The organism is Planobispora rosea (assembly GCF_014648175.1).
GTDB lineage: Bacteria > Actinomycetota > Actinomycetes > Streptosporangiales > Streptosporangiaceae > Planobispora > Planobispora rosea.
Map to the genome: position 1 here is coordinate 57444 of NZ_BMQP01000004.1, position 56840 is coordinate 114283.

Genomic DNA, 56840 nt, shown 5'->3' on the forward strand with positions numbered 1-56840 from the left:
GCGGTTGCCCTTGACCGTGTTGATCTCGCCGTTGTGGGCGATGTAGCGGTACGGGTGCGCCAGCGGCCACGACGGGAAGGTGTTGGTGGAGAAGCGCGAGTGGACCAGCGCGATCGCGGTGTCGTAACGCTCGTCGCTCAGGTCGGGGAAGAACGGCTCGACCTGGCCGGGGGTGAGCATGCCCTTGTAGACGATCGTCCGGGACGACAGCGAGGGGAAGTAGACGTCCGCCTCGTGCTCGGCGCGCTTGCGCAGGCAGAAGGCCAGCCGGTCCAGGGCCAGGCCGGACTCGCCGCCCGGGGAGGAGACGAACAGCTGGCGGAAGAACGGCATCACGGCGCGGGCGCTCGGGCCGGGCAGGTCGGGGGTGACGGGGACGTCGCGCCAGCCCAGGACGGTCAGGCCCTCTTCGGCGGCGATGCCCTCGATCAGCCGCTCGGCGGCGGCGCGGGCCTGCGGGTCGGCCGGGAGGAAGGCGGCGCCGGCGGCGTAGTGACCGGCCGCGGGCAGCTCGAAGGGCACGACCGCGCGCAGGAAGGCGTCGGGGATCTGCGTCAGGATCCCGGCGCCGTCGCCGGTGTCCGGTTCGCTACCCTGGGCCCCCCGGTGATCGAGATTGCACAGTGCCGTCAGGGCCTTCACGACGATGTCATGACTGCGTCGTCCGGCCACGTCGGCGACCATGGAGACACCGCAGGCGTCATGCTCGTGCGAAGGGTGGTACAGGCCCTGGGGCTCGGGAAAGCCGAGGCGGGCAGCAGGCATTGAATCCCTCCCGTCGTCTTCTTCTGCTTCGTCTGGACAAGCAAAGGGACGACGTTGGCCCTGCTGCGTGGTGTGTAGAGATTACCGTACCCCGCCGGATACCTGCCTACCCGGTCCATCTATCGACCTTTTCACCCTGATCCAGCCGTTTGGCCAACACCGCATCCGGTCCGGCCATTCCCCTCAGAGGGCTCAGGGTGTATCGTGCGGCCTCCATCGCGACGAAGATCTTCTGGGGATCTCCTGTGGATCTTCCGGGGATCTTCCCGGCGGAATGCCCGGGTGGTCGCGGCGGGGACGGGCGTGGGACACACCCTAGGGTTGTGCTCATGAACGGGATCGAGGAGCTGCTGGAGCAGGCCGGGGTGGACGGCAGGCGGCTGCGGCTGGCGCTGGCCCTGCTGGGTGACGGGCGCTGGTGGACACTGGCCGACCTGGTCCGGGAGACCGCGACGTCGCGGCGGGCCGTCGAGGCCCTGCTCCGGGTGGCCGAGCCGGAGCGCTCCGGCGACCGGTTCCGGCTCCGCGCCTCGCCGGACGGCCCGGCGGACACGGCCGACCTGGGGAGTCTGACCGCCGCGGGGGCGCGGGGTCCGGCCGACCCGGTGGCGCATCTGCTCCCCCGGCACGCCGGGATCCTCGCCCGGATGGAGGAGCTGGTCGCCAAGGCTCCCCGGGGCCGCCAGGCGCTGGACCACGTGGCCGCGACCGCCGAGACCGTGGTCCGGCGGGCCCTGCTGATGGAGACCCGGTTCTGGCTGCCCGGGTCCCGGCTGCTGTGCGTGGGCGACCACGACCTGACCTCGCTGGCGACGGCGATGCTGCAGCCGCGCGCGGAGGTGGCCGTGGTGGACATCGACGAGCGCATCCTCGCCTACATCGCCGAGCAGGCCGACCGGTACGGGCTGGACATCCGTACCCGCTGGGCCGACCTGCGCCTGGGGCTGCCCGCCTCGGTCCAGGGCTGGGCCGATCTGGCGATCACCGACCCGCCGTACACGCCGGAGGGCGTCGGCCTGTTCACCGCCCGCGCGGTGGAGGGGCTCGGGGACCGCGAGCGGGGCCGGATCCTGCTGGCGTACGGCGCCGGCGAGCACACCCCGGCGCTGGCGTTGAAGGTCCAGCAGGCGTTGTCGGCGCTCAACCTCGTCAACGAGGCGATCTACCCGGACTTCAACCGCTACCACGGCGCCGAGGCCATCGGCTCGGCCGCCGACCTGTACGTCCTGCGCCCCACCACCAAGACCTGGCCCGCCGTCGCCGCCCGCGTCGACGCCCTCAGCACCGCCATCTACACCCACGGCCCCCAGTCCGTCGAGTCCCGCCCCGCGCCGGACGGCGCCCTCGCCGCGCCCGGTGCGGTGCCGGAGACCGGAGCCGGGGCGATGGGCGGGTTCAGCCCGGCGGTGCTGGTGGGCGAGTGGCCGCGGGACGTGCTGCCGAAGGTTCCCCGGGCGCGCCTGGCGACCTGGCTCGCCAAGCCGTACGCCACCGACCCGGCCCAGGTCGCGATCACCGTGCCGGCCGGCCTGGAGGCCGCGCTCCCCCGCCTGCTGCTGGCCACCCGCGCCCGCCGCGTCCGGGTGCTCCTGGCCGCGCCGCCCAGGGACCTGCCCACCGCGCTGCTCGCCCCCGTCTACGAGCTGTCCGCCGACGGTCCCGCGGTGCACGCCGTACGGCGCCCGCTCCCGGAGACGGACGGGGAGCGGATCCTGCGCCGCATCCTCGACAACGCCCACGGCAAGCTCGCCAACACCTGGCGTGAGGCCCTGATCAGGGTCAGGGGCGACCTGACGAAGCGGCAGGCCAGGTCGATCATCGCGGAGACCGCCCCCTGGTCCGGGGACGTCACCGTTCTGGAGCTGCCCGCCCACCGGCTGGCCGACCTCGCCACCGCGGTGGCGAGATCCCTCGAAGCCCCCGCCCCCGAACAGGCGTGACGCGCGACCGGCCGGCACCTCACGCCCCCGCCCCATAAGGGACTGATGGCGAAATACTGGGGCAAATACCCCTTGGGGTGGCGCAGAAAGGACGGGGGCATGCCGAACATCCTGGTCGTCGAGGACGACACCGACATCCGCGACCTGATCGTCCTGCAGCTGCGGCAGGACGGCCATCAGGTGCGTACGGCCTCCAGCGGCCCGGAGGCGCTGGCCGCCATCGAGCGGCAGCCCCCGGATGTGGTGATACTGGACTGGGGGCTGCCCTACCTGTCCGGACCGCAGGTGTGCCGCCGGGTGCGGGCCATGCCGGAGGCCGGACGGGTCAAGGTGCTGATGCTGACCGTCCAGGTCACGGACACCGACATGGTCGAGGGCATGGCCTCCGGAGCGGACGTCTTCATGACCAAGCCCTTCGACATCCACGAGTTGCGGGAACGCGTCGGGAGCCTGGCCCTGCAGTCCGGCGGCGCGGGCCGGGGCCCGGTGGCCGGAGACTCCGGGATGCCCTGAGCGGCGGGGAGACCCGAGGCCCCGGCGGGCTCAGGGACTCCGGGGCGGCCGGGGAATCCGGGGGTCGGGGACGTCCGCGGCGGGCAGCGTGAAATGGAACCGCGAGCCTCCTCCCGGGTTGTCCTCCACCCCGATCCCGCCGCCGTGCCGCTCGACGATGTGCTTGCAGATGGCCAGGCCGAGCCCGCTGCCGCCGTGAGGACCTCCCGGATGGGCCCGGTGGAACCTCTCGAAGATCATTTCGTGCTGCCCCGGGGGGATGCCGATGCCCCGGTCGGCGACCTCGACCCGGACCCACCCCGGCCGATCCGCCGCGGAGGTGACGGTGATCTCCGGCCGCTCCCCCTCGGCGGTGTACTTCACCGCGTTCCCGATCAGGTTGTCCAGGAGCTGGCGCAGGAGCGCCCGGTCGGCCCGGACCGCGTCCAGCTCGCCGATGTGGAACACCGGGGCCCGTCCGTCGTCCTGGCCCGCCGAATGGTCACCGCGGGCCGCGGCGACCTCCCGCGTGATCGGCCCGAGGTCGATCGGGACGGGTTCGATGGGCGCGTCCCGCGCGGTGGTGTGCGCCAGCAGGTCCTGGATCAGCTCCCGCATCCGGGACGAGGCCTGCCGGATGCGGGTGACGCACTCGCCCACTCCGGCCGTGCCGTCGTCCCCGGCCGCCTGGCTCCCGGCACCGGCCAGGACCTGTGTCCAGCCGTCGATCGTGGTCAGCGGGTTGAGCAGGTCATGGGCCACGACACCGGCGAAGGCCGCCAGTTCGTCGCGGTGCCGCCGTTCCTCGGTGACGTCGTGGAAGACCACGACCGCCGCCCGCTCGTCCGGCAGCCGGGTGGCGCTGACGCTGAGCATGCGGTTCCCGGCCCGGCCGGGCCCGTGCACCAGCACGTCCATGCCGCGGACCTCGTGACCGGCCAGGGCCAGCATGTACGGCAGCTGCTCCCTGCCGATGGGCGTGCCGTCGGGGTGGGACAGGTCGTAGGCGTCGACGGTGTCCGGCGGGCCGGTGGGATCGAGCATCCGGTGGGCGGCCGGGTTCCGCATGACGAAACGCCCCTCGGCGTCGATGACGGCCAGCCCGTCGTGCATCGACTCGACGATCGCCGACAACGTCTCCGCCTGCGCGGACGCCTCCCGCTCCGCCGCCGCCAGCCGCCGCGCCAGCGCCTCGCGCTCGTCCCGGTTGAGCGCCAGCGCCAGGCCGATCACGGCGACCATCCCGACGAAGACCTGCGCCACGAGCACCCGGGCGGTGGGATCGGCGATCAGGGCGAACGGGCCCGTGCCGTACAGGGTGAAGACGATGGCGGCGGTTCCCAGGACGAAGTCGTGCACGGTCACGAAGGTGGTGCTGAACCGGACGGCGGCCCAGACCGTCACCGTCACCAGCAGGAACGCCAGGGGCAGGTCGTGCATGAGCCGGAACGTCACGGCGTACGCCACCACCGACACCGTCAGCAGGAGGAAGAGCTCCGCGATCCTCCGGCCCGGCACGCGCCCCAGCGCGTCCCGGACCGCCCGCCGGCCGGGCCGCGGCCGGTCGCGGGGCCGCGGCGCGCGCAGCCGCCCCAGGCGCAGGCAGAGCGCGGTGATCATCACGATGCTCACGAGGTTGCGCGCCATCCACACCGTGCCGCCCAGCGACGACCACTGGCCGGTGACCGTCCCCAGCGCGGCGGAGCCGACCAGCGCGCCGAGCAGCGCGCCGGCGAGCGAGGCCGCCAGCAGCCCCCACAGATGCCGCACCCGGTCGAAGCTCCCCAGTCCCGGGGCGTTCCACAGGTCGGGGCACAACCGGGCGAAGACCCGCAGGAACACCAGCGACTGTCCCAGGTTCGCCGCGGTGAAAGCGGCGCTGAGCCACGGAGAGGCCCCGGTCATCAGGTTGACCGTGAAAGCGGCCGCCGCCAGCATCAGCGCGTCCAGCCACCTGGACCGTTCGTGCCGCTGCACCAGCAACCACACCGTCCCCACGCCGGCCGCCGGCCACATCAGCCCCAGGACCGTCCCGCCGACCATGTCCAGACGCCCGACCACCAGCGCCGCGCCGTACAGCAGGGTGAACGCCACCGTACGGCGCAGCACCGCGCCGCCCGGCGTCACCGCTCACCCGCCGCGCCGGGGCCGGCGAGTTCCACGGGCTCCACGGGCTCCACGGGCTCCACGGGCCGGCAGGCGGGCCGGGCACCGCGATGGGGACGGCGGGCGGCTCTCCACGGCGTCACAGGCGTCCCTTCTGCGGATGGACCGTACGGCAACGGCGCCCGGACGCCCGTGCGAGGGCGCGCCGCTGCTCCCGGCACCGCTCAGAGGCCAAAAAATAGCCCAGCGCCGCCGGTCACCCCGGGGACGACACGGGGTGACGGCGGTTACCAGACGATCCGCAGAGGGCTTTGAGGCGCTCCACGGCTTCCCGGCGGAGCACCCCGTTCATCGGAGGGCCGGGCCCCGGGCCGGTCCGCTTCCGGACGGCTTCCCCGTTTCCCGGGGGCCGGGGGCGCGGGTCAGTCCACCAGGCGTTTCTGGACCGCGAAGCCGAGGCTGTCGACCGCCACCTGCGGGTGGGTCAGGTCCACCCGCCCTCCGGCCCCCACCGGGGCGACCCAGCTCACGGTGACGTAGTGTCCCAGCGCCCGGGCCTGGGCCCGGCTCCGGGAGGCGTCGAACCCCTCGGGGGTGCCGGGCGCGGACCGGACGAACCCGCCGGACCTCAAAGCGGCCACGAGTCTGTCGGCGGCGGCGGAGTCGGCCAGGTTGAAGATGAGGAACTGCCCGGAGATCCGCCCGTCCCGGGTCGCGTAGTGGGCGCGCAGGACCTGGGTGCATCCGGCGACGGCGGCCTCCGCGCTCCCCCACACGGCCTCGGCGCAGTCGGTCAGCGTCTCGGTGCCCCGGCGCTGCAGGGTGACGCCGCCGGAGGCCACCGACTCCGCGGGGAAGACCTCGGCGACGGTGAGCGGCTCGGGGTCGAGGTCCCGGGTGGCGATGGGGACGTAGTGGCCCGTGGTCGGCTCGCCGCGGAAGGTCGCCGCCCGCGGGGCCTCCTCGCCGCCCGTCAGCCACCAGGACGCCGCAGCCCCGGCGGCCACCAGGACGACGGCGGCGACGGCGACGGCGATCCACTTGCGCATGGGAACCGAGCCTACCGAGCCGTCACGGGGTCGGAGCGGCCGTCGGCGAAGCCGCGACGACGCGGCGGAACACGGCCTTCTCCGCGTCCCTGACGGCCAGGGCCAGGGAGACGAAGTCGTCCTTGGCGTCGGGTTCGGCGCCGTCGGTCCTGCCGATCCAGACCAGGCCCGCGTAGTGTCCCATCGCGTGGCCGCTGGCCTCGGTGTGCCCGCCCGGGGGGAACGCCGCCGTGGCCGACTCCAGGGCCAGCGGCCAGCCGCCCCGGTGCAGGGTCGTCAGGGACGCCACCAGCGCGTCGGCGGAGGCGGCGTCACGCAGGTTGAACAGGGTGTACTGGGCGACGTAGCGGCCGTCGGCGCTGGTGTAGACGCCCCGGGCGACCTGGCTGCACCCGCCCTGGGCGAGCTGGTCGGCCAGCTCCCGGCCCCACACCGCCGCCGCGCAGTCGGCTCCGGCGTCGGTGCCCGCCAGCTTCAGCGTGATCCGCCCCTCCTTCAGCGTCTTCTCCGCGAAGACCTCTTTCACCGTCAGCGGTTCGGGATCGGCCGTCCGCTGCGCGATCGGCGCGAACTGCTTCGGGGAGGGCCAGCCCCGGTAGGCGTCGGGCCGGGGCCGGGTGCCGATCGCCGAGGCCGCCTCCCGGTCGGGTGTGTAGTCGCCGCCGATGGAGGTGACGAACATCATGAACGCTGCCGCGGCGGCCACCACCCCGGCCACCGTGCCGCCGGCCACGACCAGCAGCCGCTGCCGGCGGCTCAGGCCCCGCTCCTCCAGCCAGGAGAGGTCGCGCCCCTCCTCGCGGGGGTCACGGGGGGCGCGGCGCTTGCGGGACCTCGCGGAACGGGACCCCCGGGCGGCGGGACGCTCCCGCGGCGCAGGAGGAGGGCCCGAGGGGAGGCGGGGGTCGCCCGGCGGAGGACCCGCGGGGAGGCGGGGATCGCCCGGCGGCGGGCCCGGAGGCGCTCCGGCCTCGGCGGGAACGGGACGGTTCTGGGTCTCGGCCCCGGCGGGACGTTCCTGGGCCCCGGCCGTGGAACGGCGGCGCCTGCGGGCGGGGGTGGCGGTCACAGCGCGGTCTCTCCCAGGAGGTTGCCCAGGCCGAAGGTCAGGGCCGCGGCGGCGGCGCCCACGACGAGCTGGCGCAGCCCGCTGTACCACCAGCTGCGCGCGGTGACCCTGGACACCAGCGCGCCCGCTCCGAACAAGGCCAGGCACGACACGATCGCCGAGGCTACCAGGTCGGTGACGCCCAGCAGGTACGGCAGGAGCGGCAGGAGCGCGCCCACGCCGAAGGCCAGGAACGAGGAGACCGCCGCGGTCTTCGGCGAGGGCAGGTCGGCGGGGGTGACGCCGAGTTCGGCCTGGGCGTGCACCTCCAGGGCCTTGTTGGGGTTGCGCGAGATCTGCCGGGCCACCTCGGCGGCGAGGGCGGGCTCGACGCCCTGCGCCACGTACACCCCGGCGAGCTCCTCCTCCTCGGCCTCGGGGTGGCGCTGCAGCTCGCGGCGCTCGACGTCGATCTCGGCGAGGGCCAGCTCCCGCTGGCTGGCCACGGAGACGTACTCGCCTCCGGCCATGGAGAACGCGCCCGCCGCCAGCCCGGCCACCCCGGCCAGGGCGATGACCTTCGTGTCGTCGGTGCCTCCGGCGACCCCGGCGATGAGGGCGAAGTTCGAGACGAGCCCGTCCATCGCGCCGAACACCGAGGGCCGCAGCCAGCCACCGCTGACGTCCCGGTGCTCGTGATGGATCTCGGCGCGTTCCCGGGACCCCCCGGTGCTCACGACGTGCCCTTCTCCCCCTCGGCGGTCGCGCTCACCCGCTGGGACTTGTCGTCCTCGCCGGCCACCGGGCCGCCCGTCTCGGGCTCGTCCGCCTGGTCCGCCGGATGCGCGGGGTCGGCGGGCTCGTCCGGGTCCTCGCTCACGGCTGCCGGGTCCGCGCCGTCCGCGTCCGCGCCGTCCGAACCCGTGGCCGTGGCGTCCGCGGTGTCCGAGCCCGTGGCCGCGGCGTTCTCGGCGTCGTCCCCGTCCTCGGAGCGCGAGGCGGTCATGACGGCCTTGTCGTCCCCGGGCACGGTGCCGAGCGACTCCTCGCCGGTCTTGTCGCGGGTCAGCACGTAGTAGGCGAGCGCGCCGATCAGCAGGACGATCGAGGTCCACTGGTTGAGCCGCAGGCCCAGGATCTCGTGGGCGGCGTCGACGCGCAGGCCCTCGATCCAGAACCGGCCGAGGGTGTAGCCCGCGACGTAGAGGGCGAACACGCGGCCGTGCCGCAGCGCGAACTTCCGGCCCGCCCAGATCAGCACGAACGCCAGGCCCAGGTCCCAGATCGACTCGTACAGGAACGTGGGGTGGTAGGTGTCCTCACCCGGGACCGTGCCCGGCCGGTCGGGGTCGATCTCCAGACCCCACGGCAGGTCGGTCGGGCTGCCGAACAGCTCCTGGTTGAAGTAGTTGCCCCAGCGGCCGATGGCCTGGGCCACCGCGATGCCGGGGGCGACGGTGTCGGCCACCGCGGACAGGGAGATCCCGCGGTTGCGGCAGCCGAACCACACGCCCAGTGCGCCGAGCGCGATGGCCCCCCAGATGCCCAGCCCGCCGTTCCAGATGAACAGCGCCTCGATGGGCCGGTTGGGCGCGTCCTCGCCGAAGTAGAGCTGCCAGTCGGTGATGACGTGGTACAGACGTCCGCCGACCAGGCCGAAGGGCACGGCCCAGACGGCGAGGTCCACGATGGTGCCCGGGGCGCCGCCCCGCGCCCGCCAGCGGCGTTCGCCGATGACGACGGCGGCGACGACGCCGAGCACGATGCACAGGGCGTAGGCCCGGATGGGGATGACGCCGAACAGCTGCCAGACCCCTTGGGACGGGCTGGGAATCGAGGCGAGGGGCATGTCAGGTGACGTTACCGTGTCTCGGGCTACTTCGCGGCATCAAGCACCGCTTGGCGGAGCGCGGACGGGTTGAACGCCGTCCCCTGCTCCACGGCGGCGCCGTTGAGCTTCAGCGTCGGGGTGCCGTCGATCTGCGCCGCCTGCAGCGTCTTGTCGCTGTCGGCGAGATGGGCGGCGGCGTGCTGCTGGTTCTTCACGCAGGTGGCGAAGTTCGGGTCGGTGACCCCGGCGTCCTCGCCCCAGGCGACCAGGTCGTCGATCGCGAAGCCCTCGGCGTCCTCCGGCGGCTGCTCCTTGAACAGCCTGTCGTGGAAGGTCATCCAGGCGGGGCCGGCGGGCACGCAGCGGGCCGCCGCCGCCGCCCGGACGGAGTTGGCGCGGGTGACGCCCTCGAACAGGTCCTGGGGGAAGATGGTGACGGTGTGGAAGACCACCTTGACCCTGCCCTCGGCCGCCAGGTTCTTCAGCGTGGCGGCGCTGGTCTCCTCCAGAGACTTGCACGCCGGGCACTGGAAGTCCTCGTAGACGTCGACGACCGGCTTGTCCACCCCCGGCCTGGCCATCACGACCGTGCCGTCCGCGGCGCGGGTGATCGGCGCGAGCGCCGTGGTCGGCTGCTCGGACTGGCTGCTCTGCGCCGCGAACCACCAGCCCGCGCCGACGGCGCCGACGGCGACGACGGCCACGGTCACGATGGTCGCGATCCGCTTCTTGCGCTCCCTCTCGCGCTCGGCCTCGCGCTGCGCCTTCAGCCGCTGCCGGGCCTCTCTCGCCTCCTTGCCCATCAGTCGTCCTCTCCTTCCCGGAGCTCTTCGTCGTCGCTCTCGGGATCGTCGTCGTGTCGGCCGGAGTCGCGGCCCGGGGTCAGCCCGAGGGCCGAGTCGAGCGCGAACCGTCCGGGCGGGAACCAGGCGATGATCACGCCGAGCGCGAAGAGGCCGAAGTCCCGCAGGATGTCGATGAGATAGCTGGGTTCCTCTCCCGCCGCGAGCTGGCCGCCGCCGCCGAAGCAGCCGCAGTCGATCCGCAGGCCCCGTGCCCAGACGGAGGCGATGCCGATGACGAACGCCAGCATGAGGAGCGCCGAGGCGATGCCCGCCACGCGGGTGAGCAACCCGACGATCAGCAGGATCCCCACAACGATCTCCAGGATGGGCAGGCCGTAGCCCACCGCCGTGGCGACCGGATCGGGAAGCAGCTGGTACGCCTTGACCGCCTCGACCGAGAGCACCGGAGTGCCGATCTTCCCCCAGCCTGCGATGACTAAGACTCCGGCCAGGATCAGCCGCGAGACGGTCGTCACCCAGGGTAGCGCCGAACGCATCCTTGAGGGCCCAGGCGTGTAAGAAGTCACGACGGTCATCGTCTCCCATTCCCGACCCCGGCCGTGGCGGTTGCGCGCAGATGCGCCCGCGGCGGCTGAGGGAAACCGGCTGAGGGAAACCTCATCATGGGCTGGATAAGTGCTGAATAAGTCACCGGCCGGGCCGGCGTCCCGGACCGGCGCCGCATACGGCGGGCGCGGCCGTCCCGATGGGCGGCCGCACTCCGTACGGTACGGGAGACCGGGCGGTCAGGCGCGGCGGACGCCCGCCGCCAGCTCGGCGCCCAGCTCACGGACCGCTGCCAGGCCGGAGGCCTCGTCGGGTGCGTCCAGGAGGCGGCGGATGAACGCCGAGCCCACGATGACGCCGTCGGCGTAGCCGGCCACCTCCGCGGCCTGGGCTCCGGTGCCGACGCCCAGGCCCACGCAGACCGGCAGGTCCGTGTGCGCGCGGGTCCGCTCGACCAGGTCCTGCGCGCCCGAGCTGACCGACTCGCGGGCGCCGGTGACGCCCATCAGCGAGGCCGCGTAGACGAATCCGGTGCAGCAGTCGGCGACGGCCTGGATGCGCTCCCCGGTGGAGCTGGGGGCGACCAGGAAGACCGTGTCGATCCCGGCGCCGGCGCTGGCCTGCCGCCAGGGACCGGCCTCCTCCGGGGTCAGGTCCGGGGTGATGGTGCCCACGCCGCCCGCGTTGGCCAGGTCACGGGCGAACCGCTCGGCCCCGTAGCGGTCGATCGGATTCCAGTAGGTCATGACCAGGGTGGCGGCGCCCGTCTTGGCCACGCCCTCGACCGTGCGCAGCACGTCGGCGATGCGGGTGCCGTTGGTGAGCGCCCGGTGCACGGCGTCCTGGATCGTCGGCCCGTCCATGAGCGGGTCGGAGTACGGCAGGCCGATCTCGATCACGTCGCAGCCCGCCTCGACCATGGCGGTGGCGGCCGCGATCGCGCCGTCCTTGGTGGGGAATCCGGCGGGCAGGTAGCCGACGAGGGCGGCGCGCTCGTCCGCCTTCGCCTTGGCGAACACCGTCTGGAGAGTCGTCATCGTGAGTTCCGTTGCGGTTCGGTGCCGCGGCCGTCCCCTCCGGCCGGCGGGCCGGAGGGGGCGCACGCTGCTGTCAGAGGTTGAAGTACTTCATCGCGGTGCCCATGTCCTTGTCGCCGCGGCCCGAGAGGTTGACCAGGATGGTCGCCTCCGGCCCCAGCTCGCGGCCGAGCTTGAGAGCTCCGGCGAGCGCGTGCGAGGACTCGATCGCCGGGATGATGCCCTCGGTCCGGGCCAGCAGGGCGAAGGCCTCCATCGCCTCGGCGTCGGTGATGCCGTGGTAGGTGGCGCGGCCGGTGTCCTTGAGCCAGGCGTGCTCGGGGCCGACCCCGGGGTAGTCGAGGCCGGCGGAGATCGAGTGGGACTCGATCGTCTGGCCCTCCTCGTCCTGCAGGACGTAGGTGCGCGAACCGTGCAGGACGCCGACGGAACCCGCGGTGAGCGTCAGGGCGTGCTCGCCGGTCTCCAGGCCCCGGCCCCCGGCCTCGTAGCCGTGCAGCGCCACGCCCTCGTCCTCGATGAAGGCGTGGAAGACGCCGATCGCGTTGGATCCGCCGCCGACGGCCGCGCAGACGGCGTCGGGCAGCCTGCCGGTCAGCTCCAGCATCTGACGGCGGGCCTCGACGCCGATGATCCGGGCGAAGTCGCGGACGATCTCCGGGAACGGGTGCGGGCCCGCGATCGTGCCGAACAGGTAGTGGGTGGTGTCGACGTTGGTGACCCAGTCGCGGAAGGCCTCGTTGATGGCGTCCTTGAGGGTCTTGCTCCCGTTGTGCACCGGGATCACGGTCGCGCCGAGCAGCTTCATCCGGGCCACGTTCAGCGCCTGGCGCTCGCAGTCGACGGCGCCCATGTAGATGACGCACTCCAGGCCCATCAGGGCGGCGGCGGTCGCGGTGGCGACGCCGTGCTGGCCGGCGCCGGTCTCGGCGATCACCCGGGTCTTGCCCAGCCTCTTGGTCAGCAGGGCCTGGCCGAGCACATTATTGATCTTGTGTGCGCCGGTGTGGGTCAAGTCCTCGCGCTTGAGGACGATCCTGGCCCCGCCCGCCTGCTCGGCGAAGCGCGGCACCTCGGTGAGGGTGGTCGGCCGCCCGGCGTAGGTGCGCAGCAGGTGGTCGAACTCACGCAGGAACGCGACGTCGTTCCTGGCCTTCTCGTACTCCGCGGCCACCTGGTCCAGTGCCGGGATGAGCGCCTCGGGCACGTAACGGCCGCCGAAGATGCCGAACTTGCCGTGCACGTCCGGGTCGTCGCCGTGGACTCCGTTGCCGGCCAGGTCCGCGGCGGTGAGGATGGTTCCCTCTGTCGCAGTCACTTGTCTCACTGTCCCTCGGGTCGGGAGGCGGGATGGGCACCGGCGGTGACCAGGTCCACCACGGCGGCCCGGGGGTCCTTGCCGGTGACCAGGCTCTCGCCGACCAGGACGGCGTCGGCGCCGGCCCTGGCGTAGGCGAGCAGGTCGTGGGGGCCGCGCACACCCGATTCGGCGATCTTGATGATGCCCTCCGGGATCTTCGGGGCCAGCGCGGCGAACACCTCGCGGTCCACCTCGAGCGTCTTCAGGTTCCGCGCGTTGATCCCGATGATCTTCGCTCCGGCGTCGACCGCCCGGTCGAGCTCCTCGGCGGTGTGCACCTCCACCAGCGGGGCCAGCCCGATCGACTCGGCCCGCTCGATGAGCGAGACCAGGGCGTTCTGCTCCAGCGCGGCCACGATCAGCAGCGCGAGGTCGGCGCCGTGGGCCCGGGCCTCCCACAGCTGGTAGGAGGTGACGATGAAGTCCTTGCGCAACACCGGGATGTCGACGACCGCGCGCACCGCGGCCAGGTCGTCCAGGCTGCCGCCGAAGCGGCGCCGCTCGGTCAGCACGCTGATGACGTGCGCGCCGCCCGCCTCGTAGTCGGCGGCCAGGGCGGCCGGGTCGGCGATGGCGGCCAGCGCGCCCTTGGACGGGCTGGAGCGCTTCACCTCGGCGATGACCGACACCTGGTCGCCGCCCAGCGCCTTGTAGACGTCACGGGGGGCGGGCGCGCGCTCGGCGCGCTCCTTCAGATCGGCGAGCGAGACGTTCCGCTGCCGGTCGGCCAGATCGGCGCGGACCCCCTCGATGATCTCGTCCAGAACGCTCACTTGGCCTCCTCGTGAAGCTCGTCGATCAAGTTCGCGGACACCGCTGCGCCCGCGGTCCGCTCGCTCCGCTCACTCACGAGTCAGGTCCCTCCCGATCGATTGCCCTTGTCCCGCCGATGCTATCGGCCTGGATGAGGTCGCTCGGCCAGGGGGTGAGACATAGTGCCGCATATAGGGGCTTATGGGGCTAGAAATTCCCCAGAAGGCAGATTCCTCGCTATCCAGAAAGCGATCATTAATCCCAGGAGAACCCACGGATATACCGGCCGGATCCCCGATCCCGGAACCGGTCCGCCCCGCCGGGACAGCCAGGACCGCACCGCCCAGCGTCCCCACAGCAGGAGGGCGAACGGGAGCGCGAGCACCAGGAACGGATTGAGGCCGAACGCCGCGACCGGGTCTCCGTGGGCCAGTGCGTACACGGCCCGCAGACCGCCGCACCCGGGACAGTAGAGCCCGGTGAGCACGAGGAACGGGCAGGACGGGTAATGACCGGGCTCGTTCGGGTCCACCGCGGCGACGAAGGCGACTCCGGCGCCCGCCGCCAGCGCGACGCCCAGCGGCGCCAGCGGGGCCCACCGGCGGGACCGCCCCGCCACGGCTCCGCCCGGCCCCGCCGGTCCACCGCCCGTCATCGGCACCTCCGGCCCGCCCGGTCCACCGGTCCCCGCCGGCCCGGCCGGTCCGCCCGCCGTCATCGGCCCACCCGGGCCCGCCGGCCGCGACGACCTGTCACACCGCCACGATATCCGGACGGCACGGGATCGGCGGACCGGATCAGAACCCCGAGTACGTGGCCGCCCCGAAGAGGCCCAGACCCAGCACGCCCAGCCAGAGCAGCAGCACGACGACCCAGCAGGCGATGCCGAAGTAGGACAGGACCAGGCCGGCGATCGCCATGCCCCGCCCTTCCTCGCCCGTCTTCTTGATCTGGCTCAGCGAGACGTGCCCGAGGACGACGCCGACGAGCGAGGTGACACCGCACAGGAACAGCCCCGCGATGCCCAGGACCAGCGCGGCGATGGCCATGCCGTTGTTGGGGCGGGGAGGCGGGGCGCCGTAACCGTAGCCGTAGGGGTCGTAGCCGCCGGGAGGCGGCCCGCCGTAACCACCGCCGGGAGGCCCGTAACCGCCACCGGGGGGGCCGTAACCGCCGGGAGGCCCGTAACCGCCCGGCTGCTTGTCATAGCTCATTAAAACTCTCCCCTTTATCCGAGTCGCGAGCGGAAGCCTAACGACAACGCCCCCGCCGGAAGAGACACGATCACCCCGGGAGCGAGATGTGACCACCATAAAGCGGATATGACGGACTCGCCGTCGATATCCCGCGACATCGGAGGAGCGGCCTCAGCCGGTCCGGCCGCCCCTGCCCGCCGGGGCGCCCCCGCCATCCCCGTTCCCCGGACCGTCGATCCCCTCGCCCCTGCTCCCCGGGCCGTCCCCGGCGCCGGAGCCCTCCGGCCCGCCGCTCTCCGGACCGGCCGCCGGGGCGGTCACCGGGCCGGCCACGGGGTCGGCCGTCGGATCGGCACCGCCGTCGATCGCGTCCCACAGCGCCCGGTCGGTCGCCGGCCCGGCGGGCCCGTCCCCCGCGCCGCCGGAACCCGTTCCGGGGCGGTCGTACCGGGCGGACATGCCCGGCCACCGGCCGCCCCGCAGTACGGCCGCCACCCCCCCGGCCAGCAGCACCAGCCCGCCCGCCGCCGCGGCCGGCGGCCAGGCCCAGTGCACCTCGGTGGAGAGCAAGTCCCCGGCCGAGTCCGTACCCGGGAGTCTCGCGGAGGTCAGGCGGTCGAGCGCCGCCGCGGCCAGCGCTGACGGGCGGATGCCCGACCAGGTCCCCGCGACCGCGCCCAGCCCGCACAGCGCGATCACCGCGCCGACGGCCCTGCGCGGCCACCCGCGGGTGGCGAGCACCGCGACCACCGCCGCGAAAGCCGCCAGCGCGATCGAGTTCAGGAAGGGCACGAGCTCGGCGCCCGTCAGCGTGACCCGCTGGGAACCGCCTCCCACCCGGGACCCGCCGGCATCGAGCGTGGCCCAGCCGCGCCCGGCGGCCAGCAGCACCAGCCCGGCACCGGCCGCGCACGTGAGCACCCAGGCCCACAGCGCCCGCCTGGCGTTCGCCCCGGACACGGCCCCCGTTCCCCCGGCGCGCTCACCGGCCTCCCCGGCGCTCACTCCGGGGTCACCGGCAGCTCGCCGGCGTCGAAGCAGGTCCGGTCGCCGGTGTGGCAGGCCGCGCCCACCTGGTCGACCTTGAGCAGGATCGTGTCGCCGTCGCAGTCGAGGGCCACCGACTTGACGTGCTGGACGTGGCCGGAGGTGTCGCCCTTCACCCAGTACTCGCCGCGGCTGCGCGACCAGTAGGTGGCCCGGCCGGTGGTGAGCGTGCGGTGCAGGGCCTCGTCGTCCATCCAGGCGAGCATCAGCACCTCACCGGTGTCGTACTGCTGGGCGACGGCGGGCACCAGCCCGTCGCCGGTGCGCTTCAGGCGGGCCGCGATCGCGGGGTCAAGGGGCATGCGGCAATTGTGCCGCAACCAGGGCCGGGGGCGGATCCCGGTCCGGGTGCGCCGTGATCCCGGAGACTCCCCCGTCCTCCGCGGAGTCTCCGGCATGACGGGGGAGTCTCCGCGGAGGACCGGCCCGGCGCTCCCGGCAGCCGCTATCGCGTGCGGTCGGCGTCGAGCACGTCGGCGGCCTTGACCACGATCTTCGGGTCGGGGGCGTCGACGACGTCGTGGTCCTTGTTGTCGTACTCGAACAGACTCAGGACGTGCCGCATGGCCTCGACCCTGGCCCGTTTCTTGTCATTGCTCTTGATCACCGTCCACGGCGCCACGTCCGTGTCGGTGTGCAGGAACATCTCCTCCTTGGCCTGGGTGTACTCGTCCCACTTGTCCAGCGACTCCAGGTCCATCGGCGACAACTTCCACTGCCGCACCGGATCGACCTGCCGGATGACGAAACGGGTGCGCTGCTCCTGGCGCGAGACGGAGAACCAGAACTTCACCAGGTGGATGCCGTCGCGCACCAGCATGCGCTCCAGCGCCGGGGCCTGCGCCATGAACTCCAGGTACTCCTCCTCGGTGGCGAAGCCCATCACCCGCTCCACCCCGGCGCGGTTGTACCAGGAGCGGTCGAAGAAGACCATCTCCCCCGCCGCGGGCAGGTGCTGGATGTAACGCTGGAAGTACCACTGGGTGCTCTCGCGCTCGCTGGGTTTCTCCAGCGCGACCACGCGGGCCCCGCGCGGGTTCAGGTGCTCCATGAACCGCTTGATCGTGCCGCCCTTGCCCGCCGCGTCACGTCCCTCGAACAGGACCACCAGCCGCCCGCCGGTGTCCTTGATCCAGTACTGCAGTTTGAGCAGCTCGATCTGGAGCAGCCGTTTGATCTTGTCGTACTCGTCGCGGGACATGCGCTCGGAGTAGGGGTAGTGCTCCCGCCAGGTGTCCACGGGAGTGCCGTCCAGCCATTTCAGGACGGGGTCGTCGTCGCCCTCGTCGTCGTCGACCAGGAACTGCTTCAGGTCCTCCACCAGGTCGCTCTCGGCGACGGCGGAGCGCACCCCCGGCGGTAGCAGGTTCGCGTCCATATCCGGCTTCTGCCACCGCCGCGGGCTTCCTAACCCGCTCCGGCCCTGTCCGCGGAACCGGTCGCGGATGTCCGGGGGCCGTCCGGGCCCCGTTCACGAACGGGCGGCGCTCACCCAGGACGCGTGCAGGTCGGCGTAGATCCCCGGCTCCGCGACGAGCTCCGCGTGCGGGCCGCGCTGGACGATCCGGCCGCGGTCGAAGACGAGGACCTCGTCGGCCGCCTCGGCGGTGGACAGCCGGTGGGCGATGGAGACGGCGGTACGGCCGCGCGTGACGCCCTCCAGGGCACGTGCCAGCCGTACCTCCGTGGCCGGGTCCACCGCGGAGGTCGCCTCGTCCAGCAGGAGCAGGTCCGGGTCCGCCAGGTAGGCGCGGGCCAGCGCGACGAGCTGGCGCTCGCCCGCCGACAGCGACTCCCCGCGCTGGCCGACCGGGGTGTCCAGCCCGGCGGGCAGGCCCTCCACCCAGTCCGCCAGGCCCAGCTCGGTCATCGCCAGCGTGATCTCGGCGTCGGTCGCCCCCGGGCGGCCGAAGCGGACGTTCTCCGCCAGCGTGCCGTCGAACAGGAAGCCGTCCTGCGGCACCATGACGATCCGCTCGCGCAGCGAGGAGAAGCGGACCTCGCGCAGGTCGTACCCGTCCACCGTGACCCGCCCGGAGACCGGGTCCATCAGCCGGGTGAGGAGCTTGGCGAAGGTCGTCTTGCCCGAGCCGGTCTCCCCGACCACCGCGATCCGCGAGCGGGGCGGGATCTCCACCGAGACGTCGTGCAGCACCGGCGCGCCGCCGGGATAGGCGAAGCCCACGTTCTCGAAGGAGACCGTGATGGGGCCGCGCGGCAGCTCGACGCCGTCCGCGCCGGGGTCGGCGACGTCGGGCGGGGTGTCGAGCACGCCGAGTACGCGCCGCCATCCGGCGATCGCGTTCTGCGCCTCGTTGAGCACCTCGGTGGCGATCTGCATCGGCGAGACGAAGAGCGTGATCAGGAACAGGAACGCGACCAGACCGCCCTCGCTGATGGCGTCGTCGGCGCCCAGCCGGACGCCGAGCAGCACCACGGCGGCCAGGGCGATCGCGGCGACGATCTCGGTCAGCGGGAAGACGGTGGCGACGATCTTCTGGGTGCGGGCCTGGGCGGCCTTGTTCGCGTCGATGGCGGTGTCGAGCCGCTCGGCCGTACGGCTCTCGGAACCGTAGGCCCGGATCACCGCCGCGCCGACGACGGACTCGCTGACCGCGGCGAGCATGTCGCCGGTGCGCTCGCGGACCCGCGTGTAGGCGGCCGAGAGCCATCGCTGGAAGCGCGGCAGCGCGATCATCAGAGGCAGGAAACAGGCCCAGACCAGGAGCGCGAGCTGCCAGGACAGGACGAACATCACCACGCTGGCGACCAGCAGCTGGCCCACCGCGACGATGATCATCAGCCCGCCCCACTGCATGAACGCGCTGATCTGGTCGACGTCGCCGGTCACCCGGGAGACCAGCGCGCCGCGCCGCTCGGAGTTCTGGGTGAGCACCGACAGGTCGTGCACGTGCCGGAAGCCGCGCACCCGGAGCGTGGCCAGCGAGGCCTCGGTCGCCTTGTAGAGGCGGACGTTCATCAGGTAGCCGCAGAGCGCGGTGAAGACCACGGCCGCCGCGCACACCGCGACGGTGGTGCGGATGTACGGCACGTCGGGAACCGCGCCCTTGAGCCCGTGGTCGATGGTCTGCTGCACGGCGATCGGCACGATCACCTTGCCGACGGTGGCCAGCACGGCCAGCACGAACGTCCCGGCCAGGCCGTTGCGGAACTCCGGGGTGAGGGACAGGCCACGGCGTACGGTGGCCACCGCCGACCGCTCCACCCCCTGAAGCAGGCTCACTCGGCCCCCTCCGTCGACCTCACTCGTGAGGTGCTGTGTCCGTTGGTTCGCTCGCGACGCTCACTCACGCGTTGATCTCCTCATCCGACTCGAGCGCCTCGCGCTCGGCCTCTTCGCGCTCGTAGGCGGTGACCAGGTTGCGGTAGCCCTCGCAGCGGACGAGCAGCTCGTCGTGGGTGCCCCGGTCGGCGACCCGGCCGTGCTCCAGGTAGACGACCTCGTCGGCCAGGGCGATGGTGGCCATCCGGTAGGCGACGACCACCACGGTCGAGGCCGCCGAGGTCGCGGCGGCGTCCCGCAGACCGGTCAGGATCTTGGCCTCGACCTGGGGGTCCACGCTGGAGGTGGCGTCGTCCAGGACCAGCAGCCGGGGGCGGCGGGCCAGCGCGCGGGCCAGGGCCAGGCGCTGGCGCTGGCCGCCGGACAGGGTGGTGCCGCGCTCGCCGACCATGGTGTCGAGCCCGGCGGGGAGCGCGCTGACGAACCCGTCGGCCTGGGCCAGGCGCAGCGCCGCCCAGACCTCCTGGTCGGGGATCGGCAGGCCGAGGGTGACGTTGCCGCGTACCGTGTCGTCGAACAGGAACGTCTGCTGCGGCACCAGCGACACCGCGTCGCTGACCCCGCCGCGGGCGACCTCGCGCAGGTCCGTCCCGTCGATGAGGACGGCCCCGGCCTCCGGGTCCACCAGGCGGACGAAGGTCTGCACGAGGGTGGACTTGCCGGAGCCGGTGGGGCCGACGAGCGCGACCGTGCGGCCGGGCTCGACCTCGAAGCTCACCTCGTGCAGCACCCGGAAGTCGCCGTAGGCGTAGCTCAGGTCCCGTACCTCCAGCCGGGCCGGGGCGTCGGCGGCCAGCGTGGCGGCGCCGTACTCCATGGAACCGGTCGCGTCGAGCACGGCCTGGACCCGCTCGTAGCCGACGACGGCGCGGGGCAGCTCGGCGAGGACCCAGCCGAGGGCGCGGATCGGGAAGGCGAGCAGGGTGAACAGGTAGGCGACCTGGACCAGGACGCCGGCGGTGATCGCGCCGCTCTCCAGCCGCACCGCGCCGACCAGCAGCACGGCGAGCACGCCGAGGGTGGGCAGGGCCTCCAGCAGCGGGTCGAACAGGCCGCGCACCCGCCCCACCGCGATGTTCGCGTCCCGCAGTTCGGCGGCCTTGGCCTGGAACCTGGCGGTCTCGGTGTCCTCGCGGCCGAGGGTCTTGACGACCAGGGCGCCGTCGAAGCTCTCGTGCGCGATCTCGCTGACGTCGGCGCGGAGCTGCTGGGCGCGGGTCGCCAGCGGGCTGAGCCTGCGCTGGTAGACCAGGTTCAGCAGGGCGATCGCCGGGAAGATCAGGAAGCCGACGAGGGCGAGCACGGGATCGGTGACCACCATCGCGACCGCCGCGGTGACCAGCATGACGATCACGCCGACCGCCATCGGCAGCGGGGCGAGCGGGGCCCAGGCGGCCTCGGCGTCGGAGTTGGCGTTGGACAGCAGCTGGCCGGTCGGGTGCCGGTGGTGCCAGGCCAGCGGGAGCTTCAGATACTGCCGGGTGACGCCCCGGCGGGAGCGGGCCTGCATCCGGTACTGCATGACTCCGGCGAAGTAGCGCCGCCCCGCCACGCCCATCGCCTTGAGCAGCGCGGTGCCGAGGATGAGGAGCGTGCCCAGGACGATCACGCCGGTGGCGGCCTCTCCCCTGGCGAAGGTGGGCCGCACGACGTTCTCGGCGGCCCAGCCCAGCGCCCACGCGGACGCGACCGTCATCGCGCCGTACACGCTGCTGAACAGCACGGCCGCGGCGAAGACGGCCTTCTCTGCCCGGATCGCCACCCCGAGTACGCGGAGTCCCTGACGCATGACGGCGGACGTCACCTTGCTCGCCACTCGGGAGGTGTCCTTTCAGAGGGGACGTTTCAGGATGTTGCTACTTAAGTGAGTATCACGCCGGATCAAGCACTTATTCCCAGCGCGGAGCTTCCCGCAGTGAAATGTCCGGAAGCTCCCATCCCACCTGGTTGCTCACGCAACAGCCTTGTTACGATCGCGGGATGACGTATGCCCGCGCCGAGCGCGCCGAGCTGAGCGATCTGTTCGCCCGGGTCGGCCCGGACGCCCCCACCCTGTGCGAGGGCTGGACGACCTTCGACCTCGCCGCCCACCTCGTCCTGCGTGAGCGCCGCCCCGACGCCGCCGGAGGCATCGCCCTGGCCCCGCTGGCCGGATACACCGCCCGGGTGCAGGAGTCGCTGAAGGCCAAGCACGGCTTCGACGGCCTGGTGGAGCTGGTCCGCTCCGGCCCCGGCGGGGTCTACGGCCTGGTCCCCGGCCTGGACGCGGCCGTCAACACCATGGAGTTCTTCATCCACCACGAGGACGTACGGCGCGCGCAGCGCGTCTGGGAGCCCCGCGAGCTCCCCGCCGACCTGGAGGACACCTTCTGGAAGCGCTTGCGGATGGGCCGGGGGCTGTTCCTGCGCAGGTCGCCGGTCGGCGTGGTGCTGCACCGGATCGGCGGCGGCGTCGCCGTCGGCGGCGCCGAGAACGCCCCCCGGGTCGAGGTGACCGGCCCGGCGGGCGAGCTGCTGCTGTTCTGCTTCGGCCGCCAGGCCCAGGCCCGGGTGGACCTCAGCGGCGACGACGCCGCCGTGGCCCGGCTGATGGACGCCCCGCTGGGCGTCTGACCCTCACATCCTGGTCGCTTCGAGGACGGGCACGGCTGCCGCGCGGCGGGCGGGCATCGCCGTGGTGACGAGAACGATCGCCACGGCTCCGCCGGCGACCAGGACCAGCAGCCACGGGGGCATCGCCACCCGGATGAACGAACTGCCGGTGAGCCCGCGCAGCAACGCCATCGTGCCGGCCGCCGCGCCGAGCCCCAGCAGCAGGCCCAGGAGCACGACCGTGACGGCCTCCCAGCGGACGATCGAGCGGATCTGCCGAGCCGTGACACCGACGGCGCCGAGCATGCCGAACTCCCGGGTGCGCTCGGTGACACCGAGGAAGACCGTCGTGGCCATGCCGGACAGGGAGATCAGCAGGGCCATGGCGATGAACCCGTACAGCAGTCCGAGGCCGCGCACCTGGGAGGCGGCCGCCGCGCGCACGTAGGAGTCCCGGTCGTGGACCCGGACCGCCGGCACCGCGGCGAGCGCCCGTTCCAGGACGGCGGCCGAGGCCGCGCCCCGCACGAGCACGGCCGTCGTCGGAGCCCGCGCGTCGAGCCGGGCCATCTCCGACGGGTGCACCAGCGCCTGGTCGGCGACCATGTGGGAGGGGTCGTGGTAACGGTGGGCGACGATGAGGGCCGCCTCCCCGGAGGGACCGCGCAGGGTGATCCGCTGACCGGTACGGATGCCGTTGGCCTCCATCACCGACGAGGTCAGCGCTATCCGGCCGGGCCGCGGCTCCCACGGGCGCCCGCCCAGGCGCAGGACCGCCCCCACCTGAGCGGCTCCGGTCACCTCCAGCACGACGGGTTCCGCCTCATCGGGATCCTCCCCTTCCGACGGCTCCTCCCGCCGCTCCGGCCCCTTCCATCCTTCCGGCCCCGGTCCCGGCAGGAGCTCGGCACCGGTCCCGGTCAGCCCGACCGCCGCGGTCACCCCCGGCACCCGGGCGGCGAGCGCGGCCGCATCGCCGGGGAGCGGCACTCCTCCGTCCCCGGCGATCACGTACTCGGCCCGCACGGTCGCGTCCCCGGCCTGCCGGAAGCGCTCCTGCACCGAGGAGGACAGCGCCCCCGTCGAGGCGACCATCATGACGCCGAGCATGAGCGTGCCGGCGGCCGAGGCGACGCGGGTGGGGTTGCGGACGATCGCGGCCCGCGCCAGCCGGCCGGGCTCACCGCCGGCGAGCACCGCCAGCCTGCCGACCAGGCCGCCCAGCGGGCCGACGAAGAGCGGCGTGAGCATCGCCAGGGCGCTGAAGGCGATCATCACGCCTATCAGCACCAGCACGACGATCCCCACCGTGCGGTCCGCTCCCGGGGGCTCGTCGAACGCGACCGCGACCGCCGGGCCGAACCCGACGCCCGACAGCGCCAGGACTCCCAGCGCCCCGCGGATCCGCCGCGGCCCGCCGGGGGCGTCGACGGCCGTGGCGCGCAGGGCCTCGACCGGGGCGACGCCGGCCGCGCGGCGGGCGGCTCTGCCCGCCGCGAACCAGGCGGTGGCGACGCCCAGCACGAACGGCACCGCCACGGCGATCCACCCCAGAGGGGTCTCCCCGGCCGAGACGTCATAGCCGTCGCGGGCCAGCAGCCAGGTGAGGACGTGCGAGACGCCGTATCCGGCCGGCACGCCCCCGGCCGCGGCGACGACCCCCACCGCCAGCGCCTCCAGCCGGATCAGCCGCCTGATCTGGCGGGGCCGGGCGCCGATCGCGGCCAGCAGGGCGAGGGTGCGGGTGCGCTGGCGGACCAGCGCGCCGAAGGTGCCGGACACGACGAACATGCCGACGAACATCGCGATGACCGCGAGCATGCCGACGGTGCCGCCGAGGGAGAACCCCATCGCGGCCAGTTCGCCGGACTGCTCCCGGCGGACCGCGGCGGAGGTCAGCACCGTCACCGCTTCGGCTCCCGGACGCGAGCGCAGGCCGTCCCGCAGGGTGGCCGCCCCCGTCCCCGGGGCGGCCTTCACCCACAGCGCCTGCCAGCGGCCCTCGGGCAGCCCGGCCGCGCGCCGTACCGTCTCCGGCGCGGCGAGGACGACGTCGCCCGTGGCCACCGTGCCGAGGCCCTCGACGGTGGCCACGCCCACGACGGTGACCGTGCGGGTCCCCTCGGCCAGCAGCAGGGTGGCGGTCGAACCGGCGGCCAGGTCACCGGCCTCGGCGACGTGCCGCAGCACGACGATCTCGCCGTCTCCGGCCGGGGCGCGGCCGGAGACGAGGTGGTAGGCGTTCAGGCGGGGGTCGGTGATCCATGGGCGCAGCGACGTGGTCCCGCCGGCGGGTGCGGTCACCGGCGCTCCACCGGTCCCGACGACCGTGACGGGCACGGACGCGTCCCCGGCCACGGCGGCGACGCCGGGAACGGAGGCGAGCCGGGCGATCTCGATCCCGGGCCTGCCGTCCGCCGCGGCACGGACGATCACATCGGCCCTGGCGTACTCGGCGGCGTCGGACCCGATCGCGGCCGCCTGCGCGCGCAGCGCGAAATGCAGCGCGCCGGACATCAGCCCGACCGACAGGAGCATGGCCAGGAGTGTGGCCAGCAGTCCGGCCCAGCCCGAGGCGAGGGTGCGGCGGGCGATCAGCCACACGGCTCAGCCCTCCAGCCGGCGCATCCGGGCGTGCACGGCGTCGATCGTCGGGCCGGTCAGTTCGTCCACGATCCGGCCGTCGGCCAGGAACAGGACCCTGTCCGCGTAGGCGGCGGCGACCGGGTCGTGCGTGACCATCACCACCGTCTGCCGGTAGGCGTCCACGGCGGAGCGCAGGAAGCGCAGCACCTCCGCGCCGGAGCGGGAGTCGAGGTTGCCGGTCGGCTCGTCGGCGAAGAGCACCTCGGGACGGGTCAGCAGGGCGCGGGCGACCGCCACCCGCTGCTGCTGGCCGCCGGACAGCTGGCTGGGCCGGTGGCCCAGCCGCGGGCGCAGGCCGAGCGCGTCGACCAGGACGCCGAACCACGCCTCGTCCGCCTTCCGGCCCGACATCCGCGCGGTCAGCCGGATGTTCTCCTCGGCCGTCAGGACCGGCAGCAGGTTGAACGCCTGGAAGACGAAACCGAGCCGCCCGCCGCGCAGAACGGTCAGCTGGGTGCGGGACAGCGTGGTGAGATCCACGTCTCCGATCATCACCGAGCCCGACGTCACGGTCTCCAGCCCCGCCAGGCAGTACAGGAAAGTCGACTTGCCCGACCCGGAGGGACCCATGATCGCGGTGAACTGCCCCGGCGCGAAGCTCGCCGAGACGCCGCGCAGGGCGGCCACCTCGTTCTCGCCGGATCCGTAGGTCTTGGTCAGGGCCTCGGCACGCGCCACCGGAGCCGTGAGGGTCGTCTGGTTCATGCCCCCAGCCAACCGGTCGCGGCACGAAAGATCATTGCGGCTGTCCGCCGGGTTCGCGGTGAGGCTGGCCCTACCCCCGTCCCCCGCCGGCCTCCTCGCCGCCCTCGCCGCCCTCAGTGCCCCCGCCGAACCGGCGGGCCGAGGCGTTGGACTGGGCGACCCGGCGCAGGGCCGTGACCAGGGCGTCTCCGAGAACCGTGCCGACCACGACGTACTCGACCATCCGCTCCAGGCCGGACTCGGCGGCCAGCGTGTCCAGGTCGGCCTCCGCGGTCAGTCCCGCGGCCTCGGCGTAGGCGTCCAGGCGGTCGAAGGTCCCCTGGTAGCCCAGCTCGGCGAGATTGAACAACACCCCGGTGACGGCCACCATCGCCGGGCTGTCCGGGTCGTACTCCCACCCGTGCCGGGCGATCAGCTCCTGTGCCCGCCGCGCGGCCTCCTCCCATCGCTCCCCCTCTCCCGGCTCGTGCCGGGGCATGACGGCCTGATGCGCCAGGCCGAGCCGTTTGTGCAGGCCGGCTCCCGGCTCGCCGAGCCGCTCCAGCAGCTCCCGGATGGTGGCGTTCGACAGGCCGCCGTAGTCCGCCAGAGCGCGCACCAGCCTGATCCGGCGCACGTGGCCCTCGCCGTACCGGGCCTGGTTGGGGCTGGTCCGCTCGCCGGCCGGGAGCAGGCCCTCCCGCAGGTAGTACTTGATCATCGGCACCGAGACGCCCGTCGCCCGGCTCAGATCCGCCATCCGCACAACAAATCCCTCTCTTGTCGCTCGGGAGAGCTTACGATATGGATAATGGATATATCCGTTATCCATTTGGAGGCCACCGTGACCCGATGGCACCGCCCCCTGCTCCTCTGCTCCGGTCTCATGGCCGCCCTCGCGGCGGTCAGCCTGGGCGGATTGCTCCTCGACGACCGCACGCTGGACGGCATGCCCCTGTGGGCCAAACCGCTGAAGTTCAGCGTCTCCTTCGCGATCTACAACCTCACCTGGGCCTGGCTGCTGACGCTGCGCCGCCGGGCACCGCGCTGGGGGTGGTGGCTGGGCACCGTGCTGGCGGTGTCGGGCGCCGCCGAGACGGTCATCATCACCGCCCAGGCCGCCCGGGGCGTGCGCAGCCACTTCAACGTCTCCACGGCGCTGGACTCGGCTCTGTACTTCACCATGGCGGGCACCATCGCCATCCTCATGATCGCCAACCTCGTCGCGGCGGTCCTGGTCCTGCGCGAGCGGCAGGCCGACCCGGTCAGCACCCGCGCGATCCGCCTCGGGCTGGTCATCTCCGCGGCGGGGATCGGCCTGGGCTACCTGATGACCCTGCCGACCGCCGCGCAGCTGGCCGATCCCGCCAGGGCCCTCATCGGCGCGCACAGCGTCGGGGCGCCCGACGGCGGCCCCGGCCTGACCCTGCTCGGCTGGAGCACCACCGGCGGCGACCTGCGCATCCCCCACTTCGTGGGCATGCACGCCATCCAGGCGCTGCCGCTGCTCGCCCTGGCGCTGCGCCGTGTGGGCGACCAGGCCGCCCGGCTGTGCCTGGTGTCCGTCGCGGCGTACGGCTACGCGGGCCTGCTGGCCCTGGTGACCTGGCAGGCCCTGCGCGGTCAGCCGCTGCTGCGTCCCGACGGCCTCACGCTGGCGGCGGCGGCCCTGCTGCTGGCCTCCGCGGGGGCCGCCGCGCTGACGGCGTTCCGGCGCTCGTCTGCCGGTGTCCCCCCGCGGGACGCGGCCGTCCCGTCCCCGGACCGCTCCGGCGACCCGCCCTCCGGAACGGCACCCGCCAGACACGTGGTCACGGAGACCCGATGACCGAGTTCCTGTTCCAGCTCAGTTTCCTGGCGGCGGCGCCGGTCCTCACGATCCTGCTCTCCCCGATCGCCTTTCCGCTATATCTTGCACTCCGGGTTGGACAGGGACGCCCGCGGACCGCACCATGACAGGGGTGACCATGCCAATCTCCCGAACCGGCCCCGGTTCGCCCGGGGGAGACAGGTATGATCACCACGATCCGGGAGCCACTCGGGCCCAGAATGCCAGAGGTCTTTAAAATCCGGGTATATACGGCTGGGAATGGAACGGCTGGAGGCCCCCATGCAGGTCAAGAAGGTCCTCACCTATCTCGCGGTGGCGTTCGTGGTCTTCTATCTGTTCACCAAGCCCGCCGAGGCGGCGAGTGCGGTCGACGGAGTGATCGACGGAATCGTCAGAGGCGCCGATCAGCTGGCCGTCTTCGTCACAAACGTACTGAGCTGACCGTCGGCGGGGGTTTGCCCCGCCCCTGACCTGATTTTCCCGGCGCTCCCGGACACCCATCGCCACACGGCGAGGTCAGGCGATCCTCAGGATCCCGGCCGGTTCGGCACGGTCGCCGACGCCCACCTTCTCGCAGACCGGGTAGAGGGTGCCGGCGACCGTCCGCACGGACACGACCAGCCGTTCGGCGACCTCCCGGCTGCCCGTCCCCGCGCGGCCGGCGTCCGCACCTGGGTCGACTCCACCGGGAGGGCGGCCAGGATCAGCGCCACCCACGTACCGGAGATCCGGTCGAGCAACTGGCGGCTCGGGCATCCCGCCAGGAAGGCGTCGCAGTCCGCCTTCACCTCTGCCCGCCCCTGCCCGCCTCTGGGCCGCCGTCCTCGCGGGCATCGCCCGCCCCTTCCTACCCGGGAGTGAGCTAGGCACCTCCAGGTGCCTACTTCCCATTGGAGAGTTACTCGCCCATAGTGATGCGGGGTGACCATCGAGCACACGCCACGCCAGCACACCCCCGTATCGACGAATGGAACGAGCATGATCTGGACAGCCGGTTTCCGTACCGCGGTGATCAGTCCGTACGAGCAGATCCGGTTCACCGAACCGCGCGGCTTCGCCGATCAGACGGTGCGCCAGGTGCTCCGCATGGCCGGCGGCGGGGAACGCCTCCGCGTACGCCTGACGAACCGTTACGGCCGCGTCCCTTTGACCGTCGCCGCCGCGAGGGTCGCCACCGAGCACGGGCAGGCCGTCCTCACCTTCGACGGCGCCGGGAGGCTCACCGTCCCGCCGGGAGAGGAGGCCGTCAGCGACCCGGCCGACCTGCCCGTCGCTCCCGGCGCCGACCTGGTCCTCAGCCTCTATCTCCCCGAGGAGACAGGCCTGGCCACCTACTCCCACAAGCCCGCGGAACTCGCCCACGTGACCGGCGGCGACCACGTCGCGTCCCCCGTACTCCCCGATGCCGAGCAGGTGGAGGCCAGGTTCTACGTCTCGGGCGTCGACGTGCTCGTCCCGGACGGCACCGCGGTCGCCGTGGCGTTCGGGGACTCCTGGTTCGAAGGGGTCGGCTCCACGATCGGCGCGAACAACCGCTCCGTGGACTTCCTCAACCGGCGCCTCAGCCGGGGATGGGTCGTCAACCAGGGCATCGCCGGAAACCGCCTCCTCCGGGACGGGGTCGGCGAGCACGCGCTGGCGCGCTTCGACCGCGACGTTCTCCCGATCCCCGGCCTGACCCACGTCCTGGTGCACTTCGGCATCAACGACCTCGACCTCCCCGGCATGTCCGGCGAGGCTCCCGTCACCGCCGGCGCCCTCATCGAGGGCTTCACGGCGCTGGCCCGCCGCGCCCACGGGGCCGGCCTGAAGATCCTCGCAGCCACCATCGGCCCCTTCGCGGGCGCCGTCTATCCCGGGATCAGCACTCCCGAGGGCCTGGCCGCCCGGCGCGAGGTGAACGACTGGATCCGCACCACCGACACTTTCGACGCCGTCTTCGACGTGGCCCGCGCCGTTGAGGACCCCGAAGCCCCCGACCGCATCCACCCCGCCCTGGACAGCGGCGACGGCATGCACCTCAACGACAAGGGCGCCCAGGCCATGGCCGAGGCCGTGAACCTGCAAACCCTCGCCCTCTAGCGACCTCGCCCTGGCCCGCCGCCGGCCGACGAGCCGTCCGCCGGCGGACCTCGTCCGGCGCGGGCCGGGGCGGTTAGGGAGGAGGCTTGACGACACCGGGGCTAACCGTTAGATATAGGGGATAACGGTTAGAGAGGGTGCGATGCAGCAGGAAGTGGTGCTGGCGATGCTGGCCAAGGAGCCCACGCACGGCTATCAGCTGCGCACGCGGCTGCGCGACGCTCTCGGTCCCCTCGGTGACGCGATGAACGCCGGGCACGTCTACGTCACGCTGACCCGGCTGGAGAAGGCCGGCCTGATAGCGGTCGAGAGGTCCGCCGACGGCACCGAGCGGTCGGACCGCAAGGTGTACACGCTCACCCCTGACGGCCAGCAGCGGGTCGCCGAGTGGATCGCCGAGGTGAGCTGGCCGAAACCCGACCTCGCGGAGTTCCATCTCAAGCTGATCGCGGCCGCGGCGGCCGGGCTGGCCGACCCGCTCACCATCGTCGACACCCAGCGCCGCGAGCTGCTGCACCGGCTGCGGGACGCCCAGCGCACCGCCATGGCCGAGCCGGACCACTCGGACGCGGCCCTGCTGCTGGAGGGCATCGTGCTCCGGCTCCAGGCGGACCTGCGCTGGCTTGAGGCATGCGAGAAGAACTGGACCCACCGAAGGAGCGGATCGTGAGCGACGCCGCCGACATACCCGTGCTCCGCGCCCGAGGGTTGCGCAAGGAATACGGCAAGGAGGAGGGGCTGGTCCGCGCCGTCGACGAGGTCGATCTCGACATCGGCGCGGGAGAGACGGTGGCGATCATGGGGCCCAGCGGTTGCGGGAAGTCCACGCTGCTGCACCTGCTCGGGGGGCTGGACCGGCCCTCCGGCGGGCAGGTGCGGCTGAACGGCCGCCGCATCGACGACATCGGCGAGAAGGCCCTGGCCCAGCTGCGGCGCACCGACATCGGCTTCGTCTTCCAGGCCTTCCACCTGATGGAGGAGCTCACCGCCGTCGAGAACGTCGAGCTCCCCGCGCTGCTGGCCGGACGCTCGCCGCGGGCCGCCAGACGGCGCGCGGAGGAGCTGCTGGAGCGGGTCGGACTGGCCGGCCGGGCACGCTTCCTGCCCTCGGCGCTGTCCGGCGGTCAGCGGCAGCGGGTCGCGGTCGCCCGGGCGCTGAGCAACGAACCGTCGGTCGTCCTCGCCGACGAGCCGACCGGAAACCTGGACAGCGCCGCCACCCTGGACGTCCTCCAGCTCTTCGAGGGCCTGCACGGGTCCGGGCAGACGCTGGTCATCGTCACCCACGACGCGCGGATCGCGGCCACCGCGGACCGGATGATCTCGATGCGCGACGGCGCGTTCGTGGACGAGACCTGGTTGACCGGTGGCACCACCGGGCGGCTCGGCGCCCTCATCGGGTTGGAGGACTGAGGGCGATGGACCGCTTCCCGCTTGCCGGGCGCCTCCTGCTCGTGGGCCGCCTCGCCGTGCGCGACCTCCGGCGGCGCCGCGCCGAGGCCGCGCTGCTGCTGCTGGCCATCATGACGGCCACCACGACGCTGACGCTCGGGCTCGTCCTGCGCGACGCGGCCGGCGACCCGTACCGGAGCACCCGGGCGGCGACCAGCGGACCCGACGTGGTCGCCAGCACCGTCCGGGTCGCCGAGTCCGCCGGGGTCCCCGGCCCCGGGAAGCCCGCGCGGTCCACGGAGCTCACGGAACTCGCGGAACTGGCCGGTGCTCCCGGCGTCGTCGGCCACAGCGGGCCGTACCCGGTCACCGCGGCGAGACTCCAGGCGTCCGGCCGGACATCGGACGTGCAGGCCGTGGGGCGCGACGCGGGACCCGCATCGGTCGACCGGCCCGAGGTGCTCCGGGGCGGCTGGGTCAGGGATGGCGGCGTGGTGCTCGAGGCCGCCTTCGCCGGCGCGCTCGATGTGCGCGTCGGCGACCCGGTCACCCTGGACGGCCGGTCGTTCGAGGTCGTCGGCGTCGCGGTCACCGCCGCCATGCCGCCCTACCCGAAGGCGTCCTGCATCTTCCCCTGCATGAACGGCGCCGTTCCCGGCGGCGAGGCCGGCGCCGAACCGCCTCCGGGACTGTTGCGCAACCCCGGACTGGTCTGGCTCACCCGGACGGACGTACGGAACCTCACCCCGGATCCGGACTCCCTGGCGTACGTGATGAACCTGAAGCTGGCCGACCCGGACGGAGCCCAGGCGTTCTCCGACGCGAACCACGGCGTGGCCATGCAGTCCTGGCAGAGCATCCTCGAAGACGCCACCGAGCTGGCGGGGGACTCCCAGATTCTGCTGCTGATCGGAGCCTGGCTGCTCGGCCTGCTCGCCACGGCCAGTCTCTCCGTGCTGGTCGGCGGACGGATGGCCGCTCAGACCAGGCGCGTCGGGCTCCTGAAGGCGGTCGGCGGCACACCGGGCCTGGTCGCCGCCGTGCTGCTCGCGGAGTACGTCCTCGTGGCCGTCGCCGCGGCCGCGGCCGGGCTGGCGGCCGGATCGCTGGCCGCCCCGCTGCTCACCGAGTCCGGCGCCGGCCTCGTCGGCGGCACGGGCACGCCGTCGATCACCGTGCCCACGGCCGGCCTGGTGACCGCCGTGGCGCTCGGGGTCGCGGTGGTCGCGACCGCCGTCCCGGCCGTGCGCGCCGCCCGTACCGGCACCGTCGGCGCGCTGGCCGACTCGGCGCGCCCGCCCCGCCGCGTCGGCTGGCTGGTCGCGCTCTCGGCGCGGCTGCCCGTCCCGTTGCTCCTCGCCCTGCGGGTCGCCGCCCGCCGGCCGCGCCGGGTCGTGCTGGGCGTGGCCAGTATCGCGATCACGGTCAGCGGGATCTACGTCCTGCTGGTGCTCAACGCCTTCCTCGCCGGTCAGCCGCTCTCCGGCGGATACGGCGACGCCCAGGTGGAGGTGCTGCGCCGCGCGCTCCTCGTCGTGACGGCCACGCTGCTCTCCCTGGCGGCGGTCAACGCCGTCGTCATCACCTGGGCGACGGTGCTCGACAACCGGCATTCGTCGGCGCTGGCCCGCGCCCTCGGCGCGACCCCTCGCGAGGTGAGCACGGCACTGGCGATAGCCCAGGTGCTCCCCGCGCTCGCCGGCGCCGTCCTGGGCGTCTTCCCGGGAGGCTACGCGCTGTTCGCCGCCGTCAACGCGACCACCGGCGGCGACGGCGGCAGGGCGCCGCTCCCCCCGCTCTGGCAGCTGCTCGCCGTGGTGCTGACGACCGTGCTCGCGGTGGCGGCGCTCACCGCCGTTCCCGCCCGTCTCGGCGGCCGCCGTCCCGTGGCCGAGACTCTCCGGGCCGGGCTCACGTGATCCGAGCGGGCTGCCGGGCACGCCGGAGCACTCCGGAGCACGTCAGCGCACGGGGACGCCCGCCGTGCGCAGGGTCTCCTTGACATCGGAGATCTTGAGCTGGCCGAAGTGGAACACCGAGGCCGCCAGGACCGCGTCCGCACCCGCCTCCACCGCCGGGGGGAAGTGCTCCAGCGTCCCGGCGCCGCCGCTGGCGATGACCGGGACGGAGACCGCCGCGCGGACGGCGCGGATCATCTCCAGATCGTAGCCGTCACGGGTGCCGTCGCCGTCCATGGAGTTGAGCAGGATCTCGCCCACGCCCAGCTCCTCGCCCCGGCGGGCCCACTCCACCGCGTCGATGCCGGTGCCGCGCCGGCCGCCGTGCGTGGTCACCTCGAACCCCGAGGGGGTCGGCGGGCCGTCCACGACCCGGCGGGCGTCCACCGAGAGCACGACGCACTGCGCGCCGAAGCGCCGGGACGCCTCGGTCAGCAGCTCCGGGCGGGCGATGGCGGCGGTGTTCAGCGACACCTTGTCCGCCCCCGCCCGCAGCAGCCGGTCCACGTCCTCGACCGCGCGCACCCCGCCGCCGACGGTCAGCGGGATGAACACCTGCTCGGCCGTACGGCGCACCACGTCGTACATCGTGGACCGGTCGGAACTGGAGGCCGTGATGTCGAGGAACGTCAGCTCGTCGGCTCCCTCGGCGTCGTAGCGACGGGCCAGCTCGACCGGGTCACCCGCGTCGCGCAGGTTCTCGAAGTTGACGCCCTTGACCACCCGCCCGGCGTCCACGTCCAGGCAGGGGATCACTCGTACCGCGACAGTCACGTGCCGTTCCTCATTCTCTGCGGGCCTGCTCTCTGTAGGCCTCGACCTCGACCTCGACCAGCATGCGCGGATCGATCAGACCCGCCACCCGCACACCGGTGCAGGCGGGGCGGATCTGGCCGAACAGCTCCGCGTGGGCCCGGCCGACCTTGTCGTAGTGCTCGTCGTCCACCACGTAGTAGCGGATCCGGACGACGTCGTGGCGGGCCAGGCCCGCCTGCACCACCGCGTCCAGCGCGACGCCGAACGCGGTGAGCGTCTGTTTGTAGGCGTCCCCTATGTGGAGCACCTCACCGTCGACGGCGGCGGTACAGCCCGAGACGAGCACCCATGGACCGGCCACCACCGCCCGGGCGTATCCGTACCGTTCCTCCCACAAGCCCCCGCTGAAAACCCTGGAACCCGTCCGGTGAGCCACCCTGTCTCCTTACTCGCCAGTAGGTCAGGAAACCGCAGCCAGGGCCTCCTCGAGGGTGAAGGCCTGGGCGTACAGGGCCTTGCCCACGATGGCACCTTCGATGCCGATCGGCACCAGGGAAGCGAGGGCGCGCAGGTCGTCCAGAGAGGAAACGCCTCCGCTGGCGACCACGGGCTTGTCGGTACGGGCGCAGACCTCGCGCAGCAGGTCGAGGTTGGGCCCGCGCAGGGTGCCGTCCTTGGTGACGTCGGTGACGACGTAGCGGGGGCAGCCGTCGGCCTCCAGGCGCTCCAGCACCTCCCACAGGTCGCCGCCCTCCTGGGTCCAGCCGCGGGCCGCGAGGGTGGTCCCGCGCACGTCCAGGCCGATCGCGATGCGGTCGCCGTACTCAGAGATGATCTTCGAGCACCAGGCCGGGTTCTCCAGGGCCGCGGTGCCGATGTTGACCCGGCGGCAGCCGGTGGCCAGCGCGGCCTCCAGCGAGGCGTCGTCGCGGATGCCGCCGGACATCTCGACCTTGATGTCCAGGGACTTCACCACGGAGGCCAGCAGCTCCCGGTTCGAGCCGCGCCCGAAGGCGGCGTCCAGGTCCACCAGGTGGATCCATTCGGCCCCGGCCTCCTGCCAGGCCAGCGCGGCCGAGAGCGGGTCGCCGTAGGACGTCTCGGTCCCGGCCTCGCCCTGGACCAGGCGGACCGCCTGACCGCCCGCGACATCCACGGCGGGCAGCAGCTCTAGCGACATGTGATCAAGACCTCCGGTCGAATGCCACGGTGACGGCCACCGGGACGAGCAGTAGGGAAACGACGAAGACGCCCAGCCTGGCCGGCCACTCCGGCCACAGGATCCAGGCGATCGTCTGGACGATGAGGAACAGCACCACCACGACGCCGTTCTGCGCGCGGCGGCGGCGGGCCTTGATGCCGCGCTGCGTGGCGATCCGGACCGGCCTGCCCGGCAGGAGCGCCGCGACCCTGCCCCGGCGCTCCCGCCGCCGGGCGAGCCGGGCCTCCCGCTCGGCGCGCAGGGCGGCCTGGCGGGCCTGCTCGGCCTCCCGCTCGGCCCGTCGCCGGGCCCGTTCCTTGCTCATGGAACGGTGCTCACAGGGGCGGTCACGACCGTCGGGCGCTCATCCGAGCGTCCCCAGCCAGTTCGCCAGCAGCTGCGCCCCGGCGTCGCCCGACTTCTCCGGGTGGAACTGGGTGGCCATGAGCGGGCCGTTCTCCACCGCCGCGACGAACGGCACCCCGTGCTCGGCCCAGGTGACCAGCGGGTCGGTGAACCCGGGACCGGCCTGCAGTTCCCAGGAGCGCACACCGTAGGAGTGCACGAAGTAGAACCGCGTGTCGGCGTCGAGGCCGGCGAACAGCACCGTCTCGGCGGGCGCCTTGACCGTGTTCCAGCCCATGTGCGGCAGGACCGGGGCGTCCAGGCGCTCGACCGTGCCGGGCCACTCGCCGCAGCCCTCGGTCGTCACGCCGTGCTCGACACCGGTCTCGAACAGGATCTGCATGCCCACGCAGATGCCGAGCACCGGCCGCCCCGCCGACAGCCGGCGCGCGACGATCCGGTCGCCGTGCACGGACCTCAGCCCGCCCATGCACGCGGCGAACGCGCCGACTCCGGGCACGACGAGGCCGTCGGCCTCCATCGCCGCCTCGTAGTCGGAGGTCACCGTGACGTTCGCGCCGACCCGGGCCAGGGCGCGCTCGGCCGAGCGCAGGTTCCCCGAACCGTAGTCCAGGACCGTGACGTTCTTGTTCACCACCAGAGCACCGCCGCCGTGGTCGCCAGGGCCGCGAGGGCGGCCAGCAGGACCGCCCCCTTCTTCAGCCCCTGTTTGAGGAAGGAGATGATGCCGCCCACCAGGAAGAGGGCGACGAAGGCCATCGCGATGGCCGTCCAGTTGTCGCTCATGCGAGCCTCCCGCTCACAGCCGCCCGCTCACAGCACGCCCTTGGTGCTGGGCACCCCGGTGGCCCTGGGGTCGGGCTCGGACGCCTCGCGCAGCGCCCGGGCCAGCGCCTTGAACTGCGCCTCCACGATGTGGTGGGCGTTGCGGCCGTACGGCACGTGCACGTGCAGGCAGATGGCGGCCTGAGCGACGAACGACTCCAGGATGTGCCGGGTCAGCGTCACATCGTAGTCCGGGCCGATCATGGGGGCCATGTTCCCGGGCTCGCTGTGCACGAGGTACGGCCGGCCGGACAGGTCCACGGTCACCTGCGCGAGGGCCTCGTCCAGCGGGCAGGACGCGCTGCCGAACCGCCGGATGCCCGACTTGTCGCCCAGCGCCTCGCGGAACGCCGCGCCCAGCGCGATCGCCGTGTCCTCGATCGTGTGGTGCGAGTCGATGTGCAGGTCGCCCTCGGTCTTCACGGTCAGGTCGAACAACCCGTGCTTGCCCAGCTGGTTCAGCATGTGGTCGTAGAACCCGACACCGGTGGAGACGTCGACGGTCCCGGTGCCGTCGAGGTCGACCTCCACCAGCACCGAGGTCTCCTTGGTGGCGCGCTCGATCCGGCCCACGCGCCGCCCGGGCTCTCCCCCGGCACGCCGCCCCTGCTCGCCTCCGGCAAGACTCATCACAAGATCCCTTCCAGGACGGCGCGGAACGCCGCCATCTCCTCAGCCGTTCCGATGGACACCCTCAGCCACCCGGGCGGGCCGACCTCGCGGATGAGCACCCCGCGCTCCAGCAGCTCCGCCCAGACCGCGTGCCGGTCGGCGAAGGTTCCGAAGAGCACGAAGTTGGCGTCCGAGTCGGCGACCTTCAGTCCCAGGTCCCGCAGCCACGCGACGGTGGCGTCCCGCTCGTCCCGGAGCATGTCGACGGTGCCGAGCAGCTCCTCCCGGTGGGTGAGCGCCACGCGCGCCGCCGTCTGGGTGAGCGTGGACAGGTGGTACGGCAGCCGCACCAGCAGCAGCGCCTCGACCACCGCCGGGTGCGCGGCGAGGTAGCCCAGGCGGGTGCCCGCCATGGCGAACGCCTTCGACATGGTCCGGGTGACGATCAGGCGCGGGTTGCCCGGCAGCAGGGTGAGCGCCGACGGCGTGCCGGTCCGGGCGAACTCGAAGTAGGCCTCGTCCACCACCACCATGCCGGGCGCCGCCTCGGCGATCCGGGCGATCACCGCCGGGTCGAGGGCGGTGCCGGTGGGGTTGTTGGGCGAGGTCAGGAAGACCACGTCGGGCCGGTGCTCGGCGATCGCCGCGACCGCCTTGTCCGGGTCGATCCCGAAGTCCTCCTCGCGCAGGGCGGGGATCCACTCGGTGGAGGTGCCGCCCGCGATGATCGAGTGCATCGAGTACGACGGCTCGAAGCCCATCGCGCACCGGCCGGGACCGCCGAACGCCTGCAGGATCTGCTGGATGACCTCGTTGGAGCCGTTGGCCGCCCACACCCGCTCCGCCGTCAGGCCGTGGCCGAGATAGTCGGCCAGGTCCGCGCGGAGGGCGAGGGCGTCGCGGTCGGGGTAGCGGTTGAGCTCGGCGGCGCCGTGGCGCACGGCCTCGGCCAGGTCGGTGACCAGGGAGGCGGAGGGACCGTAGGGGTTCTCGTTGGTGTTGAGCCGGACCGGGACGTCGATCTGCGGTGCGCCGTACGGCGACAGCCCCCTCAGGTCGTCGCGGATCGGCAGGTCGTCCAGGTTCACGAAGGGTTCTCCCAGTCACTGAGCTCGGCCAGCTCACCCGCGGCGAACCGGACGCGGACCGCGGCGCCGTGCGCGGGCAGGTCCTCGGCGTCGGCGAGGACGGACACGTGGGCGGCGGCCCCGGCCAGCGCCTCGCGGGTGTACTCGACGACGTGGATGCCGCGCAGGAAGGTCTGCACCGACAGCCCGGAGGAGTGGCAGGCGCAGCCGCCCGTGGGCAGCACGTGGTTGGAACCGGCCAGGTAGTCGCCGAGGGAGACCGGCGCGTAGGAGCCCACGAAGATCGCTCCGGCGTTGCGGACCCGGGCGGCCAGCGCGGCCGCGTCGGCGGTGTGGATCTCCAGGTGCTCGGCGGCGTAGGCGTCCACGACGCGAAGGCCCGCCTCCATGTCGTCGACCAGCAGGATGCCGGACTGGCGGCCGGACAGGGCCTCGGCGATGCGCTCGGCGTGCCTGGCCGCCGCCACCTGGCCGGGCAGCTCCTTCTCCACGGCCTCGGCAAGCTCGGCCGAGTCGGTGACCAGGACGGCGGCGGCGATCTGGTCGTGCTCGGCCTGGCTGATCAGGTCGGCGGCGACGTGCGCCGGGTCGGCGGTGGAGTCGGCGAGGATGGCGATCTCGGTGGGCCCGGCCTCGGAGTCGATGCCGATGCGCCCCTTGAGCAGGCGCTTGGCCGCGGCGACCCAGATGTTGCCGGGGCCGGTGACCATGGTCACCGGGGCGCACTCCTCGGTGCCGTAGGCGAACATCGCCACGGCCTGGGCGCCGCCGACGGAGTAGACCTCGTCCACCCCGAGCAGGGCGCACGCGGCGAGAATGGTCGGGTGCGGCAACCCGCCGAACTCACGCTGCGCCGGCGAGGTGACCGCCAGCGAGGCCACCCCGGCCTCCTGGGCGGGCACCACGTTCATGACCACGCTGGACGGGTAGACCGCCTGGCCCCCGGGGACGTAGAGCCCCACACGCTCGACGGGGACCCAGCGCTCGGTGACGGTGCCGCCGGGCACGACCTGGGTGGTGACGTCGGTCCGGCGCTGGTCGCGGTGGACCAGGCGGGCGCGGCGGATGGACTCCTCCAGTGCCGCGCGGACCCGGGGGTCGAGCTCCCGCAGGGCGCGGGCGATCGCCTCGGCGGGCACCCGGGTGGAGGCGATCTCCACCCCGTCGAACCTGGCGGTCAGCTCCCGGATCGCGGCCACCCCGCGATGATGCACGTCCTCGCAGATCGGCCGGACCTTCTCCAGGGCGGCTTCGACGTCGAGTTCGGCACGGGGCAGCACGTCGCGCAGGTTCTCGGGGAGAGCACCGCGCAGGTCGATACGGGAAATCACGCGTACAGTCTACGGAGCCCCGGGCCCGGCTCCCGTCCTGTCCACCATCCGGACGCCCGTGTCCGGGATTCTCACGTCTGGTATCCAGTCCTCCGCCAACGCCTTTACATTGTAGATTCACCCGATGCTCTACGCTGCGGGTCATGAGCAAGTCGAAGGGCACCAGGGGCGCCAGAGGCTCCGGGGGACAGGGCACCCCGGCGACGGTCGCACTGGCCAGGGCGGGCGTGGATTTCACCCTCCACCCCTACGAGCACGACGCGAACGCCCAGGCCTACGGTGAGGAGGCCGCCGACGCCCTCGGCGTGCCGTACGGGCAGATCTTCAAAACCCTGGTGGCCGAGGTCGAGGGCGGGCTCGCGGTCGCGGTGGTCCCGGTGGCGGGCAAGCTGGACCTCAAGGCGTTCGCGGCGGCGCTGGGGAGCAAGCGGGCCGCGATGGCCGAGGCCGCCGCGGTGGAGCGGGTCACCGGCTACGTGGTCGGCGGGATCAGCCCGCTGGGACAGCGCAAGCGGCTGCCGACCGTGGTCGACGACTCGGCGCTGTCGTTCGAGACGATCTACTTCTCCGCCGGGCGCCGCGGGCTGCAGATCGAGACCGCGCCGGCCGAGCTGATCCGGCTGACCCAGGCGACCACGGCTCCCATCGGCAAGACGGGGTAGACCGGCGGGTAGATCTGTCGAAGGTTGCCGACGCGCGGCGGCCGCCGTCCTGGCCAGACTGGCCGGACACAGTCGGATCGATCACGTGGCCGGCCCGCCGCCGCGACCGGACCGGGAGGACGCATGCACTACCTGACAGCCGTCGAGATGCTGGAACTGCTGCGCGCCCGGCAGGTCAGCGCGGTCGAGTTGCTCGACGCCCACCTGCGCCGCATCGAGGAGGCCAACCCCCGGGTCAACGCGATCGTCACCCTGGTCGCCGAGCGAGCCATGGACGAGGCGAGAGCCGCCGACCGCGACATGGCCAGGGGCGTCTGGCGGGGTTCCCTGCACGGGCTGCCGGTCGCCTACAAGGACCTGACCGACACCGCCGGCATCCGCACCACGTACGGCTCGCGCCTGTTCGCCGACCACGTGCCGGAGCGGGACGCGCTGATCGTGCGGCGGATGCGCGAGGCCGGGGCGATCACGATCGGCAAGACCAACACCCCCGAGTTCGGCACCGGCTCGCACACGGTGAACGAGGTGTTCGGCGCCACCCGCAACCCCTACGACCTGTCGCGCTCGGCGGGCGGCAGCAGCGGCGGGGCCGCCGCGGCGCTGGCCTGCGGGATGGTGCCGCTGGCCGACGGCTCCGACATGGGCGGCTCGCTGCGCAACCCCGCCTCCTTCTGCAACGTGGTGGGGCTGCGCCCGACCCCGGGGCGGGTGCCCTCGCCGTCGCCGACGGCGGCCTGGTTCACCCTGGGCGTGGCGGGCCCGATGGCCAGGACCGTGGAGGACCTGACCCTGCTGATGAGCGTGGTGGCCGGCTTCGACGAGTCCTCGCCCCTGTCGATCGCCGAGAGTGGCGCGGTCTTCACCGAGCCGCTGGACCTGCTGGACCTGACCGGGCTGCGCATCGCCTGGAGCCCGGACCTCGGCGGGCTCCCGGTCGACGCCGAGACGGCGAAGGTCACCGCGGAGGCCCCGGCCGTACTGGCCGGGCTGGGCGCCCGCGTCGAGCGGGTCGAGCTCGACCTGTCCGGCGCCGACGAGGCGTTCCGCACCTACCGGGCCTGGTTCTACCTGCTGTCCTACGGGGACCTCCCGCAGGAGGACCTGGGCGAGAACGTCCGGTGGAACGTCGAGCGGGGCCGCGCGGTGACCGGGGCCGACCTGGCCCGCGCCGAACGGCTCCGCAGCGACCTCTACCGGCGGATGAGCGTCTTCTTCGACACCTACGACTTCCTGATCGCTCCGGTCAGCCAGGTGCCGCCGTTCCCGGTGGACGCGCCGTACGTCTCGGAGATCAACGGCGAGCCGCTCCCCGACTACCTGGCGTGGATGCGCTCGGCCTACTGGATCAGCGTGCTGCACGCCCCCGCCGCCTCGGTGCCGTGCGGGTTCACCGGAGGCGGGCTCCCGGTCGGCGTGCAGATCGTCGGGCGCCCCTTCGCCGACCTGCGGGTGCTCCGGCTGGCCCACGCGTTCGAGCGGGCCACCGGTCACGGCTCCCGCAGGCCCGCCCTGCGCTGACGCCCGCGCCGGGGTCCGGCTCCCGACTTCCCGCCGGTCCGGCCCCCGCCTCCGGTCTACTTCCCGCCGATGTCGTAGGTCGACAGCGGCCCGTAGGGGTCCTGCCCGGCCAGGGGGCGGCGCAGCGGCGACTCGCGATATCCCGCGACGGCCTCCAGCGTGAAGAAGACGCCTGCGGCGAGCATCGGCCAGGCGACGATCACGCCGGGCGCGGTCAGCTCCAGCGGCCCCGGGACCAGCGGCGCGCCCGGCCCGGAGGCGGCCACGACGCTGGCGCCGAAGTTCACCGCCCCGCCGACCGTCATCGTCAGGTACGCGGCGACCAGGCCGCCCGCGGCCAGGCCGAGCACCACCGCGGGCGGATGGCCCCTGCGCGACAACACGTGGCCCACGGCGCCGCAGACCAGCCCGAACGCGCCGGTGACGACGGCGAACCAGCCGTCGGCGGCGATGAGCGCCTGGGTGGAGGGGTCGGCGAGGACCGCGCCCTCCTGCGTCACGACGTACGGCGGGCGGGGCGCGAGCAGCGACCACAACGCGCCGGCGACGACCCCGAGGAGGCTGAGCACGAGCACGGCCACGGCGAAATCGCGCGTATACCGCACTGTGGTTCTCCCCTCATTCCACGTAGACCGGCCCGATGGTACCCGCTCCCCGGTTTTTGCCATATCGAAGGCATCGATCGAATCCCGTTACGCTGTCGGGGTGAATGAAGAGGTATGGCTGATCGAGCCCTCCGGCCCCCTCCGCGGCGACGTCGAGGTCCGCGGGTCCAAGAACGGTGTCTCCAAGCACATGGTCGCCGCCATGCTGGGGGTCGGCGAGAGCGTGATCCACAACGCTCCCGACGTGGGAGAGGTCGGCATCACCGCGCAGATGCTGCGCGCGCTCGGCATCAACGTGGAGATCACTCCGCGCGAGATCGTCATCGAGCGGGGGCCGGAGATCAATCCGCACGTGCCCGCCGCGTTCACCGGCCTCAACCGCATCCCCATCCTGATGCTCGGCCCGCTGCTGCACCTGGCGGGCGAGGCGTTCGTGCCGCTGGTCGGCGGCGATCCGATCGGGCGGCGGCCGGTCGACTTCCACGTCGAGGCGCTGCGCTCGATGGGCGCGGAGGTCGAGGTCAGCGACACCGGCATCTACGCCAAGGCCAAGCGGCTGCGCGGCACCCGGCTCGAACTCCCCTACCCGAGCGTGGGCGCCACCGAGACCATCCTGATGTCGGCGGTCCTGGCCGAGGGCAAGACCGTGCTCAAGGGCGCGGCCATGGAGCCCGAGGTAGTGGAGCTCGCCCTGTTCCTGCAGCGCATGGGGGCGCTCATCGAGCTCAGCCCCGACCGGCGCATCGTGATCGAGGGCGTGGAGCGGCTGCACGGCGCCTCCACCTGGCTGAACGGCGACCGGATCGAGGCGTTCTCCTACCTCGCGGCCGGCCTGATCACCCGCGGCGAGGTACGGGTGCACGGCTGCCCCCAGGACCGCCTGGTCACCGCCATCACCACGCTCGCCCGGATGGGCGCCCGGCTGGACATCACCGACGACTACCTGTCGGCCTCGGCCCCCGACGGGCTGCGCGCGGCGGCGGTGCAGACCGACACGCACCCCGGGTTCATGACCGACTGGCAGACGCCGCTGATGGTGCTGTTCACGCAGGCCCAGGGCATGTCGGTGCTGCACGAGACGGTGTTCGAGAACCGGCTGGTCTACGTGCCCGCGCTGCAGAAGATGGGCTGCGAGATCGAGGTCTTCGACGTCTGCCTCGGCGGCCCCGCCTGCCGCTACCACGACACCAACGCCAAGCACTCGGCGGTGGTGCGGGGCGTGTCCAAACTCCGCGGCGCCGACGTGACGCTGCCCGACATCCGGGCCGGCTTCTCCGCCGTGCTCGCCGCCGCGGCCGCGGAGGGCACCTCCACGCTCCGCGGAGTGCACCACATCGAGCGGGGCTACCACCGGCCGTTCAAGCAGTTCGCCTCGCTCGGCCTGAAGATCAGTCGAGAGAAGGTCGGCGGCGAGTAAGGATTCGCAATCGGGTGTTTACAGGTGATCACCCGGTCGCACCTTACTATCCGTGACAGCTCGATCTGAAACGGGACACTACGCTACGGAGCGCGGCCCGGCGGCGTGCCTGCGGACCCTGGCGGTCTGCGGAACACTCGGCGGTCTGCTGACGGCGGTGGCCGCGCTGCCGCTGGTCGGCGGCGCCGGCCTGGCGGCGAAGAACGCCTCGGGCGTCTTCACCGACCTGCCGCCCGCTCCGCGTGAGAGCCTCCTGCCGGAGCGGACCGTGCTCCTGGACCGGCGCGGCAGGCCGTTCGCCCAGTTCTACTCCCAGAACCGGACGATCGTGGACCTCGACGACGTCTCGCCGGTCATGCGCAAGGCGATCGTGGCGATCGAGGACTCCCGCTTCTACGAGCACGGCGGCCTGGACGTCAGGGGGACGCTGCGGGCGCTGGTGACCAACACCACCGCGGGCAGCGTGCGGCAGGGCGGCTCCTCGCTCACCCAGCAGCTGGTGAAGAACATCCTGGTGGAGAACGCCGAGACCGACGCCGAGCGCGCCCGGGCGCAGGCGCCGAACCTCAGCCGGAAGATCACCGAGTTGCGGTACGCGCTGGCGATGGAGGCCAAGTACTCCAAGGCCGAGCTCCTGGAGCGCTACCTCAACATCGCCTACTTCGGCGCGGGGGCGTTCGGGGTGGAGGCCGCGGCCCGGCGGTTCTTCTCCGTCCCGGCCTCGAAGTTGTCCCTGCCGCAGGCGGCGACGCTGGCGGGGGCGGTGCGCACGCCGTACGGGACGGACCCCTCCCTGGGGGACGAGTACCGTCAGCGGCTCATCCAGCGCCGGAACCTCGTGCTGGACCGCATGGCCGAGACCGGGGCCGTGACCCGGGCCGAGGCGGACGCCGCCCGGCGGGCCCCGCTGAACCTCAGGCTCAGGCCCGAGCCGGGCGGCTGCGCCGCGAGCCGCCACCCCTACTTCTGCGTCTACGTCCACCGGGAGCTGCTGACCAACCCCGTCTTCGGGCCCACCCGCGCAGAACGCGAGCACCGCCTGGCCCGGGGCGGCATCGTGCTGCACACCACCCTGGACCCGGTCGCGCAGAAAGCCGCGGAACGGGCCATCTCCGCACGGGTCGACCCGGAGGACACCGAGGTCGCCGCCGAGGCGATGGTCGAACCGGGCACCGGCCGGATCCAGGCCCTGGCCGCCAGCAAGAAGTACGGCCGCAACGACGGCAACCGCAAGAACGGCCCCCGGACCACCTTCAACCTGGCCGCCGACGTGGCGCACGGCGGCGGGATGGGCTTCCAGGCCGGGTCCACCTTCAAGGTCTTCACCCTGGCCACCGCGCTGCAGAAGGGCTGGCGGTTCAACCGGGGCTTCGCCACCCCCGGCCGGTACGTCCCCGGCTCGGGCTTCGTGGACTGCGCGGGCCGCCCGGTCAACGACCCCAACGCCGAGATCTTCAACGCCGACGGCAGGCGGAGCGGCGGCGCCTACAGCCTCTCCACCGGCACGTGGAGCTCGGTGAACATCTTCTTCATGAAGCTGGAGCGGAAAGTCGGCCTGTGCCCGGTGGTGAGGACCGCCAAGGCTCTCGGCATCACCCGGGCGGACGGCATGCCGCTGCGCGAGGTCCCGACCTTCACCCTCGGCATCAACGAGATGGACCCGCTGACGGTGGCCGCGGCGTACGCCACGTTCGCCGCCCGCGGCCGGTACTGCAGCCCGGTCGCGATCATCAAGATCATCGACAGGAACGGCAGCCGCGTCCCCGTCTCGCCCACCTGCCGCCAGGCGCTCGACCCGAAGGTCGCCGACGCGGTCAACCACGTGCTGAGCGGGGTGTTCAGCAGGGGCACCATGAGGGGGCAGGACATCGGCCGCCCGGCCGCGGGCAAGACCGGGACCAACAACGACTACACCTCGGCCTGGTTCGCCGGATACACACCGGCCCTCGCCGCGGCCGTCAGCGTGGGCGACATCCGCGGCTCCTACCGCCACCCGCTGCGCGACGTGCGGATCGGCGGCGAGTACTACAGCCGGGTCCAGGGCGCCTCCCTGCCCGGCCCGATCTGGGTGGCCTCCATGACCGCCGCCCTGCGCCGCGTCCCGGCCACGCCCTTCCGCGCCCCGGACATGTCCCGCTTCGGCGGCGGCCGCATCCCGGGCCTGCTCAAGCCCTCCGCGGACGACCGCGAGCGCGGCAACCGCCAGCGCGGCAACCGCCAGGGCCGCGGCGACGGTCCCGCCCGCCAGCGCCCCTGGCGCAACCCCGACCGCTGAACCCGCGGCGACCGATGCGGCGATCAGCTCCTCTCGCCCCGCTGTCCGGAGTGGATCCGGTGCGCGTCGGCGATGACGGTGCCGGCGAAGGCGAGGACGTCGCGACGGCGGGATCGCGGTGAGGGGTACAGGGATCGCCCTTCCCGGCCCGCCGGCGGCAGGAACTCGGCCAGACCTGCGGCAATGCTGGGAAGTGTGGGCCGTGCCCGGTCCGCGCGGCGGATCCGGAGGGCTTCGTCGAGCACTCGGTGCCATCTCGCCGGGAAGGTCTGCAGCGCGTAGCGGCCGGCCCCCTCCTTGGAAGTGATGTCACCTGTGGCCAGGGTGTAGTGGAGGCGGGTGACGCCGGTGACGATCCAGACGGCGCCGTAGGCGCTCTGGGCGGCCAGCCCTTCGACGAGACCGCCCGCCTCGTCGTCGATCGCCCGCAGATAGGCGGTGACGACGTCTTCGACGGGGGCGGGAAGCGTCATGCGCCGCGGGCACCGGTCAGCCGGCGTCCGGAACATAGGCCAGGTTGAGCACGCCGGTCTGGAACGTTTCGGACTTCACCAGCTTCAGCGGGTGGGTGGGGGTGTCCTCGAACAACCGCCGGCCGTGGCCGACGGCGATCGGGTGGACGAGCAGGCGCAGCTCGTCGAGCAGCCCGTTGGCCAGCAGCCAGCGCACGGTCGTCGCGGAGCCGGACATCTGGATGTCGCCGTCGATCTGCTGCTTGACCTCGCGCAGCCGGGCCGCGACGTCACCGGAGACGACGGTGGTGTTGTTCCACTCCGCCTTCTCCAGGGTGTTCGAGACGACGTATTTGGGGACGTCGTTGATGAAGGCGGCGAAGTCCTGGTCCTGACCCGTCGTCGTCCAGTACGCCGACCACTCCTCGTACAGCTTGCGGCCCATCAGGAACGCCCCGGCGCCCTGCATGCCCTCCTCGACCACGGCGCCCATCTCGTCGTTGAAGTACGGGAAGTGCCACTGGTCCGGTGACTCGACCACGCCGTCCAGCGAGATGAAGAAGTTCGAGACGATCTTTCCCATTGCCCTGCTCCCCTCCCCCCTCGAAGATCACGAGGGGTGACTCAAGTCCCACGGCGCGGATCGATGGACTCACCGGCGGAGGCCGTCCGACCCTGCACACCTCGAAGCTAGCGTCCCGCCACGACATTTCCCGCGCCGAGGTCCACGTGTTCCGTATCGAGGTCACCCGCTCCCCCTGAAACCGCGTCCCCGTGCCGCGGGCCCGGCGCCGTAGCGGCGGCGCCGATCATCACCGTCCCGCGTCTCGCCGTACCGGCGCCGGCTCCTTGGCCTGGGTGCGCGCCGTACCGGCGCGATCCGAGCCGGTACGGCGGGACGGGGTCAGGCTCCCAGGCAGGCGGGGCCCAGGAGTTGCTTGAGGTCGCCCATCAGGGCCGGGGAGGGAGAGACGCGCAGACGGTCGTCCAGACGCATGACGGTGGTCTTCGGGCCGTTGTGGATCTGGAGGCGGACCTCGGTCGTGCCGGGATGGGTGGTCAGGACCTCCTTGAGCCGGCCGACCACCGGGGGCGTGCAGCGGTTCAGCGGCATGCTCACCAGGAGCGGCCCGCCCGCCTCGGTGGTGAGGTCGGGGACCGTCACCTCCATGGCGATGATCTTTCCGACGTCCTCGCGTTTGTCCAGGCGGCCCTTGACGAAGACGATGGCGTCCTCGGCGATGACCGTCGAGCAGAGCTGGTACGCCGAGGGGAAGATCATCACCTCGATGGCGCCCTCCAGGTCCTCCAGCATGGTGAGAACCCAGGTGTCGCCCTTCTTGGTGACCTTGCGCTGGACGCCCGAGAGGATGCCGCCGACGGTGATGACCTGGCCGTCGGGGCGGCTCTCGTCCTGCAGCGCGGCCACCGAGCAGTCGGCGCCCGCGGCGAGGATGTGCTCGACGCCGAAGAGCGGGTGGTCGGAGACGTACAGGCCGAGCATCTCCCGCTCGAAGGCCAGCAGCGTGGTCTTGTCCCACTCCCCCGGCGGGATCTGCACGTCGAAGGTCTGGTCCTCGACGCCCTCGACGGCGCCGAACAGCGAGTCCTGGCCGATCGCCTCGTTCTTCTTGATGTCGATGATCGCGTCGACGGCCTGCTCGTGGACCATCACCAGGCCCTTGCGGACGTGGCCCATGGAGTCGAAGGCGCCGGCCTTGATCAGGGACTCGATGACGCGCTTGTTGCAGACGATCGCGGGGACCTTGCGCAGGAAGTCCTTGAAGTCGGTGAAGCGCCCCTTCTCCTTGCGCGCGGAGATGATCCCGTCGACGACGTTGCCGCCGACGTTGCGGATCGCCGACAGGCCGAAGCGCACGTCGCTGCCGCGCGGGGTGAAGTCGAAGTCGGAGTCGTTGACGTCCGGCGGGAGGACCTTGATGCCCATGCGGCGGCACTCGTTGAGGTAGAGCGCCGACTTGTCCTTGTCGTCCTTGACGGAGGTGAGCAGCGCCGCCATGTACTCGGCCGGGTAGTTGGCCTTGAGGTAGGCGGTCCAGTAGGAGACCAGGCCGTAACCGGCGGTGTGGGCCTTGTTGAAGGCGTAGTCGGAGAACGGCAGCAGGATGTCCCACAGGGCCTTGATCGCCGCCGCGGAGAAGCCGTTGTCCTTCATGCCCTGCTCGAAGGTCTCGAACTGCTTGTCCAGCTCGGCCTTCTTCTTCTTGCCCATCGCCCGGCGGAGCAGGTCGGCGCCGCCCAGGGAGTAGTTGGCGACCTTCTGGGCGATGGCCATGACCTGCTCCTGATAGACGATCAGGCCGTAGGTCGTGTCGAGGATCTCCTTGAGCGGCTCTTCCAGCTCGGGATGGATCGGGGTGATCTCCTGCTGGCCGTTCTTGCGCATCGCGTAGTTGGTGTGGGAGTTGGCTCCCATCGGACCGGGACGGTAGAGCGCGAGCGCCGCGGAGATGTCCTCGAAGTTGTCGGGGCGCATCAGGCGCAGCAGCGAGCGCATGCCGCCGCCGTCCAGCTGGAAGATGCCGAGCGTGTCGCCCCGGGCCAGCAGCTCGTACGTCCTGACGTCGTCCAGCGGCAGGTCGAGCAGCTCGATCTTGTCGCCGGTGTTGGCCTCGATGGCCTTCAGGCAGTCGTCGATGATCGTGAGGTTGCGCAGGCCCAGGAAGTCCATCTTCAGCAGGCCGAGCGTCTCGCAGGTCGGGTAGTCGAACTGCGTGATGATCGCGCCGTCGGAGTCGCGGCGCATGATCGGGATGTAGTCGGTCAGCACCTCCGACGACATGATGACGCCGGCGGCGTGCACGCCGGTCTGCCGGATCAGGCCCTCCAGACCCCTGCCGAGGTCGACGGCCGCCTTGACGTCGACGTCCTCCTCGTACAGCCTGCGCAGCTCGCCGGCCTCGTTGTAACGGGGGTGGTCCTTGTCGAAGATGCCCGACAGCGGGATGTCCTTGCCCATCACCGCGGGCGGGAACGCCTTGGAGACCTTGTCGCCGAGGGCGTAGGGGTAGCCGAGGACGCGGGCGGCGTCCTTGATCGCCGCCTTCGCCTTGATGGTGCCGAAGGTGGCGATCATCGCGACCTTGTCGGCGCCCCACTTCTCCGTCACGTAGCGGATCACGTCGCCGCGCCGGCGCTCGTCGAAGTCGATGTCGACGTCGGGCATGGAGACGCGCTCGGGGTTGAGGAAGCGCTCGAAGATCAGGCCGTGCGGGATCGGGTCGAGGTCGGTGATGCCGAGCGCGTAGGCCACCAGCGAGCCCGCCGCCGAGCCTCGGCCCGGGCCCACCCGGATGCCGTTGCGCTTGGCCCACATGATGAAGTCGGCGACCACGAGGAAGTAGGACGGGAAGCCCATCTGGATGATGACGCCGAGCTCCTTCTCGGCCCAGGCGCGGTGCTCCTCGTCGTAGCCGTCCGGGAAACGGCGGTCCATGCCCTCCCAGACCTGCCGGCGGAAGAACTCCTCCTCCGTCATGCCGTCGGGGACCGGGAAGGTCGGCATCAGGTTCTTGAACCCGAACATGCCCTCCGGCTCGACCTTCTCGGCGACCAGGAGCGTGTTGCGGCAGCCCTCGGCCCACAGGTCGGAGGAGTCGATCGCCCGCATCTCGTCGGCGGTCTTGATGTAGTAGCCGCTGCCGTCGAAGCGGAACCGGTCGGGGTCGGACAGCTGCTTGCCGGTCTGGATGCACAGCAGCGCGTCGTGCGAGGCGGCGTCGGACTCGTAGGTGTAGTGGGAGTCGTTGGTGACCAGCGGCGGGATGTTCAGCTCTCTGGAGATGCGGGTCAGCCCGTCGCGGACCCGGCGCTCGATGTCGAGGCCGTGATCCATGATCTCCAGGTAGTAGTGCTCCCTGCCGAAGATCTCCTGGAACTTCGCGGCCGCGGCGAGCGCCTCGTCGTACTGGCCCAGGCGCAGGCGGGTCTGGACCTCGCCCGACGGGCAGCCCGTGGTGGCCATCAGGCCCTCGGCGTGCTCGGCCAGGATCTCCGCGTCCATCCGGGCCCACTTGCGGACGAAGCCCTCGGTGTAGGCGCGGGAGCTGAGCTTCATGAGGTTCTTCAGGCCGCGCTCGTTGCGCGCCCAGATCGTCATGTGGGTGTAGTAACCACCCGCCGAGACGTCGTCCTTCTTCTGGTGCGGCTCACCCCACAGCACCGGCTTCTTCTGGTGCCGGGAGGCCGGGGCGACGTAGGCCTCGATACCGATGATCGGCTTGATGCCGGCGCCGGTGGCCTGCTTGTAGAAGTCGTAGGCGCCGTGCATGTTGCCGTGGTCGGTGATCGCGATGGCGGGCATGCCCAGGTCGCCGACCTGTTTGAACATCTGCTTCAGCCGAGCGGCCCCGTCGAGCATGGAGTACTCGGTGTGAACGTGAAGATGTACAAACGAGTCTGACATGCGGCCTCGTCCTCCCCTTGTCGCGCTCCGGCGAGGGAAGCTTACGCGCGTTTCCCCGCCCCCGGGGGAACGCGCCGCGGGATCCGATCCGGGCGGGCCTAATCCCGGCGGGCCGCCCGGCGCCCCTCCGCCAGGCGCAGTCCCGCCTCGATGACGGCGTTCATGATCGGCGCCAGTCCGGCCTCGCCCAGGGTGGGCGCGCGGCGGGCCATCTCGGCGACCAGGCGGCGCTCGCGGTCGACGTCGCGGCCGGCGAAGCCGCCGACCGGCTTCAGCCGCTGGATGGTCCCGGCCAGCTCGACGCGGCGCTCCAGCAGGACCGCCAGGGCGGCGTCGACGCGGTCGATGGCGCCGCGCGCGGCGAGCACGGAGCCGGGGTCCTCGCGGCGGGTGACCGCGCCGACGACCTTCACCGCCTCCCGGGCGGCGGCGACGGTCTCCGGAGCGGCGTGCGGGGCCAGGAGCAGGCCGTCGGCGCCGGCGGCGACCGCGGCCGCGGCCAGCGCGGGGTCGTCGCCCAGGCTCGCGAGGACGGGGCGGCCGGACCTCTCCCCGGCGGCGCGCATCAGGGCCAGGTCGAGGATCGTCCCGGGCTCCTCCCCGGAGCCTCCGGGACCCCCGGGGCTGCCGGAGCCCGCGCGCACACGGCTGCCGGTCTCGCAGAGCACGACCTGGTCGTTGCCCTCCGCCACGCAGTAGTCGGCGATGGCGAGCCACTCCTCCAGCGTCGCCGCGGGGCCTCGCTGGACCACCACCGGCAGGCCGAGCCGGGCGACCGCGCGGACCAGCTGGAAGTCCTGCATCCAGGCGGCCCCGACCACCACGCCGTCCGCCCCGGCGGCCGCGAGCTCCGGCAGGTCCGCGGAGGAGAACGGTTCCACCAGGATCGGCCCGGCCCACTCCGCGCGGACCCCGGCCACGGCGCCGGCCGCGGGAAGCCGCCCGTGATGGTCGCGCAGGCTGATCCAGCGCGCGTCCGCACCCGTGCCGCCGATCACCACGGCCGGGCCCGCGGCGCCCACCGCGAGCGTCCCCAGGTGCACGGCTCCGCGCTCCGCACGTGCGGTCAACGACATATCGGCTCCCGATGCTCAGCCGGCGCGCGTCCCACGAACCGGCGAATCGTAAGAAACAAAAAAGGCAGAGACGTGGGTGTCTCTGCCTTGCCGGCTCCGGATGGTCGCTAGGTCACGCGCTCACGACCGGCCCTCCGGAGCCGGCTCGGTAAACGTGAAATAGCGGTTCATGCGGCCAACCATAGGCCATGACCGCGCCGTACGCCACCTGACGGACAGGCGTCTCAGATGACGGACGGCTCCGGCGGGCGCCGGACGATCTTCGCGAGGTCGCGCGGCCTGACCGGGATACGGTGCCGTGACCTTCCGAGAGGCTCGGATGGATCCTTATTTATGGGAGTATCTCCTTCACTGTGAGGGAGGTTTGACGCTTGATGCAGTCGGATGGGCACCAGGAAGGGCGACGTGTCGCAGGCCGCTACCACCTCCTGGAGCCCATCGGGCGGGGCGGGATGGGAGTGGTCTGGAAAGCCCATGACGAGCTTCTCGACCGGACCGTAGCCGTCAAGGAGGTCCGGTACTCCGCCGCTCTCGGCGAGGATGTCCAGACCCTCAACCGGCGCATGATGAGAGAGGCACGGGCCGCGGCCCGGCTCACGCACCCGAACGTCGTGATCGTCTACGACGTGATCGAGGAGAACGAGCAGCCCTGGATCGTCATGCAGCTGGTGCCGTCCCGCTCGCTGGGCCAGGTACTGCGGGAGGACGGCCCGCTGCCGCCCCGGCGGGTGGCGGAGATCGGTCTCGCCCTGCTGGCGGCGTTGCACAGCGCGCACGACGCCGGGGTCCTGCACCGCGACGTCAAGCCGGAGAACGTGCTGCTCGCCGATAACGGCAGGGTGGTGCTCACCGACTTCGGCATCGCCACGCTCGACTCCGAGAACACGCTGACCATGACCGGCGTGGCGGGGACTCCCGCGTTCATCGCGCCGGAGCGGCTGCGCGGCCTGCCCGCCCGCCGGGAGTCGGACCTGTGGTCACTGGGCGCGACGCTGTACGCGGCGGTGGAGGGCAGGTCCCCGCACGACCGCAAGCTGCCGCTGCCCACCATGCACTCGGTCATGATGGACCCGCCCGATCCCGCGCACAACGCGGGCCCGCTGCTGCCCGTGCTGGAGGGGCTGCTCCGCAAGGAGCCCGTTCAGCGCCTCACCTACGCCGAGACCGCCGCCATGCTGCGCCGGGTGGTCGAGGGCCGCTCCTCCACGCGGCCCTGGGCGATCCCCTCGATCACCGCCGATTCCGGGGCCGGTTCCGCCGAGCCGCAGGCCGCGCCCGAGCGGCGCAGGCCGTACGGGCAGGCGGCTCCCCGCACACCCGCACGCGACAAGAAGACGGAGCAGAGGGAGCAGGCCCCGCCCGCCGCCCGCCCGGGACCGGGCGCGCCCGCGGAGCGGGAGGCGGCGGCTCCGCGCGAGGAACCCGGCTCACGCCCGGAGGCCGCGGCGGCGTCCGGCGCCGCGGCGGTCTCTCCGGAGATCCCACAGACCGGGCAGGTCGCCAAGCCTCCGCTCCGGGACGACGCCGCGCCGGCCGCGCCGGCCGTCCCGGAGACTCCCGCCGCGCAACCGTCCTCCGCCGGGGAGAGCCCGGCGGCCGGGGAGGTCCCCGCCGCCGAGGCTCCGGCGGCCTCTCCCGCGCCCGAGCCCGAGCCGTACGGTCCCGGGACGGCGCTTCAGGACGCGACCGTGACCGATTCCTCGAACCGGGAGCCGACCCTGCTCGGGACGCTGGCCCCCGGCAGGCTCCGGCTCGTGCTGCCCGTCGTCCTCGTGGCGCTGCTCATCGTCGCCGGGGTGGGCATCTGGATCGGCATGAACACCGGCTCGACCGGCGTGACCGGGCAGCGCGACCCGGGCACGGCCGGGCCGGGAGGCGAGCCCTCCGGAGGAGCGGGGAGTCCGGAGGGTTCGGGTCCCTCCGAGTCCTCCGAGTCCGGGACGGGCTCGTCCGAGTCCACGCCGAGCCCGTCCGAGACCGGTGAGGACAAGCCCGGTGAGAAGGAGTCCGGCGAGAAGAAGGAAGAGAAGAAGGCCGGGAACGGGCTTCCCGACGGCTGGCGGACGCACAAGGACTCCTTCGGCTTCCGGGTGGGCCTGCCCAAGGGCTGGAAGGTCACGAAGCGCGAGGGCAGGCAGGTCCGCTTCCAGGGACCGGGCGACTCGTTCAGCTTCCTCATGGTCGAGTACACCGACACCCCCGGCCCCGACGCGAAGAAGGACTGGGACGAGTACGAGCCCCAGGCCCGCGGCAACTTCCCCGGTTACGAGCTGATCGGGATCAAGAGGGTCGACTACATGGAGGACGCCGCCGACTGGGAGTTCACCTGGCGGACGAGCTCCGGCAGGGCTCGGGTGGTCAACCGGGGATTCCTCACCGCGGACGGCCGTGGGTACGCCATCTACTGGCACACCCGCGCGTCAGACTGGAAGAAGAACCTGAAGCTGTTCGAGGGCTTCACCAAGACCTTTTCGTCGAAGAAGTGAAGTCCCGCCCGACCGGTTACGATTCCTGGGCCGGGGAGGGGACGGGAGAGATGACCGAACGCAGGGTGGCCGGCAGGTACCACCTGCTCGAACCCATCGGCGAGGGCGGGATGGGCGTCGTCTGGCGCGCCCACGACGAGTTGCTCGACCGGATCGTGGCGGTCAAGGAGGTCCGTTACCGCGGGGTCGACGAGGCCGAGCGGTCCGACCTGAACCGGCGGACCGTCCGGGAGGCGAGGACCGCCGGGCGGCTCGACCACCCGTCCGTGATCATCGTCCACGACGTGGTCGAGGAGGACGGACAGCCCTGGATCGTCATGCAGCTGGTGCGCTCGCGCTCGCTGGGCGAGGTGGTGCGCGAGCGCGGCCCGCTCCCCCCGGAGCAGGTGGCGGCCGTCGGGCTGAGCGTGCTGGGCGCGCTGCGCGCCGCGCACGCCGCCGGCGTCCTGCACCGCGACGTCAAGCCGGAGAACGTGCTGCTGGCCGATGACGGCCGGGTGGTGCTGACCGACTTCGGCATCGCCGCCACGGCGCACGACACCGGGATCACCCGGACCGGCGGGATGGTCGGCACCCCCGCCTTCCTGCCGCCGGAGCGGCTCCACGGACTGCCGGCCACCCCCGAGTCGGACCTGTGGTCGCTCGGCGCGACGCTGTACGCCGCCCTGGAGGGGCACCGGCCCTTCGAACGCGCGACGGCCGCCGCGACCATGATGGCGGTCCTGTCCGGCGAGCCCAGCCCGATGACCCACACCGGGCCCCTCGCCACGGCCGTCCTCGGCCTGATGAACAGGGACCCGGCCATGCGCATGCGCGCCGACGAGGCCGAGGCCCTGCTCGTCCGCGCCGCGGGCGGGACGCCTCCCGGCGCCGCCGCACCGCCCCGGGAGCCCTCCCGCTCCGCGCCGCCCCATGCCGCCACCCCGGCCCCGTACGGCGCGCAACCCGGCCCGACGCCCCCGCCCGCGGCCGCGCACCCGTGGCCGCTGCCCGCCCAGGCCCTGCAGACGCACCCCGGCGACCCCTCCCATCCGGGAGGCTGGACCGGGCCCGGCCGGCGCACCCGCACCGGGGGCGCCGGGAGCCGGATGCCCGCCGGCGGCCCGGGGCGGCGGGTGGCGCTCGCGGTCGGGGCGCCGCTGCTCGTGGCCGTGATCGGAGTGGGCGGCTGGCTCCTGTTCCAGAACCGGGGGGAGGTCCGGGCGGACCCGGAGATCACCGCCTCCGCGACGCCGCAGCCGGACATCCCCACGCCCGTCCCCACCGCCACCCCCTCCGGCCGGAGGATCCCGAAGGGCTGGAGGCTGTACCGGGACCCGCTGGGCTTCAGCATCGCCGTCCCCCGCGGCTGGACCGTCCAGCGCTCCACCGACCGCAGGCGGGTGGAGTTCCGCAAGCCGGGGTCGGCCGCCTTCCTGTGGGTCGAGTCGACCGAGGACCCGGAGAAGGACCCGGTCAAGCACTGGGAGAAGGTCGAGGAGGGCGGCACGGCCAGGAACGTCTGGCCGGGTTACGAGCGCGTCGCCATCACCCCGCTGACCTACCAGGGCCGGCCCGCCGCCGACTGGGAGTTCACCTACGACAGGGCGGGCGTGCGGACGCACGTGCTGGACCGGGGGTTCCGCACCGCCGACGACACTCCGTACGCGATCTACTGGGAGAGCCCGGAGGAGAGCTGGAACCCGGCGTTCTTCGACAGGTTCACCGAGACGTTCCGGCCGTGAGCGACACTCCGGCCACCGGTCCGGGAGAGGCCGCGCGGTTCTGGCGGAACCCGGCGCTGCCGGGGGTGGACCTGCTCAAGGCCCGTTACGTCACGCACCGGTTCACCCGGCACGTGCACGAGGAGTACGCGATCGGGGTCATCCTGTCCGGGGTCGAGGAGTTCGACTACCGGGGCGCCCGGCACCGCGCCGGCGCCGGGTCCGTGGTCCTGGTCGATCCCGAGCAGGTGCACACCGGCCACGCGGGCGTGCCGGACGGCTGGTCCTACCGGATGCTCTACCCGTCCGTCCAGGTGATCGCCGACGTCGCGGAGGAGCTGCTGGCCGGGCGGGGCACGCCGCACTTCCCGGAGACCGTCGTGGACGGCCCGCGCGCAGCCGCCCTGCTGCGCGCCGCCCACCTCGCCGCCGAGCGCGGCGACGACCTGGCCTCCTCCACCCTCGCCCGTACGGCGTTCGGCACGCTGGTCCTGCACCACGCCGCCTACCGCCCGGCCCGCCCGCACCTGTCGGCCGGGGACCGCGCGGTCGGGCTGGCGCGGGAGATCCTGCACGAGCGCCTGGCCGACCCGCCGGCGCTGGAGGACCTGGCCCGCGCGGTGCAGGCGCGCCCCTTCACCCTGCTCCGCGCGTTCAAGGCCGCGACCGGCCTCCCCCCGCACGCCTACCTGAACACGCTCCGGGTACGGCGCGCCCGTGCCCTGCTCGACTCCGGGACGCCCGCCGCGCAGGTCGCCGCGGAGGTCGGCTTCGTCGACCAGGCCCACCTGAACAGGCATTTCAAGCGGATCGTGGGCGTGCCCCCGGTGGCCTACCAGCGCGCAGGAACGTACAAGACCGCACCAGCGAACCGGACATAACCTCCTTCTCATGGAAACAACCACTCGTTCCTCAGCCATCAGGGACGGGCTGGGCGTAGGCCTCGCGGTGGGACTGTCCGGGCTGGCGTTCGGCGCCGCCGCGGTGACCGCCGGGCTGAGCGTCGCCCAGGCGTGCGTGCTGAGCCTGTTCGCCTTCACCGGTGCCTCCCAGTTCGCGCTGGCCGGCGTCGTGGCGGGCGGCGGCAACCTCGTCGCGGGCACGGCGGGCGCGCTGCTGCTCGGCGTGCGCAACAGCCTGTACGGCCTGCGCCTGGCCGATCTGCTCGGGGTCCGGGGCTGGCGCAGAGTCCCGGTGGCGCAGGGAGTGATCGACGAGACCACCGCGGTGGCGCTGGCCCAGCCCGACGAGGAGTCGGCCAGGACCGGCTTCTTCGTCACCTTCGTGAGCCTCTATCTGACCTGGAACGCCACCACCCTGCTCGGCGCGGTGGGCACCTCCCGGGTGGCCGACCCCGCGGTGTTCGGCCTGGACGCGGTGGGCCCGGCGACGTTCCTGGCCATCCTCTGGCCGCGGCTGACCGCGAAGGATCCCGAGACCCGGACGCTGCGGGCGTCCGCCGCGGGCGGCGTCGCGGTCGCGCTGGCCGCCACCCCGTTCGTCCCGCCGGGCGTGCCCGTGCTCCTGGCGGCCGTGCCCGTGCTCGCCCTGGTCCTGAGGAGGCCGCGATGACCCC

At 72.7% G+C, this 56840-nt stretch carries 53 protein-coding genes (1 of these 53 only partly in view); 18 read left to right on the plus strand and 35 right to left on the minus strand.

Annotated features, from left to right (window positions below):
• Positions 1 to 765, minus strand: partial view of a glutamate synthase large subunit gene (gltB, locus tag IEZ08_RS05000; RefSeq protein WP_189241757.1) — the start only. The gene continues 3768 nt to the left of window position 1, outside the view; the window shows 765 of its 4533 coding nt (coding positions 1-765); the start codon lies at positions 763 to 765; its stop codon lies beyond the left edge, outside the window.
• 329 nt (positions 766 to 1094) lie between these two features.
• Here gltB and IEZ08_RS05005 point away from each other — a divergent pair, with 329 nt between their 5' ends.
• Positions 1095 to 2705: a bis-aminopropyl spermidine synthase family protein gene (locus IEZ08_RS05005; RefSeq protein WP_189241758.1), complete on the plus strand. Its 1611-nt coding sequence runs from the start codon at positions 1095 to 1097 to the stop codon at positions 2703 to 2705.
• 99 nt (positions 2706 to 2804) lie between these two features.
• A complete protein-coding gene (locus IEZ08_RS05010) occupies positions 2805 to 3218 on the plus strand; it encodes a response regulator transcription factor (protein ID WP_068922759.1) in 414 nt (137 codons plus the stop codon).
• A gap of 30 nt (positions 3219 to 3248) precedes the next feature.
• On the opposite strand, the gene IEZ08_RS05015 is transcribed toward IEZ08_RS05010, so the two are convergent.
• The 17 genes from IEZ08_RS05015 to IEZ08_RS05095 form a co-directional block, all read right to left on the minus strand.
• Positions 3249 to 5324, minus strand: a complete 2076-nt coding sequence (locus IEZ08_RS05015) for a sensor histidine kinase (protein ID WP_189241759.1) — start codon at positions 5322 to 5324, stop codon at positions 3249 to 3251.
• A gap of 401 nt (positions 5325 to 5725) precedes the next feature.
• Positions 5726 to 6352: a hypothetical protein gene (locus tag IEZ08_RS05020; protein ID WP_068922757.1), complete on the minus strand. Its 627-nt coding sequence runs from the start codon at positions 6350 to 6352 to the stop codon at positions 5726 to 5728.
• Positions 6353 to 6374: 22 nt separating this feature from the next.
• On the minus strand, positions 6375 to 7421 hold the full coding sequence (locus IEZ08_RS05025) for a hypothetical protein (RefSeq protein ID WP_068922756.1): 1047 nt from the start codon (positions 7419 to 7421) through the stop codon (positions 6375 to 6377).
• Complete coding sequence (locus tag IEZ08_RS05030) at positions 7418 to 8137, minus strand: VIT1/CCC1 transporter family protein (RefSeq protein WP_068922755.1); 720 nt, start codon at positions 8135 to 8137, stop codon at positions 7418 to 7420. Before IEZ08_RS05030 ends, IEZ08_RS05025 begins: the two co-directional genes overlap by 4 nt.
• Entirely contained in the window at positions 8134 to 9249 is a 1116-nt protein-coding gene (gene lgt / locus IEZ08_RS05035) for a prolipoprotein diacylglyceryl transferase (protein WP_189241760.1), read from the minus strand. Before lgt ends, IEZ08_RS05030 begins: the two co-directional genes overlap by 4 nt.
• A 26-nt stretch (positions 9250 to 9275) precedes the next feature.
• Positions 9276 to 10034, minus strand: a complete 759-nt coding sequence (locus tag IEZ08_RS05040; RefSeq protein ID WP_068922753.1) for a DsbA family protein — start codon at positions 10032 to 10034, stop codon at positions 9276 to 9278.
• Positions 10034 to 10552, minus strand: coding sequence for a MauE/DoxX family redox-associated membrane protein (locus IEZ08_RS05045; protein ID WP_229802930.1), 519 nt, complete (start codon positions 10550 to 10552; stop codon positions 10034 to 10036). The genes IEZ08_RS05040 and IEZ08_RS05045 overlap by 1 nt, the downstream gene beginning before the upstream one ends.
• Before the next feature lie 270 nt (positions 10553 to 10822).
• The gene (trpA, locus tag IEZ08_RS05050) at positions 10823 to 11620 is read right to left on the minus strand and encodes a tryptophan synthase subunit alpha (RefSeq protein ID WP_068922751.1); all 798 of its coding nucleotides are present in this window, start codon (positions 11618 to 11620) and stop codon (positions 10823 to 10825) included.
• Positions 11621 to 11693: 73 nt separating this feature from the next.
• Positions 11694 to 12899 carry a tryptophan synthase subunit beta gene (gene trpB / locus IEZ08_RS05055; RefSeq protein ID WP_203863233.1) on the minus strand — a complete coding sequence of 402 codons (1206 nt, stop codon included), beginning with the start codon at positions 12897 to 12899 and terminating at the stop codon, positions 11694 to 11696.
• A 44-nt stretch (positions 12900 to 12943) separates the two neighbouring features.
• Entirely contained in the window at positions 12944 to 13753 is an 810-nt protein-coding gene (gene trpC, locus IEZ08_RS05060; RefSeq protein WP_068922750.1) for an indole-3-glycerol phosphate synthase TrpC, read from the minus strand.
• A gap of 179 nt (positions 13754 to 13932) precedes the next feature.
• Entirely contained in the window at positions 13933 to 14451 is a 519-nt protein-coding gene (locus tag IEZ08_RS05065) for a DUF2752 domain-containing protein (RefSeq protein WP_308426620.1), read from the minus strand.
• 79 nt (positions 14452 to 14530) lie between these two features.
• The gene (locus tag IEZ08_RS05070; protein ID WP_068922748.1) at positions 14531 to 14947 is read right to left on the minus strand and encodes a DUF4190 domain-containing protein; all 417 of its coding nucleotides are present in this window, start codon (positions 14945 to 14947) and stop codon (positions 14531 to 14533) included.
• A 153-nt stretch (positions 14948 to 15100) separates the two neighbouring features.
• A complete protein-coding gene (locus IEZ08_RS05075; protein WP_189241761.1) occupies positions 15101 to 15889 on the minus strand; it encodes a Trp biosynthesis-associated membrane protein in 789 nt (262 codons plus the stop codon).
• Between the two features lie 41 nt (positions 15890 to 15930).
• Complete coding sequence (hisI, locus tag IEZ08_RS05080) at positions 15931 to 16278, minus strand: phosphoribosyl-AMP cyclohydrolase (RefSeq protein WP_068922746.1); 348 nt, start codon at positions 16276 to 16278, stop codon at positions 15931 to 15933.
• 143 nt (positions 16279 to 16421) lie between these two features.
• On the minus strand, positions 16422 to 17354 hold the full coding sequence (ppk2, locus tag IEZ08_RS05085; protein ID WP_068922745.1) for a polyphosphate kinase 2: 933 nt from the start codon (positions 17352 to 17354) through the stop codon (positions 16422 to 16424).
• Between the two features lie 93 nt (positions 17355 to 17447).
• On the minus strand, positions 17448 to 19220 hold the full coding sequence (locus IEZ08_RS05090) for an ABC transporter ATP-binding protein (RefSeq protein WP_068922744.1): 1773 nt from the start codon (positions 19218 to 19220) through the stop codon (positions 17448 to 17450).
• A gap of 64 nt (positions 19221 to 19284) precedes the next feature.
• Positions 19285 to 21069, minus strand: a complete 1785-nt coding sequence (locus IEZ08_RS05095) for an ABC transporter ATP-binding protein (protein WP_068928636.1) — start codon at positions 21067 to 21069, stop codon at positions 19285 to 19287.
• Between the two features lie 191 nt (positions 21070 to 21260).
• Between IEZ08_RS05095 and IEZ08_RS05100 the strand changes: the two genes are divergently transcribed.
• Positions 21261 to 21893, plus strand: a complete 633-nt coding sequence (locus IEZ08_RS05100) for a TIGR03085 family metal-binding protein (RefSeq protein WP_068922743.1) — start codon at positions 21261 to 21263, stop codon at positions 21891 to 21893.
• 3 nt (positions 21894 to 21896) lie between these two features.
• Here IEZ08_RS05100 and IEZ08_RS05105 read toward each other — a convergent pair whose 3' ends face one another.
• The 3 genes from IEZ08_RS05105 to IEZ08_RS05115 form a co-directional block, all read right to left on the minus strand.
• The gene (locus IEZ08_RS05105; RefSeq protein ID WP_189241762.1) at positions 21897 to 24476 is read right to left on the minus strand and encodes an FtsX-like permease family protein; all 2580 of its coding nucleotides are present in this window, start codon (positions 24474 to 24476) and stop codon (positions 21897 to 21899) included.
• Positions 24477 to 24479: 3 nt separating this feature from the next.
• Positions 24480 to 25223: an ABC transporter ATP-binding protein gene (locus tag IEZ08_RS05110; RefSeq protein ID WP_068922741.1), complete on the minus strand. Its 744-nt coding sequence runs from the start codon at positions 25221 to 25223 to the stop codon at positions 24480 to 24482.
• 70 nt (positions 25224 to 25293) lie between these two features.
• The gene (locus IEZ08_RS05115; protein ID WP_203863225.1) at positions 25294 to 25962 is read right to left on the minus strand and encodes a MerR family transcriptional regulator; all 669 of its coding nucleotides are present in this window, start codon (positions 25960 to 25962) and stop codon (positions 25294 to 25296) included.
• Between the two features lie 84 nt (positions 25963 to 26046).
• Between IEZ08_RS05115 and IEZ08_RS05120 the strand changes: the two genes are divergently transcribed.
• The 7 genes from IEZ08_RS05120 (at position 26047) to IEZ08_RS05145 (ending at position 32426) form a co-directional block, all read left to right on the plus strand.
• Complete coding sequence (locus IEZ08_RS05120; RefSeq protein WP_189241764.1) at positions 26047 to 27030, plus strand: hypothetical protein; 984 nt, start codon at positions 26047 to 26049, stop codon at positions 27028 to 27030.
• Positions 27027 to 27158, plus strand: a complete 132-nt coding sequence (locus tag IEZ08_RS40185; RefSeq protein WP_268249315.1) for a hypothetical protein — start codon at positions 27027 to 27029, stop codon at positions 27156 to 27158. The genes IEZ08_RS05120 and IEZ08_RS40185 overlap by 4 nt, the downstream gene beginning before the upstream one ends.
• A gap of 133 nt (positions 27159 to 27291) precedes the next feature.
• Positions 27292 to 27474 (plus strand): hypothetical protein, encoded by a 183-nt coding sequence (locus IEZ08_RS05125; RefSeq protein ID WP_068922737.1) that lies wholly within the window; start codon positions 27292 to 27294, stop codon positions 27472 to 27474.
• 537 nt (positions 27475 to 28011) lie between these two features.
• Positions 28012 to 29115 carry an SGNH/GDSL hydrolase family protein gene (locus tag IEZ08_RS05130; protein ID WP_189241765.1) on the plus strand — a complete coding sequence of 368 codons (1104 nt, stop codon included), beginning with the start codon at positions 28012 to 28014 and terminating at the stop codon, positions 29113 to 29115.
• A 142-nt stretch (positions 29116 to 29257) separates the two neighbouring features.
• The gene (locus tag IEZ08_RS05135) at positions 29258 to 29785 is read left to right on the plus strand and encodes a PadR family transcriptional regulator (RefSeq protein ID WP_189241766.1); all 528 of its coding nucleotides are present in this window, start codon (positions 29258 to 29260) and stop codon (positions 29783 to 29785) included.
• Positions 29746 to 30528 (plus strand): ABC transporter ATP-binding protein, encoded by a 783-nt coding sequence (locus IEZ08_RS05140; RefSeq protein WP_068922734.1) that lies wholly within the window; start codon positions 29746 to 29748, stop codon positions 30526 to 30528. The genes IEZ08_RS05135 and IEZ08_RS05140 overlap by 40 nt, the downstream gene beginning before the upstream one ends.
• A 5-nt stretch (positions 30529 to 30533) precedes the next feature.
• On the plus strand, positions 30534 to 32426 hold the full coding sequence (locus IEZ08_RS05145) for an FtsX-like permease family protein (RefSeq protein WP_189241767.1): 1893 nt from the start codon (positions 30534 to 30536) through the stop codon (positions 32424 to 32426).
• A 42-nt stretch (positions 32427 to 32468) separates the two neighbouring features.
• Here IEZ08_RS05145 and hisF read toward each other — a convergent pair whose 3' ends face one another.
• Genes hisF through hisD form a run of 9 tightly spaced genes read right to left on the minus strand, consistent with a single transcriptional unit; the run spans position 32469 to position 38644 of the window.
• Positions 32469 to 33239, minus strand: coding sequence for an imidazole glycerol phosphate synthase subunit HisF (gene hisF / locus IEZ08_RS05150; protein ID WP_068922732.1), 771 nt, complete (start codon positions 33237 to 33239; stop codon positions 32469 to 32471).
• A gap of 10 nt (positions 33240 to 33249) precedes the next feature.
• The gene (locus IEZ08_RS05155) at positions 33250 to 33657 is read right to left on the minus strand and encodes a RidA family protein (protein ID WP_068922731.1); all 408 of its coding nucleotides are present in this window, start codon (positions 33655 to 33657) and stop codon (positions 33250 to 33252) included.
• A gap of 24 nt (positions 33658 to 33681) precedes the next feature.
• Complete coding sequence (gene priA, locus IEZ08_RS05160; protein WP_068922730.1) at positions 33682 to 34401, minus strand: bifunctional 1-(5-phosphoribosyl)-5-((5-phosphoribosylamino)methylideneamino)imidazole-4-carboxamide isomerase/phosphoribosylanthranilate isomerase PriA; 720 nt, start codon at positions 34399 to 34401, stop codon at positions 33682 to 33684.
• Positions 34402 to 34405: 4 nt separating this feature from the next.
• Positions 34406 to 34747, minus strand: a complete 342-nt coding sequence (locus tag IEZ08_RS05165) for a hypothetical protein (RefSeq protein ID WP_068922729.1) — start codon at positions 34745 to 34747, stop codon at positions 34406 to 34408.
• Between the two features lie 39 nt (positions 34748 to 34786).
• The gene (gene hisH, locus IEZ08_RS05170) at positions 34787 to 35422 is read right to left on the minus strand and encodes an imidazole glycerol phosphate synthase subunit HisH (protein ID WP_068928635.1); all 636 of its coding nucleotides are present in this window, start codon (positions 35420 to 35422) and stop codon (positions 34787 to 34789) included.
• Positions 35419 to 35574 (minus strand): CG2302 family histidine operon protein, encoded by a 156-nt coding sequence (locus IEZ08_RS05175; protein WP_176728446.1) that lies wholly within the window; start codon positions 35572 to 35574, stop codon positions 35419 to 35421. The genes hisH and IEZ08_RS05175 overlap by 4 nt, the downstream gene beginning before the upstream one ends.
• Positions 35575 to 35601: 27 nt before the next feature.
• Positions 35602 to 36243, minus strand: coding sequence for an imidazoleglycerol-phosphate dehydratase HisB (gene hisB, locus IEZ08_RS05180; protein WP_189241768.1), 642 nt, complete (start codon positions 36241 to 36243; stop codon positions 35602 to 35604).
• A complete protein-coding gene (locus tag IEZ08_RS05185) occupies positions 36243 to 37313 on the minus strand; it encodes a histidinol-phosphate transaminase (RefSeq protein ID WP_068922727.1) in 1071 nt (356 codons plus the stop codon). The genes hisB and IEZ08_RS05185 overlap by 1 nt, the downstream gene beginning before the upstream one ends.
• Positions 37310 to 38644 (minus strand): histidinol dehydrogenase, encoded by a 1335-nt coding sequence (hisD, locus tag IEZ08_RS05190; RefSeq protein WP_068922726.1) that lies wholly within the window; start codon positions 38642 to 38644, stop codon positions 37310 to 37312. The genes IEZ08_RS05185 and hisD overlap by 4 nt, the downstream gene beginning before the upstream one ends.
• 143 nt (positions 38645 to 38787) lie before the next feature.
• On the opposite strand from hisD, the gene ybaK reads away from it, so the two are divergent.
• Together ybaK and IEZ08_RS05200 are read left to right on the plus strand one after the other, a co-directional pair.
• On the plus strand, positions 38788 to 39306 hold the full coding sequence (gene ybaK / locus IEZ08_RS05195; RefSeq protein ID WP_068922725.1) for a Cys-tRNA(Pro) deacylase: 519 nt from the start codon (positions 38788 to 38790) through the stop codon (positions 39304 to 39306).
• A gap of 123 nt (positions 39307 to 39429) precedes the next feature.
• A complete protein-coding gene (locus IEZ08_RS05200; RefSeq protein WP_068922724.1) occupies positions 39430 to 40824 on the plus strand; it encodes an amidase in 1395 nt (464 codons plus the stop codon).
• A 56-nt stretch (positions 40825 to 40880) separates the two neighbouring features.
• Here IEZ08_RS05200 and IEZ08_RS05205 read toward each other — a convergent pair whose 3' ends face one another.
• Positions 40881 to 41429 (minus strand): hypothetical protein, encoded by a 549-nt coding sequence (locus IEZ08_RS05205; protein WP_189241769.1) that lies wholly within the window; start codon positions 41427 to 41429, stop codon positions 40881 to 40883.
• Positions 41430 to 41529: 100 nt separating this feature from the next.
• On the opposite strand from IEZ08_RS05205, the gene murA reads away from it, so the two are divergent.
• Both murA and IEZ08_RS05215 read left to right on the plus strand, forming a co-directional pair.
• Positions 41530 to 42846, plus strand: a complete 1317-nt coding sequence (gene murA, locus IEZ08_RS05210) for a UDP-N-acetylglucosamine 1-carboxyvinyltransferase (protein ID WP_189241770.1) — start codon at positions 41530 to 41532, stop codon at positions 42844 to 42846.
• A gap of 52 nt (positions 42847 to 42898) precedes the next feature.
• Positions 42899 to 45121 carry a transglycosylase domain-containing protein gene (locus tag IEZ08_RS05215; protein ID WP_189241771.1) on the plus strand — a complete coding sequence of 741 codons (2223 nt, stop codon included), beginning with the start codon at positions 42899 to 42901 and terminating at the stop codon, positions 45119 to 45121.
• 23 nt (positions 45122 to 45144) lie between these two features.
• Here IEZ08_RS05215 and IEZ08_RS05220 read toward each other — a convergent pair whose 3' ends face one another.
• From IEZ08_RS05220 to IEZ08_RS05235, 4 genes are all read right to left on the minus strand, one after another.
• Positions 45145 to 45594, minus strand: a complete 450-nt coding sequence (locus tag IEZ08_RS05220; RefSeq protein WP_229802932.1) for an aminoglycoside adenylyltransferase domain-containing protein — start codon at positions 45592 to 45594, stop codon at positions 45145 to 45147.
• 16 nt (positions 45595 to 45610) lie between these two features.
• The gene (locus IEZ08_RS05225) at positions 45611 to 46156 is read right to left on the minus strand and encodes a dihydrofolate reductase family protein (RefSeq protein WP_068922720.1); all 546 of its coding nucleotides are present in this window, start codon (positions 46154 to 46156) and stop codon (positions 45611 to 45613) included.
• 321 nt (positions 46157 to 46477) lie between these two features.
• Entirely contained in the window at positions 46478 to 49999 is a 3522-nt protein-coding gene (dnaE, locus tag IEZ08_RS05230) for a DNA polymerase III subunit alpha (RefSeq protein WP_068922719.1), read from the minus strand.
• Positions 50000 to 50097: 98 nt separating this feature from the next.
• Positions 50098 to 51075: a chorismate mutase gene (locus IEZ08_RS05235; protein ID WP_084779931.1), complete on the minus strand. Its 978-nt coding sequence runs from the start codon at positions 51073 to 51075 to the stop codon at positions 50098 to 50100.
• 374 nt (positions 51076 to 51449) lie between these two features.
• Here IEZ08_RS05235 and IEZ08_RS05240 point away from each other — a divergent pair, with 374 nt between their 5' ends.
• From IEZ08_RS05240 to IEZ08_RS05255, 4 genes are read left to right on the plus strand one after another with little or no spacing between them, the layout of a single operon-like run.
• Positions 51450 to 53561: a serine/threonine-protein kinase gene (locus IEZ08_RS05240; RefSeq protein ID WP_229802949.1), complete on the plus strand. Its 2112-nt coding sequence runs from the start codon at positions 51450 to 51452 to the stop codon at positions 53559 to 53561.
• Positions 53562 to 53611: 50 nt separating this feature from the next.
• Positions 53612 to 55285, plus strand: coding sequence for a serine/threonine-protein kinase (locus IEZ08_RS05245; RefSeq protein WP_189241774.1), 1674 nt, complete (start codon positions 53612 to 53614; stop codon positions 55283 to 55285).
• Positions 55282 to 56145: an AraC family transcriptional regulator gene (locus IEZ08_RS05250; RefSeq protein ID WP_068922715.1), complete on the plus strand. Its 864-nt coding sequence runs from the start codon at positions 55282 to 55284 to the stop codon at positions 56143 to 56145. The genes IEZ08_RS05245 and IEZ08_RS05250 overlap by 4 nt, the downstream gene beginning before the upstream one ends.
• A 10-nt stretch (positions 56146 to 56155) precedes the next feature.
• Positions 56156 to 56836, plus strand: coding sequence for an AzlC family ABC transporter permease (locus IEZ08_RS05255; RefSeq protein ID WP_068922714.1), 681 nt, complete (start codon positions 56156 to 56158; stop codon positions 56834 to 56836).
• Positions 56837 to 56840: the final 4 nt, after the last annotated feature.

Coding starts and splice junctions, on each gene's coding strand:
- IEZ08_RS05100 (WP_068922743.1), top strand. CDS start 21,261: ATGACGTATGCCCGCGCCGAGCGCGCCGAGCTGAGCGATCTGTTCGCC.
- IEZ08_RS05115 (WP_203863225.1), bottom strand. CDS start 25,962: ATGGCGGATCTGAGCCGGGCGACGGGCGTCTCGGTGCCGATGATCAAG.
- IEZ08_RS05220 (WP_229802932.1), bottom strand. CDS start 45,594: ATGACGCTTCCCGCCCCCGTCGAAGACGTCGTCACCGCCTATCTGCGG.
- trpA (WP_068922751.1), bottom strand. CDS start 11,620: ATGACGACTCTCCAGACGGTGTTCGCCAAGGCGAAGGCGGACGAGCGC.
- IEZ08_RS05225 (WP_068922720.1), bottom strand. CDS start 46,156: ATGGGAAAGATCGTCTCGAACTTCTTCATCTCGCTGGACGGCGTGGTC.
- IEZ08_RS05175 (WP_176728446.1), bottom strand. CDS start 35,574: ATGAGCGACAACTGGACGGCCATCGCGATGGCCTTCGTCGCCCTCTTC.
- IEZ08_RS05245 (WP_189241774.1), top strand. CDS start 53,612: ATGACCGAACGCAGGGTGGCCGGCAGGTACCACCTGCTCGAACCCATC.
- dnaE (WP_068922719.1), bottom strand. CDS start 49,999: ATGTCAGACTCGTTTGTACATCTTCACGTTCACACCGAGTACTCCATG.
- IEZ08_RS05130 (WP_189241765.1), top strand. CDS start 28,012: ATGATCTGGACAGCCGGTTTCCGTACCGCGGTGATCAGTCCGTACGAG.
- IEZ08_RS05200 (WP_068922724.1), top strand. CDS start 39,430: ATGCACTACCTGACAGCCGTCGAGATGCTGGAACTGCTGCGCGCCCGG.
- ybaK (WP_068922725.1), top strand. CDS start 38,788: ATGAGCAAGTCGAAGGGCACCAGGGGCGCCAGAGGCTCCGGGGGACAG.
- hisI (WP_068922746.1), bottom strand. CDS start 16,278: ATGCCCCTTGACCCCGCGATCGCGGCCCGCCTGAAGCGCACCGGCGAC.
- priA (WP_068922730.1), bottom strand. CDS start 34,401: ATGTCGCTAGAGCTGCTGCCCGCCGTGGATGTCGCGGGCGGTCAGGCG.
- IEZ08_RS05165 (WP_068922729.1), bottom strand. CDS start 34,747: ATGAGCAAGGAACGGGCCCGGCGACGGGCCGAGCGGGAGGCCGAGCAG.
- IEZ08_RS05145 (WP_189241767.1), top strand. CDS start 30,534: ATGGACCGCTTCCCGCTTGCCGGGCGCCTCCTGCTCGTGGGCCGCCTC.
- IEZ08_RS05110 (WP_068922741.1), bottom strand. CDS start 25,223: ATGAACCAGACGACCCTCACGGCTCCGGTGGCGCGTGCCGAGGCCCTG.
- IEZ08_RS05040 (WP_068922753.1), bottom strand. CDS start 10,034: ATGGGCAAGGAGGCGAGAGAGGCCCGGCAGCGGCTGAAGGCGCAGCGC.
- IEZ08_RS05010 (WP_068922759.1), top strand. CDS start 2,805: ATGCCGAACATCCTGGTCGTCGAGGACGACACCGACATCCGCGACCTG.
- IEZ08_RS05255 (WP_068922714.1), top strand. CDS start 56,156: ATGGAAACAACCACTCGTTCCTCAGCCATCAGGGACGGGCTGGGCGTA.
- ppk2 (WP_068922745.1), bottom strand. CDS start 17,354: ATGGACGCGAACCTGCTACCGCCGGGGGTGCGCTCCGCCGTCGCCGAG.
- IEZ08_RS40185 (WP_268249315.1), top strand. CDS start 27,027: ATGACCGAGTTCCTGTTCCAGCTCAGTTTCCTGGCGGCGGCGCCGGTC.
- IEZ08_RS05070 (WP_068922748.1), bottom strand. CDS start 14,947: ATGAGCTATGACAAGCAGCCGGGCGGTTACGGGCCTCCCGGCGGTTAC.
- IEZ08_RS05020 (WP_068922757.1), bottom strand. CDS start 6,352: ATGCGCAAGTGGATCGCCGTCGCCGTCGCCGCCGTCGTCCTGGTGGCC.
- lgt (WP_189241760.1), bottom strand. CDS start 9,249: ATGCCCCTCGCCTCGATTCCCAGCCCGTCCCAAGGGGTCTGGCAGCTG.
- IEZ08_RS05235 (WP_084779931.1), bottom strand. CDS start 51,075: ATGTCGTTGACCGCACGTGCGGAGCGCGGAGCCGTGCACCTGGGGACG.
- IEZ08_RS05095 (WP_068928636.1), bottom strand. CDS start 21,069: ATGCGTCAGGGACTCCGCGTACTCGGGGTGGCGATCCGGGCAGAGAAG.
- IEZ08_RS05240 (WP_229802949.1), top strand. CDS start 51,450: ATGCAGTCGGATGGGCACCAGGAAGGGCGACGTGTCGCAGGCCGCTAC.
- IEZ08_RS05065 (WP_308426620.1), bottom strand. CDS start 14,451: ATGACGGCGGGCGGACCGGCCGGGCCGGCGGGGACCGGTGGACCGGGC.
- hisB (WP_189241768.1), bottom strand. CDS start 36,243: ATGAGTCTTGCCGGAGGCGAGCAGGGGCGGCGTGCCGGGGGAGAGCCC.
- IEZ08_RS05125 (WP_068922737.1), top strand. CDS start 27,292: ATGGAACGGCTGGAGGCCCCCATGCAGGTCAAGAAGGTCCTCACCTAT.
- IEZ08_RS05005 (WP_189241758.1), top strand. CDS start 1,095: ATGAACGGGATCGAGGAGCTGCTGGAGCAGGCCGGGGTGGACGGCAGG.
- IEZ08_RS05140 (WP_068922734.1), top strand. CDS start 29,746: ATGCGAGAAGAACTGGACCCACCGAAGGAGCGGATCGTGAGCGACGCC.
- IEZ08_RS05135 (WP_189241766.1), top strand. CDS start 29,258: ATGCAGCAGGAAGTGGTGCTGGCGATGCTGGCCAAGGAGCCCACGCAC.